Annotated in this window: 52 protein-coding genes, 4 pseudogenes and 1 other annotated feature (2 of these 57 cut by a window edge); of the genes and pseudogenes, 4 read left to right on the plus strand and 52 right to left on the minus strand. The window is 55.1% G+C overall.

What is annotated here, in order from left to right; genetic code table 11:
• Positions 1-46 carry the 5' end (the start) of a DUF6431 domain-containing protein gene (locus tag GC56T3_RS20020; RefSeq protein WP_041468490.1) on the minus strand. Its footprint begins 518 nt before the window's first position, so 46 of the gene's 564 nt are visible here — the first part of the coding sequence; its start codon is at positions 44-46; its stop codon lies beyond the left edge, outside the window.
• A gap of 256 nt (positions 47-302) precedes the next feature.
• On the opposite strand from GC56T3_RS20020, the gene GC56T3_RS12640 reads away from it, so the two are divergent.
• Positions 303-1,493 carry an ISL3 family transposase gene (locus GC56T3_RS12640; protein WP_013145821.1) on the plus strand — a complete coding sequence of 397 codons (1,191 nt, stop codon included), beginning with the start codon at positions 303-305 and terminating at the stop codon, positions 1,491-1,493.
• A 200-nt stretch (positions 1,494-1,693) separates the two neighbouring features.
• On the opposite strand, the pseudogene GC56T3_RS12645 reads toward GC56T3_RS12640, so the two are convergent.
• The 3 pseudogenes from GC56T3_RS12645 to GC56T3_RS12655 form a co-directional block, all read right to left on the minus strand.
• Positions 1,694-2,317, minus strand: a pseudogene (locus tag GC56T3_RS12645) (RHS repeat protein); the annotation flags it as partial.
• A pseudogene (locus GC56T3_RS12650) lies at positions 2,314-3,784 on the minus strand (transposase). The pseudogenes GC56T3_RS12650 and GC56T3_RS12645, both read right to left, overlap by 4 nt.
• Positions 3,785-3,857: 73 nt before the next feature.
• Positions 3,858-4,157: pseudogene (locus GC56T3_RS12655) on the minus strand (RHS repeat protein); the annotation flags it as partial.
• Between the two features lie 141 nt (positions 4,158-4,298).
• On the opposite strand from GC56T3_RS12655, the gene istA reads away from it, so the two are divergent.
• Both istA and istB read left to right on the plus strand, forming a co-directional pair.
• The gene (istA, locus tag GC56T3_RS12660; protein ID WP_041468498.1) at positions 4,299-5,804 is read left to right on the plus strand and encodes an IS21 family transposase; all 1,506 of its coding nucleotides are present in this window, start codon (positions 4,299-4,301) and stop codon (positions 5,802-5,804) included.
• Positions 5,801-6,553, plus strand: a complete 753-nt coding sequence (gene istB / locus GC56T3_RS12665) for an IS21-like element helper ATPase IstB (RefSeq protein ID WP_041468500.1) — start codon at positions 5,801-5,803, stop codon at positions 6,551-6,553. Before istA ends, istB begins: the two co-directional genes overlap by 4 nt.
• Positions 6,554-6,611: 58 nt before the next feature.
• Here istB and GC56T3_RS12670 read toward each other — a convergent pair.
• The 47 genes and pseudogenes from GC56T3_RS12670 to GC56T3_RS12900 form a co-directional block, all read right to left on the minus strand.
• Positions 6,612-7,295: pseudogene (locus GC56T3_RS12670) on the minus strand (hypothetical protein); the annotation flags it as partial.
• A 482-nt stretch (positions 7,296-7,777) separates the two neighbouring features.
• Entirely contained in the window at positions 7,778-8,401 is a 624-nt protein-coding gene (gene pyrE, locus GC56T3_RS12675; protein WP_013145822.1) for an orotate phosphoribosyltransferase, read from the minus strand.
• Entirely contained in the window at positions 8,398-9,117 is a 720-nt protein-coding gene (pyrF, locus tag GC56T3_RS12680) for an orotidine-5'-phosphate decarboxylase (RefSeq protein ID WP_013145823.1), read from the minus strand. The genes pyrE and pyrF overlap by 4 nt, the downstream gene beginning before the upstream one ends.
• On the minus strand, positions 9,089-10,030 hold the full coding sequence (locus GC56T3_RS12685) for a dihydroorotate dehydrogenase (RefSeq protein ID WP_013145824.1): 942 nt from the start codon (positions 10,028-10,030) through the stop codon (positions 9,089-9,091). Before GC56T3_RS12685 ends, pyrF begins: the two co-directional genes overlap by 29 nt.
• Positions 10,027-10,800 (minus strand): dihydroorotate dehydrogenase electron transfer subunit, encoded by a 774-nt coding sequence (locus tag GC56T3_RS12690; RefSeq protein WP_013145825.1) that lies wholly within the window; start codon positions 10,798-10,800, stop codon positions 10,027-10,029. Before GC56T3_RS12690 ends, GC56T3_RS12685 begins: the two co-directional genes overlap by 4 nt.
• Complete coding sequence (gene carB / locus GC56T3_RS12695) at positions 10,797-13,994, minus strand: carbamoyl-phosphate synthase large subunit (RefSeq protein WP_013145826.1); 3,198 nt, start codon at positions 13,992-13,994, stop codon at positions 10,797-10,799. The genes GC56T3_RS12690 and carB overlap by 4 nt, the downstream gene beginning before the upstream one ends.
• Entirely contained in the window at positions 13,987-15,081 is a 1,095-nt protein-coding gene (locus GC56T3_RS12700; protein WP_013145827.1) for a carbamoyl phosphate synthase small subunit, read from the minus strand. Before GC56T3_RS12700 ends, carB begins: the two co-directional genes overlap by 8 nt.
• Entirely contained in the window at positions 15,078-16,370 is a 1,293-nt protein-coding gene (locus GC56T3_RS12705; RefSeq protein WP_013145828.1) for a dihydroorotase, read from the minus strand. The genes GC56T3_RS12700 and GC56T3_RS12705 overlap by 4 nt, the downstream gene beginning before the upstream one ends.
• Entirely contained in the window at positions 16,333-17,259 is a 927-nt protein-coding gene (locus GC56T3_RS12710) for an aspartate carbamoyltransferase catalytic subunit (RefSeq protein WP_013145829.1), read from the minus strand. Before GC56T3_RS12710 ends, GC56T3_RS12705 begins: the two co-directional genes overlap by 38 nt.
• A gap of 169 nt (positions 17,260-17,428) precedes the next feature.
• Positions 17,429-18,730: a solute carrier family 23 protein gene (locus tag GC56T3_RS12715; protein ID WP_013145830.1), complete on the minus strand. Its 1,302-nt coding sequence runs from the start codon at positions 18,728-18,730 to the stop codon at positions 17,429-17,431.
• Positions 18,731-18,886: 156 nt separating this feature from the next.
• Positions 18,887-19,426, minus strand: a complete 540-nt coding sequence (gene pyrR / locus GC56T3_RS12720; RefSeq protein WP_011230647.1) for a bifunctional pyr operon transcriptional regulator/uracil phosphoribosyltransferase PyrR — start codon at positions 19,424-19,426, stop codon at positions 18,887-18,889.
• A 184-nt stretch (positions 19,427-19,610) separates the two neighbouring features.
• Positions 19,611-20,525 (minus strand): RluA family pseudouridine synthase, encoded by a 915-nt coding sequence (locus tag GC56T3_RS12725; RefSeq protein WP_011230646.1) that lies wholly within the window; start codon positions 20,523-20,525, stop codon positions 19,611-19,613.
• Positions 20,526-21,017 carry a signal peptidase II gene (gene lspA / locus GC56T3_RS12730; RefSeq protein WP_083778784.1) on the minus strand — a complete coding sequence of 164 codons (492 nt, stop codon included), beginning with the start codon at positions 21,015-21,017 and terminating at the stop codon, positions 20,526-20,528.
• A gap of 209 nt (positions 21,018-21,226) precedes the next feature.
• Positions 21,227-22,591 carry an ISLre2 family transposase gene (locus GC56T3_RS12735; protein WP_013145704.1) on the minus strand — a complete coding sequence of 455 codons (1,365 nt, stop codon included), beginning with the start codon at positions 22,589-22,591 and terminating at the stop codon, positions 21,227-21,229.
• Positions 22,592-22,817: 226 nt separating this feature from the next.
• A complete protein-coding gene (gene ileS / locus GC56T3_RS12740; protein ID WP_013145832.1) occupies positions 22,818-25,592 on the minus strand; it encodes an isoleucine--tRNA ligase in 2,775 nt (924 codons plus the stop codon).
• Between the two features lie 53 nt (positions 25,593-25,645).
• Positions 25,646-25,866, minus strand: a binding site (T-box leader).
• A 97-nt stretch (positions 25,867-25,963) separates the two neighbouring features.
• Complete coding sequence (locus tag GC56T3_RS12745) at positions 25,964-26,476, minus strand: DivIVA domain-containing protein (RefSeq protein ID WP_011230635.1); 513 nt, start codon at positions 26,474-26,476, stop codon at positions 25,964-25,966.
• A 78-nt stretch (positions 26,477-26,554) separates the two neighbouring features.
• Complete coding sequence (locus GC56T3_RS12750; RefSeq protein WP_013145833.1) at positions 26,555-27,328, minus strand: RNA-binding protein; 774 nt, start codon at positions 27,326-27,328, stop codon at positions 26,555-26,557.
• A gap of 122 nt (positions 27,329-27,450) precedes the next feature.
• Entirely contained in the window at positions 27,451-27,723 is a 273-nt protein-coding gene (locus tag GC56T3_RS12755; protein ID WP_011230633.1) for a YggT family protein, read from the minus strand.
• Positions 27,724-27,726: 3 nt separating this feature from the next.
• Positions 27,727-28,155, minus strand: a complete 429-nt coding sequence (locus GC56T3_RS12760; protein WP_013145834.1) for a cell division protein SepF — start codon at positions 28,153-28,155, stop codon at positions 27,727-27,729.
• A 13-nt stretch (positions 28,156-28,168) separates the two neighbouring features.
• Positions 28,169-28,843: a YggS family pyridoxal phosphate-dependent enzyme gene (locus GC56T3_RS12765; RefSeq protein WP_013145835.1), complete on the minus strand. Its 675-nt coding sequence runs from the start codon at positions 28,841-28,843 to the stop codon at positions 28,169-28,171.
• A complete protein-coding gene (gene pgeF, locus GC56T3_RS12770; RefSeq protein WP_013145836.1) occupies positions 28,840-29,664 on the minus strand; it encodes a peptidoglycan editing factor PgeF in 825 nt (274 codons plus the stop codon). Before pgeF ends, GC56T3_RS12765 begins: the two co-directional genes overlap by 4 nt.
• 137 nt (positions 29,665-29,801) lie before the next feature.
• Positions 29,802-30,044 carry a YlmC/YmxH family sporulation protein gene (locus GC56T3_RS12775; protein ID WP_013145837.1) on the minus strand — a complete coding sequence of 81 codons (243 nt, stop codon included), beginning with the start codon at positions 30,042-30,044 and terminating at the stop codon, positions 29,802-29,804.
• A 95-nt stretch (positions 30,045-30,139) separates the two neighbouring features.
• Entirely contained in the window at positions 30,140-30,919 is a 780-nt protein-coding gene (gene sigG, locus GC56T3_RS12780; protein WP_011230628.1) for an RNA polymerase sporulation sigma factor SigG, read from the minus strand.
• A 119-nt stretch (positions 30,920-31,038) separates the two neighbouring features.
• On the minus strand, positions 31,039-31,758 hold the full coding sequence (gene sigE / locus GC56T3_RS12785) for an RNA polymerase sporulation sigma factor SigE (protein WP_013145838.1): 720 nt from the start codon (positions 31,756-31,758) through the stop codon (positions 31,039-31,041).
• Between the two features lie 52 nt (positions 31,759-31,810).
• Complete coding sequence (gene spoIIGA, locus GC56T3_RS12790) at positions 31,811-32,725, minus strand: sigma-E processing peptidase SpoIIGA (protein ID WP_013145839.1); 915 nt, start codon at positions 32,723-32,725, stop codon at positions 31,811-31,813.
• A 378-nt stretch (positions 32,726-33,103) separates the two neighbouring features.
• Positions 33,104-34,237 carry a cell division protein FtsZ gene (gene ftsZ / locus GC56T3_RS12795; protein WP_013145840.1) on the minus strand — a complete coding sequence of 378 codons (1,134 nt, stop codon included), beginning with the start codon at positions 34,235-34,237 and terminating at the stop codon, positions 33,104-33,106.
• 27 nt (positions 34,238-34,264) lie between these two features.
• The gene (ftsA, locus tag GC56T3_RS12800) at positions 34,265-35,533 is read right to left on the minus strand and encodes a cell division protein FtsA (RefSeq protein ID WP_013145841.1); all 1,269 of its coding nucleotides are present in this window, start codon (positions 35,531-35,533) and stop codon (positions 34,265-34,267) included.
• Between the two features lie 195 nt (positions 35,534-35,728).
• The gene (locus tag GC56T3_RS12805; protein ID WP_013145842.1) at positions 35,729-36,091 is read right to left on the minus strand and encodes a small basic family protein; all 363 of its coding nucleotides are present in this window, start codon (positions 36,089-36,091) and stop codon (positions 35,729-35,731) included.
• A gap of 1 nt (position 36,092) precedes the next feature.
• Positions 36,093-36,809 (minus strand): DUF881 domain-containing protein, encoded by a 717-nt coding sequence (locus GC56T3_RS12810; protein WP_013145843.1) that lies wholly within the window; start codon positions 36,807-36,809, stop codon positions 36,093-36,095.
• Between the two features lie 28 nt (positions 36,810-36,837).
• Positions 36,838-37,542: a DUF881 domain-containing protein gene (locus tag GC56T3_RS12815; protein ID WP_013145844.1), complete on the minus strand. Its 705-nt coding sequence runs from the start codon at positions 37,540-37,542 to the stop codon at positions 36,838-36,840.
• On the minus strand, positions 37,523-38,308 hold the full coding sequence (divIB, locus tag GC56T3_RS12820) for a cell division protein DivIB (RefSeq protein WP_193568243.1): 786 nt from the start codon (positions 38,306-38,308) through the stop codon (positions 37,523-37,525). Before divIB ends, GC56T3_RS12815 begins: the two co-directional genes overlap by 20 nt.
• Positions 38,309-38,520: 212 nt before the next feature.
• Positions 38,521-39,621, minus strand: coding sequence for a stage V sporulation protein E (spoVE, locus tag GC56T3_RS12825; protein ID WP_013145846.1), 1,101 nt, complete (start codon positions 39,619-39,621; stop codon positions 38,521-38,523).
• A 53-nt stretch (positions 39,622-39,674) separates the two neighbouring features.
• Entirely contained in the window at positions 39,675-41,030 is a 1,356-nt protein-coding gene (gene murD, locus GC56T3_RS12830) for a UDP-N-acetylmuramoyl-L-alanine--D-glutamate ligase (protein WP_013145847.1), read from the minus strand.
• Positions 41,031-42,005: a phospho-N-acetylmuramoyl-pentapeptide-transferase gene (mraY, locus tag GC56T3_RS12835; RefSeq protein WP_013145848.1), complete on the minus strand. Its 975-nt coding sequence runs from the start codon at positions 42,003-42,005 to the stop codon at positions 41,031-41,033. It lies immediately after the preceding gene.
• Entirely contained in the window at positions 41,990-42,445 is a 456-nt protein-coding gene (locus GC56T3_RS12840) for a hypothetical protein (protein ID WP_013145849.1), read from the minus strand. Before GC56T3_RS12840 ends, mraY begins: the two co-directional genes overlap by 16 nt.
• The gene (locus GC56T3_RS12845; RefSeq protein WP_013145850.1) at positions 42,442-43,911 is read right to left on the minus strand and encodes a UDP-N-acetylmuramoyl-L-alanyl-D-glutamate--2,6-diaminopimelate ligase; all 1,470 of its coding nucleotides are present in this window, start codon (positions 43,909-43,911) and stop codon (positions 42,442-42,444) included. Before GC56T3_RS12845 ends, GC56T3_RS12840 begins: the two co-directional genes overlap by 4 nt.
• Before the next feature lie 112 nt (positions 43,912-44,023).
• Positions 44,024-45,958: a stage V sporulation protein D gene (locus tag GC56T3_RS12850; RefSeq protein ID WP_013145851.1), complete on the minus strand. Its 1,935-nt coding sequence runs from the start codon at positions 45,956-45,958 to the stop codon at positions 44,024-44,026.
• Between the two features lie 71 nt (positions 45,959-46,029).
• Positions 46,030-48,240 (minus strand): penicillin-binding protein, encoded by a 2,211-nt coding sequence (locus GC56T3_RS12855; RefSeq protein WP_013145852.1) that lies wholly within the window; start codon positions 48,238-48,240, stop codon positions 46,030-46,032.
• 6 nt (positions 48,241-48,246) lie between these two features.
• The gene (gene ftsL, locus GC56T3_RS12860; RefSeq protein WP_013145853.1) at positions 48,247-48,603 is read right to left on the minus strand and encodes a cell division protein FtsL; all 357 of its coding nucleotides are present in this window, start codon (positions 48,601-48,603) and stop codon (positions 48,247-48,249) included.
• A 96-nt stretch (positions 48,604-48,699) separates the two neighbouring features.
• On the minus strand, positions 48,700-49,632 hold the full coding sequence (rsmH, locus tag GC56T3_RS12865; RefSeq protein WP_013145854.1) for a 16S rRNA (cytosine(1402)-N(4))-methyltransferase RsmH: 933 nt from the start codon (positions 49,630-49,632) through the stop codon (positions 48,700-48,702).
• Positions 49,633-49,910: 278 nt separating this feature from the next.
• Entirely contained in the window at positions 49,911-51,539 is a 1,629-nt protein-coding gene (gene bshC, locus GC56T3_RS12870) for a bacillithiol biosynthesis cysteine-adding enzyme BshC (RefSeq protein WP_013145855.1), read from the minus strand.
• Between the two features lie 82 nt (positions 51,540-51,621).
• Entirely contained in the window at positions 51,622-52,008 is a 387-nt protein-coding gene (locus GC56T3_RS12875; protein WP_013145856.1) for a DUF3397 domain-containing protein, read from the minus strand.
• Entirely contained in the window at positions 52,001-52,921 is a 921-nt protein-coding gene (locus GC56T3_RS12880) for a 2-dehydropantoate 2-reductase (RefSeq protein ID WP_013145857.1), read from the minus strand. Before GC56T3_RS12880 ends, GC56T3_RS12875 begins: the two co-directional genes overlap by 8 nt.
• A 69-nt stretch (positions 52,922-52,990) precedes the next feature.
• Positions 52,991-53,569, minus strand: coding sequence for an RsfA family transcriptional regulator (locus GC56T3_RS12885; RefSeq protein WP_013145858.1), 579 nt, complete (start codon positions 53,567-53,569; stop codon positions 52,991-52,993).
• A gap of 69 nt (positions 53,570-53,638) precedes the next feature.
• Positions 53,639-54,394, minus strand: a complete 756-nt coding sequence (locus tag GC56T3_RS12890; protein WP_013145859.1) for an enoyl-CoA hydratase/isomerase family protein — start codon at positions 54,392-54,394, stop codon at positions 53,639-53,641.
• Positions 54,395-54,556: 162 nt separating this feature from the next.
• Positions 54,557-54,730, minus strand: a complete 174-nt coding sequence (gene rpmF / locus GC56T3_RS12895) for a 50S ribosomal protein L32 (protein WP_011230605.1) — start codon at positions 54,728-54,730, stop codon at positions 54,557-54,559.
• Positions 54,731-54,875: 145 nt separating this feature from the next.
• Entirely contained in the window at positions 54,876-55,415 is a 540-nt protein-coding gene (locus GC56T3_RS12900; RefSeq protein ID WP_013145861.1) for a DUF177 domain-containing protein, read from the minus strand.
• Positions 55,416-55,724: 309 nt separating this feature from the next.
• Between GC56T3_RS12900 and GC56T3_RS12905 the strand changes: the two genes are divergently transcribed.
• Positions 55,725-56,945 carry a nucleotidyltransferase gene (locus GC56T3_RS12905; protein ID WP_013145862.1) on the plus strand — a complete coding sequence of 407 codons (1,221 nt, stop codon included), beginning with the start codon at positions 55,725-55,727 and terminating at the stop codon, positions 56,943-56,945.
• Here the strand turns inward: GC56T3_RS12905 and GC56T3_RS12910 are convergent.
• Positions 56,918-57,671 carry the 3' portion of a SepM family pheromone-processing serine protease gene (locus GC56T3_RS12910; RefSeq protein WP_011230602.1) on the minus strand. It continues 266 nt past the right edge of the window, so the window shows 754 of its 1,020 coding nt (coding positions 267-1,020); its start codon lies off the right edge, out of view — the gene reads right to left on this strand; the stop codon is at positions 56,918-56,920. The genes GC56T3_RS12905 and GC56T3_RS12910 overlap by 28 nt on opposite strands.

A 57,671-nucleotide genomic window follows, 5' to 3' on the forward strand; every position in this document is an offset into this window, starting at 1 on the left:
CCGTATACGTTTGAATGTCAATGCCAAAGTCGTGAAACTGGATCACACTTCCTCCCCCCTCTCCTTGAAACGAATGGAAATCTTCGTCCGAAACAATTCACAAAAAAATTAGCACATTCCTTCAGAAAAGGGGAGAGGGCTTTCTGAAAGAATGTGCAAAAAAATGGGCGTTTTATGCTGAAATAAAATGATAATTTAGGTTCATCACCAAATTTTGTGATTTAGTGACAAAAAAGAGAAAGCACTGACGAGATCCTGGCAATAATGTTAGCGGTGAAATCAACATTAAGGAGGTCTCGTAAGTGCTTTCGATACCACTAGGATTGCCAGAATTTAAAGTGATTAAACAAGAACTTCTTTCCTATGGTTATGCGATTCATGTAGAGAAAACAGAGACACAGGAACGCTGCCCTCATTGTGGGTTTGCCACTTCCTCTGTCCACGACAGACGGACAAGAAAAGTACGGGATTTGGCGATTTTCCATCAACCGGTGTACTTGTTCGTAAAGGTAAAGCGCTATCGGTGCTGGAATTGTTCCCAAGTGTTTTCCGCCTCTTTGGAATCGATTCAACCCAATCAACACTACACCAATCGATTTTGTGAGTACTTGTATGAACTTTGTGAAGGCTCCACCATTCAAGAGGTTAGCGGAAAGCACCGCATCCCATATACGACATTGGAGCGCATCTATTACTTCATTGCATCGAAAAAAGCAAAAGAGCGTCAAACAGCGATAGAAGCATCTTCTCAAGAAGAGATGGTGCTTAGCTTAGATGAAATCGCGGTAAAAAAGGGACATCAATATGAAACCGTATTGATGGATGCCAAAGCCGGATCGGTCATGGGAATGCATGCCGATCGCCAATGTGACTCCGCCCTCCACTTGTTGAGCCAAAATGTCCTGTCGAAAGAAAGGGTCCAAACGGTGATTCTTGACATGTGGGAACCTTATCATAAGGCGGTTCGCGCCCTGTTTCCATCTGCTTCGATTGTCATCGATCAGTACCATGTGGTTCAAAAAGTGACACAAGCCTTGGATCAAGCAAGAAAGGAATTTCCTCCATTGAAAAAGGCTCGATATCTTCTCTTAAAAGGCTGTGAAAAGCTTCGTAAGGACCAACGGCTTCGATTGGACGATATCTTGGAGGAGTATCCGGTACTTTCCATTGCTTATTATCTGAAAGAGTTGTTTCGGGATTTTTACCGAACCGATGGATATAACGAAGCAAAGGAACGCTTGGAAGAATGGATTCAGTTAGCCAAACAGAGCCCTTTTGCTTCTTTTCAGGAAGCAGCCAACACGCTTGAAAGGTGGAAGGAGCCGATTCTTTCCTACTTTTTGTGCCCATATACCAATGCCCGAATCGAGGGGACGAATCACAAGATCAAAAACATCAAACGCCGGGCATATGGCTATCGAAATCGAGAACGGTTTCGTTTGCGTGTATTTCTGGAGTGTACAGGGAACACTACAGGTAGTCAGGCTGCTTAAGCGCTCTCTTCTTCCGCTATCGGTATGATAGTTGGTAGAATGGAACCCGTCAAGGAAAGCACTTGACTGTTTTCATTCTACCAACTTCGTGGTCTGTATGCGGAAGAAGGATCCTGACTGATGAACCGATTTCATCCAGCTAACATATTTCTGGGGTTGAGTGGAAATCACAGAAAATGGTGAAGACCCATAATTTACAATTGGTACCCCGCATATCGGTATGGGTTTTCGTCCGCCAAGGCACCGGATTGGGAAAGAATATTCCCCCACGCATCGTATTGATAGCGGGCAACAATGTTTCCTTGTTCATCCGTCAGGGCGATGACATCCCCATGCGCGTTATAGTGGTAAAAATACGTCGCATTGCCTTTTTTCATGGCAAGAAGTTGCCCGTTTTCTCCGTATATATATGATCTTACCACATTTCCATCCGCATCGGTTTCATACAGAACGTTTAGGCTGTCGCCTTGGTAATGATAGTTCGTAACGACGCCATTCACATTCTTTTGGATGCGTCGGCCGTCTTCATCGTATTTGTACGTCACAAACGGCGTGCTTTCGCCTTTTCTTGTGATGGAGACGAGCTGGTCCGCTTCGTTCCATTCATATCGATACTGTCCGTCTTCGACACGGTTGCCGTTCGCATCGTACGTGATTGTTTCGTCACCGAAACGAACCAACTGATTCGCCGCATTATAATCAGCCGTGGTCGTCGTCGACTGCCCGTCTTTCGTTTTCACGATTTGCTTCCGATTACCGAATCCATCGTACGTATACGCGATCGTCGTTCCATCCGGCCATTGCTCTTCGACTAGTTGATCTAAAAGGCCGGTGAATTAATGGGGCATAGACTTCCCTCATGTCGAATTTTGGAGGCCATTCTCCCCGCCATTTGGCGCCAAAGGACGGGAAGACGAGCAGGACTTCCTGCTCCAAATTCCGTTTTTGCGCACGCCAAAGAGCCGGTCCCCCCTCGTTTTTTTCGAAACCGGCACAATCGCTTCAGATTTTGCACGACGGCGGTCAACAGCGCCTGTTCTTCCATGGCGTAAAGGCCCCGGCTTCGGGCCCGGTCCAGCCCATGACATTCCTTCCCTTCGGCGAACACATGCTCACAACGCGTGCGAAGGGCTTGAATCGATCGATAACCGCCCTGTTGCTGAATGAGCCTCGCTTGGTTGCGAATCTGAACGTCTCGGACTTTCGCCTGGCGCTTTGCTTCCTGAGCGGGATCCTTCGCCCGGCGCTTCCAGGTTGGAATCTCCTCCATCTCCTTGCGGCGCAGCGACACGAGCGGCGTGATGCCTTGGATGAAGAGCGCTTTCAAATACTCCGTGGTGCCATACGCTTTGTCCGCGGACAAGGTCCGAATCGTGATCGACGGGTGGCGAAACCGAATCGAAGCCAGCTGCTCCAAACTCGTCTCCCGTTCCGCCGTTCCGGTGGCGAGGCTGGCCCGTCTGGACAAAATCACGCGCGACTGGACATCGATGACGTCGTGCACCAGATACCGAGGATACGCTTCCTGGCCTTTGCCTTTCTTGTACAGCCGGGCATCCGGATCCGTCACGCTTCGATGGGTTTGGTTGGAAAACCTGGTTCCACGGAAGTTTCCTCGTTCTTCGGCATGGACGCACTCCCCTGATGGGGGAGACGGAGAGGGCGGGGCGTCATCCGGATCCCGTGACTCGGTCTGTTCATCTTCCCGGGCAGTGCGGGCGAGGTAGTCTTCCAACGTTTCCACCGGAGCGAGCTTGACCTCCCGCAAGCTGTGGATCGAGGCATTCGCCCGCACTTGAGTGCCATCAGCCGCCGCATGGACATCCGGCGAGACCAGCCCCGCCGCGATGCATTGATCCACCACGTAGGTCATCAGCTGATCAAAGATTCCGTGTTGGCGCCAGCGTTTCCGCGTTTTGACGAGCGTCGTTCGATCCGGAAGCGTAGGATGATGAGGATCTGGATGAAGCACGGATTCAAAGTCGAGACCGCAAAACCACAAGTATCCGGCATGCATGGGGAGGATCTCATACAACTCCCGCTCGGAGTGGTCGAACAAATACGAGAGCAGCATCAGGCGAAGCAGCCGTTCCGGATCCGCCGCTGGACGACCCGTTTTTTCCGTGTACAGGGGAGCCACCCAATCGTGAATGACGGAAAAGTCAACCGCTTCGTTGATTTGGCGCAGGATATGATGTGGGGGAATCAGGTCCTCCATGTCGATGACTTGAAACAGCCGAGGCTGAGTCGAAGGGTTTTTGGGGGGCTTTCATGATCCGCTCACGCTCCATTCCAACGATTTTTCTTCCTTTTTCGACACAAGCCCCCTAAATTCCTGCCTCAGGGTGTACTTTTTCACCGGCCTTCTAAGGCGTCATAACGATAGAGCGTCTTCGCGCCGGTCGGGGTGGCGATTTCTGTCCGATTGCCGTTTTCATCGTAACGGTACGTTTCCGATAAAATTTCTGTTCCATCCGCCGTACCGACCGAAACGCTTTCCACGAGGCCGCGGTCATCATACGTAAAGGTCGAGCCGGCTCCGTTTCCTGTCGTGAAGGTGCGAACGTTCCCTCTCTCGTCATAGTCAAAGCGGTACGTATACGTTCCATCTTGGACGACTGTATTTTGATCCAATGCATTGTATTGGTAATGGATCGTTTGACTGTTTATTGCAAAATAAAAATACAGAGTTCTGCAACGAAAAGTGCAGAGCTGAAGGCAAAGAAAAAAAGGCTTGCCAGCCTCTAACATTTCCTCTACTGTGGAAGTTGTGAACACATAACCAAACAGTGGAGGAGCGAAAGGATGCTGGCAATGCCCGAAATTAATCGTATCAGAAAACTGCGTGAAAAGAAAGGGTTATCGATTGCGGAAATTTCCCGTGAAACGGGATATAACTGGAGAACGGTCAAGAAATACGCAGATGAAGACATTTCTGTCCAACCAACCATCAAACGCAAAAAGGGGATGATGGAGGAAGAAGGGTACGGGCAAATCATTGATGACTGGTTGGAGGAGGATGCCAAGCTGCCGAGAAAACAACGGCGAACGAACAAGACGATGTTTGAAGCGCTTTGTCGTGACCATGGATTTCAAGGCTCGTATCGCACCGTTTGCGCGTACGTGCAAAAACGAAGACCGCAGCTCAAGCTCGAGAAAGAACAGCGCTATGAACGACTGGAGCACCCGCCAGGCGAGGCGCAGGTGGATTTCGGGAAGATGACGGTTGTGACGAAGGAGGGGAAGGAAGAAGAGCGATCGGTTTTGATCATGAGCTTTCCCTATAGCAACGCTGCGTTTGCTTATCCGCTGCCGGCGGAAAACAGTGAATGCTTCCTCCACGGGTTGACGCAGCTGTTTTGTCAGGCTGGGGGAGTGCCAAAGGCATTGCGCATTGACAATTTGTCCGCGGCCATTGTGTCGATTCGAAAAGGGGGAGAACGCCGATTCACCGTGGCTTTTGAGAAATTCCAACTCTACTATCGGTTTGATGTACAAGTGTGCAATCCATACAGTGGACATGAGAAAGGAAATGCGGAGCGAAAAGTCTATTACACTCGCAACCTTTGTTTCATCCCCGCTCCATTGATGGAGTCGGATCCGGAGCTGGTGGAGTGGCTGCATCGCAAGATGGTCGAGGACCGAAACCGTCCTCATTATGAAAAGGGGCGGTGGATCGAGGAACTATGGCAGGAAGAACAACCAGAGCTGTTGGCGTTGCCGGAACAAGATCTTCCGATCTTCTCCCTCGATCACGCTTACGTGAATAAATACGGAGAAGTGATGGTGGATGGGAAGGCGTTCGTCGTCCATGGCCTGTCCGTCCCCAACCGGGTGTTGGTGAAGAAAGAATGGAATCGTTTCGTTGTGTTCTCTTCCGATGGAGACGTCCATCTTGAAGCGCCAAGGCCGTATACGAACGTGAAACGCGAAATCCCTTGGAAAGAGATTTTCGCTGAGTGGGAGACCAAACCCCGGGTTGTCGGACATTCCCGCTACCGGACGTACTTGCCGGAGGCGATCCGAATGTATCTGGCTGGCCCCCCGCCCCAGGTGGTGGCCCGTTTGAAAGGACTGCGAGCGCTGTTGGATCGGCACACGCTTTACGAAATCGCCCAGTGGCTCGAGGAGAGTCAGCGATGGGACTTGACTCCTCATGAAATCGGCGTGTTGATGGAAGCGAAGCACTCCTATTACCCGGACAAGTGGGAAGAATCATACACCCCTTCCGTTCTAATCGACTATGAAACGGATTTAACGGTGTATGATCAACGTCTTCATCCCGCTCGGGAAGGGAGTGTCCAGAAATGAGAGCAGAGGTGAAAGAGATTTGTAAAGCGCTGCATTTGGCCTATATCGCAGATCGATTCGAGGAGGTGAGATTCGAAACGAAAGAACAGTTTTTGCGGGATGTATTGGCGCTGGAACTGTCGTGCCGCCAAGAAGCGAAACAGGCTCGGCTGATCAAGAAAGCCAAGTTTCGGGAGTTGAAATGGCTGAAGGATTACGAATGGTCGGGTCATATCCATTGGCCAGCCACGACATCGAGGGAGGAACTGTGTGACCTTCGCTTTTTGGAGCGAAAGCAAAACGTTCTGCTTTTAGGTTCACCTGGAACGGGGAAAACCCATCTCGCCACAGCACTTGGCATTCAGGCGTGCCAACAAGGCCATGAGGTTCGGTTTTTCCGCGTCGCGGATCTTGTCGCCCAGCTGGAAGAGGCGTTGAAAAACGGCACGCTCGGACGGCTGAAACGAAGCCTCGACCCATGCGAACTGTTGATTTTGGATGAACTCGGCTATGTGCCGTTTCAAAAGCAAGGATCGGAACTGTTGTTTCATATTATCGCCGACTGTTACGAGCGAAAAAGCGTCATGGTGACATCGAATCTAGAATTTGGACAGTGGAATCGGGTGTTTGGGGACAACCGTTTGACGGCAGCGTTAGTGGATCGCTTGGTTCACCACGCCCACATCTTGGCCTTTACGGGAGAGAGCTATCGACTGCGGAACGCTCTCTCCGCGATCCAGCCGTCCTCTGCCCCCGGTCTGGAACCTTAAGTCTTGAGCTGGCAAGCCTATGTATTTTTTCTTGCACTTCTCTGCATTTTTTGCTTGCAAAAAACATCGTTTGACTAAAGGACCCATGAGAGAACATGAACTGCTGCAATTTATCCGATGTGGTTGGGTACAGCCATTTTTGCAGCCCGCCACGGTCCGACAGTTCCACCAGCCGATTCGCTTTATCAAATGTTCTCGTTTTGGTGGTGCCGTCTTTTAAATATTTGACAGAAAGTTCGTTCCCATTTTTATCATAACTAAATTCGTAATACAGGACGTTGTTGTAGGAAACAGTTTTGACTCTTTCGACCCCGTCATACGTCCATTGAATCGTGTTTCCTTTCGGCAAAACCGTTTTGATTTTATTTCCGTTGGCATCATATTCATTCGTTGTCACATCATGGAGCGGACCGACGGTTTTCACGAGTTTGCCGGCCGCATCATAAGAATAGGCAAATGTTTGAGACTGGCCGTCGCTGGTTCGAATGACTTTTGAAGTCATATTGTCATTCGCGTCATACCCATAGTTGACGGACGTACCATTTGCTAACAACAGCTGTTTTAAGCGATTCGAGAAATCATACGTGTACTCTTTCTTGTTTCCTTTCTTATCGTACTCGCTTAACAGGTTTCCTACGGCATCATAATTCTTTTTCGCCACATAGCCTTCTTCATCCACTTCTTCCGTGACATCATTTCCGCTGGCATCGTATTTGTTTTTCGTCACCACATTTCCTTCCATGAGCCGGATCGCGTCAAACCATACCGTTCCCGTGTAATTGCCGCGGAAGACAGCGGATATGTCGATTTTATCAATTGGCTTGGAAGGTTGAATCGAAACGGCGGCACGGTTCCAATCTTGATTGCCAGCAGGGAAATCCGCAGGTGTGAGTAAAATATTTGTAGGTGAAATGGAGAATGCGAATGGTTGCTTGTGATGATGATCGTGACCACTAAGCGAATGCTGTAAATGATCATTTTATTTGAATGCCAAGCCACCCGTTTTTTCTGTGAACATAACCATCCACGAATGGTTATGTTCATGCTTGGTGGTGAGCGAAACTTGCTCATGTTCAGAAAACCCACGAAATATTGACGACATTAGACGCTGTCGCACTCCGTTTTTCCCCATGGAATGACGTCGATGGCGAGTGAGTCATCTCCCCGCTTCGTCCATGACAAAAGCGCGAACCATCCTTTGGTCCGCGCTCCTCTTTTCCTCTTTTAGCTCCCCCACTCCTCCGGATTCTCCCGCCATTGCCGCAATGTCGCCAGATCGTGTTCGCTGACGGCGCCAAGGCGAACGGCCGTTTCGATGAGGGTGTTGTAGTCCGTAAGCGTGTAGGCAGGCAAATTCTCTTCGGCAAACGCCTGTTTCGCTTTTTCGAGCCCGTATGTGAAAATGGCGGCGACGCCCAGCACCTCGCAGCCTGCCTCTTTCAAGGCGCGGACGGCCGCAAGCGAGCTGCCGCCCGTCGAGATCAAGTCTTCGATAACGACCACGCGCTGGCCCGGTTCGGCTTTGCCTTCGATTTGTTTTCCTTTGCCGTGCGCTTTTGCTTGGCTGCGGACGTAGCACATCGGCAGATCAAGCCGCTCGCTCACCCAGGCGGCGTGCGGGATGCCGGCGGTCGCCGTGCCAGCGATGAGATTCGCTTCCGGGAAATGGGTGCGGATCAGCTCCGCGAGGCCGGCGGCGATCATGCGGCGCACGTCGGGGTAAGCAAGCGTCAGGCGGTTGTCGCAATAAATTGGCGATTTCAACCCCGAGGACCAAGTGAACGGTGCGTTCGGCTGCAGGGCGACCGCCCCGATTTCAAGCAATTTGGCGGCGATGTCGTGTTTCATTCTCTCTCTCCTCCGTTCCATTCGTGCTGCAAGCGATTGTACGCTTCAAGCGGATCCGCGGCGCGGGTGAGGCTGCGGCCGACGACGATATAGTCAGAACCAAGCTCGCGCGCTTTCCTTGGCGTGACGATGCGCACTTGGTCGTGCGCTGCCTCATCGGCAAAGCGGATGCCCGGCGTGACGGCGAGAAACGAGGCGCCGCACCGTTCTTTGATGAACGCCGCTTCTTTCGCCGAGCAGACGACGCCGTCAAGGCCGCTTTCTTTCGCCAAGGCGGCGTAATGGGCGACTGTTTCCGCAAGCGGGCGGGAAATCCACAGCTCCTCATGAAGCATTCGCTCGTCCGTGCTTGTCAGCTGGGTGACAGCGATGCAGCGCGGTCGCATTCTTCCGCTTGGCGTGCCGGCGTCAAGCCCCTCGATCGCCGCTTCCATCATGCGCCGGCCGCCGGCGGCGTGGACGTTCACCAAATCGGCGCCGACGCGGGCGAGCCCTTTCATCGCCTGTTTCACCGTGTTCGGGATGTCGTGCAGTTTTAAGTCTAAAAAGACGGCATGTCCTTGTTCTTTGAGAAACGCGACGATGGCAGGGCCCTCTTGGTAGTACAGCTCCATCCCGACTTTGACGAACAGCGGCGTTCCCGCAAATGGACGCAAAAAGGCGGCGGCTTCTTGCTTTGACGGAAAATCAAGCGCGACAATGAACGGCGTGTGCACCGGTCTTCCAGCTCCTTCCTATGCATTCGGAAATGTGGCCGATCCCGAGTTCATCGAGCAACGCCGGCAGGTCGGCGATGATCGTCGGGCAGACGAACGGGTCGACGAAGTTGGCCGTTCCGACCGCAACCGCGCTCGCGCCGGCGTAGAAAAATTCGAGCACGTCTTCCGCCGTCTGAATGCCGCCCATGCCGATGATCGGAATCGACACCGCCTGGCTCACTTCATAAATCATGCGGATGGCGATTGGTTTGACCGCCGGGCCGGATAAGCCGCCGGTGCCGTTGGCCAAAATCGGCCGGCCTGTTCTCACGTCAATGCGCATGCCAACGAGCGTATTGATCATCGTCAAGCCATCGGCGCCCGCTTGTTCAATCGCTTTTGCCATCGCCACGATGTCGGTGACGTTCGGCGACAGCTTCACGTACACCGGCACGGCGGACACTTCTTTGACAAGCCGCGTCAGCTCGGCGGCTACGTCCGGCACGGTGCCAAACGCAATGCCGCCTTTTTTCACGTTTGGGCAGGAAATGTTGAGCTCTAGCGCATGGACGTTGGGCGCCTTCGAAATCGCTTCGGCTACCTCGACGTACTCTTCTGCCGTTGAGCCGGCGATGTTGGCGATGATCGGCACGTCAAACTGCTGAAGCCACGGCAGCTCTTCTGCGAGCACTTTGTCAAGGCCGGGGTTTTGCAGGCCGATGGCGTTTAACATCCCAGCCGGCGTTTCTGCCACCCTTGGTGTCGGGTTGCCAAAGCGCGGCTCTTTTGTCGTCGCCTTGATCATCATGGCGCCTAACACGCTTAAATCGTAAAACTGGGCGTACTCGCGGCCAAATCCGAAACAGCCGGACGCCGGCATGATCGGGTTTTTGAGGGAAAGACCCGGCAGTTCAACCGCAAGCCGGTTCATAATACCACCTCCCCGGCCCGAAACACCGGACCGTCGCTGCATACTTTTTTATACGCCGTCCCGCTCCCCGGCACATGGCAGACGCAGGCAAAACACGCCCCGACGCCGCAGCCCATCCGCTCCTCGAGCGACACGTACACCGGCCGGTTCGGAAACCGTTCCGCCAGCGCCCGAAGCATCGGTTTCGGGCCGCAGGCGTATAAGACGTCAAACTCAAGCGAGCGCGCTTCGATCACATCGGTGACGCGCCCGGCCGTTCCGTGCGAGCCGTCATCGGTTGCGACATACGTCTCCCCAAACGCGGCGAATTCTTCTTCATAAAAGACCGCCGCTTTCGTTTGAAACCCGAGCACGCTCACCACTCCAACACCGCGCTTTGTGAGCTGTTTCGCCAGTTCATAGAGCGGCGGGACGCCGATGCCGCCGCCGACCAACAGCGCCCGGCCGCCCGCCGGCGCTGCCTCGAGCGGAAAGCCGTTGCCGAGCGGGCCGAGCACATCGACCACATCGCCCGGCTGTTTTTGCGCCAGCAGCGCGGTGCCTTTCCCTTCCTGGCGGTAAATGATCGTGCATTGGCCCTGCTTGCGGTCGATGCGGCAAAGGCTGAGCGGGCGGCGCAGGAGCGGATCGGCGGATGCGGCCACTTTCACATGAACGAACTGGCCCGGCTGCTTCATCTCTTGCACAAGGCGGCCGGAAAGCGTCAATTCATACGTCCGCTCGGCGATCAGCCGCTGGCTTGCGACCGTCATTCGTTCGCGGCCGATCATGACTGCACCAGCCCTTCCGTCATCGCTGTTGTCGAGAACGTCATCGATTCGAGCACTTGCAGCATCGCCCTTGCCGTATCGAGCGACGTCAAGCACGGAATGCCGTTTTCGACCGCTTCGCGGCGGATGCGGAAGCCGTCGCTTTCCGGCTGCTTCCCTTTTGTCAGCGTGTTGATGACAACTTGCGCTTTTCCTTGGCGGATGACATCCAAAATGTTCGGCGACGCCGAGTGGATTTTATTGACGACCGTCACCGGAATGCCGGCCGCGTTCAACGTTTCCGCCGTGCCGTTCGTCGCCAAGAGTTGGTAGCCGATATCGGCAAAGCGGCGGGCCAGCTCGACCGCTTCTTCCTTGTCTTTGTCGGCCACCGTCAACAACACGGCTCCGTGCGGCTGGATATGGATGCCCGAGGCGACAAGCCCCTTATAGAGCGCTTTTTCGAACGTCACGTCTTTGCCGATCACTTCGCCGGTCGACTTCATTTCCGGACCGAGCGAGATGTCGACGTTGCGCAGTTTGGCAAACGAGAACACCGGCACTTTCACGTACACGCCGGGGCGCACCGGGCAAACGCCCGTCTCATAGCCCATCTCGGCAAGCTTCGTCCCTAAAATGGCTTTCGTGGCGAGATTGGCCATCGGCACGCCGGTGATTTTGCTTAAAAACGGCACCGTGCGGCTTGAGCGCGGGTTCACTTCCAAGACGTAGACGTCGCTGCCTGCGACGACAAACTGGATGTTCAACAGCCCGACAATATGCAGCCCGCGCGCCAGTCGGATCGTGTAATCCGCGATCTTGTCGATCACTTCCGCGCTTAATGTCTGGGGCGGGTAGACGGCGATCGAGTCGCCGGAATGGACGCCGGCCCGTTCGATATGTTCCATGATCCCCGGGATGACGACCGTCTCGCCGTCGGCAATGGCGTCGACTTCGACTTCTTTGCCGGTGATGTACCGGTCAACGAGCACCGGGTGCTGCGGATTGACGCGCACGGCGTGTTCCATGTAATGAAGCAGCTCCTCGCGGTTATAGACAATTTCCATCGCCCGGCCGCCGAGCACGTAGGACGGGCGGACGAGCACCGGATAGCCGATCTCCTCCGCGATGGCGACCGCTTCTTCGACCGAAACGGCCGTTTTGCCGGCCGGCTTCGGAATGCCAAGCTCTGAGAGCGCCTGTTCAAATTTGTCGCGGTCTTCGGCGCGGTCCAAATCTTCAAGCGTCGTCCCAAGCAGGCGGACGCCGCGCGCTTCGAGTTCCGCCGCCAAGTTGATGGCCGTTTGCCCGCCGAACTGGACGATGACGCCGACCGGCTGTTCGAGGTCGATGACATGCATCACATCTTCGGCCGTCAGCGGCTCGAAATACAGTTTGTCCGACGTGCTGAAGTCGGTCGAGACCGTTTCCGGGTTGTTGTTGATGATGATCGCCTCATAGCCGGCCTGCTTAATGGCCCAGACGCAATGGACGGTCGCGTAGTCAAACTCGATCCCTTGGCCGATGCGGATCGGACCGGAACCGAGGACGATGACGCTCCGTTTTTCCGTCACGACCGATTCGTTTTCTTCCTCGTACGTGCTGTAGTAGTACGGCGTTTCCGACGTGAATTCAGCCGCGCACGTATCGACCATTTTGTACACCGGCACGATGCCTTCCTGGCGGCGCAGCGCGTAAACGTCGCGCTCCGTTTTGTTCCATAACGCCGCCACCGCCGCATCGGAGAAGCCGAGCGCTTTCGCGTTCTTTAACACGTCAAGGTCGCCTGGGTGGTTTTTCAAAACCGTTTCCATCTCGATGATGTTTTGGATTTTATGCAGGAAAAAGCGGTCGATTTGGCTCCATTCATGCAACGTATCGACCGTCACCCCGCGGCGGAGCGCCTCGGCGATGTAAAAGAGCCGCTCGTCGCCCGCCTTGCGGATCCGTTTTTCGATCACATCATCCGCCGCGTGTTTCACTTCGTTCAATTCGAGATGGTGCACGCCGATCTCGAGCGAACGAACGGCTTTTAACAGCGATTCTTCAAACGTCCGGCCGATCGCCATTACTTCGCCGGTCGCTTTCATTTGCGTGCCTAGCCGACGGTTCGCCGATTCGAATTTGTCAAACGGAAAGCGCGGAATTTTCGTCACGACGTAATCAAGCGCCGGCTCAAAGCAAGCGTACGTTTTCCCGGTGACCGGGTTGATCATTTCGTCAAGCGTCAGCCCGACGGCGATTTTCGCCGCCAGTTTCGCGATCGGATACCCCGTTGCTTTTGACGCCAACGCCGACGAGCGGCTGACGCGCGGATTCACTTCAATGACGTAATAGCGGAAGCTGTCCGGGTCGAGCGCGAGCTGGACGTTGCAGCCGCCTTCGATGCCAAGGGCGCGGATGATCTTAAGCGACGCGTTGCGGAGCAGCTGGTACTCGCGGTCGCTTAACGTCTGGCTCGGGGCGACGACGATCGAGTCACCCGTATGAATGCCGACCGGATCGATGTTTTCCATGTTGCAGACGACAATCGCGTTGTCGTTGGCGTCGCGCATCACTTCGTATTCGATTTCCTTGTAGCCGGCGATGCTCCGTTCAAGCAAGCATTGGTGCACCGGACTCAGCTTCAGGCCGGTTGACACAATCTCGACAAGCTCTTCTTCGTTCGTGCAAATGCCCCCGCCCGTGCCGCCGAGCGTGAACGCCGGACGGACGATGACCGGATAGCCGATTTGTTCGACAAAGGCGTACGCTTCTTCCAAGCTGTGAATAATCGCGCTTTCCGGCACCGGTTCGCCAAGCTCGTTCATGAGAGCGCGGAACTGTTCGCGGTCTTCCGCTTTTTCGATCGCTTCAAGCTTCGTGCCGAGAATTTCGACGCCGCACTCCTCGAGCACCCCGGCTTTGGCGAGCTCGACCGCCAAGTTAAGGCCCGTCTGGCCGCCGAGCGTCGGCAAAATCGCATCCGGCCGCTCCTTGCGGATGATGCGGGCGACAAACTCAAGCGTCAGCGGCTCCATATACACTTTATCGGCGATTTCCGTATCGGTCATGATCGTCGCCGGATTCGAGTTGACGAGAATGACTTTGTATCCTTCTTCTTTCAACGCGAGGCACGCTTGCGTTCCCGCATAGTCGAACTCAGCCGCCTGGCCGATGACGATCGGCCCCGAACCGATGACTAAAATCGTTTCAATGTCGCGGCGTTTAGGCATGGATGACTTCCCCTTTCTTGTTGAACTCACGGATGAGCGCCAAAAACTCGTCAAACAACGGATTCGCATCTTCCGGGCCCGGCGAGGCTTCCGGATGGTATTGCACCGTAAACGCCGGGAAATCGAGATGGCGGAGCCCTTCGACCGTGCCGTCATTTAAGGCGATATGCGTCACCTCAAGCCGGGTGCCAGAAAGCGACTCGTGCGTGACGGTATAGCCATGGTTTTGCGACGTGATGGCGACTTTGCCGGTGCGCAAGTCTTTGACCGGATGGTTCGAGCCGCGATGGCCGAATTTCATTTTCTCCGTATTCGCCCCGCATGCCAAGGCGAACAGCTGATGGCCGAGGCAGATGCCAAAGAGCGGCGCTTTGCCCAAGATCCCGCGTATCATCTCGATCGCTTCCGGCACGTCTTTCGGGTCGCCCGGTCCGTTCGAGAGCATGACCCCATCCGGATGCCAGCTCAATACGTCTTCCGCCGTCGCATTGTACGGCAACACGATGACATCGCAGTTTCGCTTGTTCAGTTCGCGCAAAATGCCGTGTTTCATCCCGAAATCAATCAAGACGATGCGCTCGCCTCGCCCCGGGCTTGGGTAGGCGCTTTTCGTTGAGACGCGCCGCACTTGGTCGCGCGGCCACTCCATCGCCCGCAGCTTGGCTGCTGCTTCCGCCGGATCGACATCTAGCCCACAGATCATCCCTTTTAACGTTCCGTATTGGCGGATGAGGCGCGTCAGTTTGCGCGTGTCGATGCCGGCCAGACCCGGGATGTCTTTTTCTTTTAAATACTCATCCAATGTTAGTTCCCCACGCCAGTTCGACGGCTTCACGCACGCTTCTTTGACGATGAACCCGTGCACATGCGGGCGGATCGCTTCAAAGTCGTCGCGGTTAATGCCGTAGTTGCCGATCAACGGATACGTCATCGTCACGATTTGCCCGCAATACGACGGGTCGGTCAAAATTTCTTGATATCCAGTCATCCCAGTGTTAAAGACGACTTCCCCGGTCGTCTCTTTCAAGCTGCCAAACGCTTCGCCGACAAAAAACGAACTATCTTCTAAAATCAGCTGCCGTTTCATCTTTGCGCCCTTCCTTTCTCCCATACGAGTGTTCCGCCAACGAACGTCATCACCGGCCAGCCTTGGCACACCCAGCCGGCAAACGGCGTATTTTTCCCTTTGGACGCAAACATCTCGGGATCAATCGCTTCTTCTGTTTCCAAATCAATGACCGCAATATCCGCCGGCGCCCCGACGGCAAGCCGCCCGGCCTTGAGGCCGAAACATTGCGCCGGCTTGATCGTCAGCCAATCGACAAGCTGCTTTAATGTAAACACGCCTGTTTTGACGAAATGGGTATATAAGAGCGGAAACGCCGTTTCGAGCCCAACGATGCCAAACGGCGCCGCCTCGATGCCTTTCGCTTTTTCCGCAGCCGTATGCGGCGCGTGGTCCGTGGCGATAAAATCGATCGTGCCGTCGAGCAGCCCTTCCATGAGCGCTTCACGGTCCGCGCGGCTGCGCAGCGGTGGGTTCATTTTGTAGTTCGCATCAAGCCCTGGAATATCCTCATCGCACAAGAGCAGATGGTGCGGCGTCACTTCGGCGGTGACGCGGATGCCGGCCCGCTTCGCGTCGCGGACGACGCGCACCGATTCTTTCGTGCTGATATGGCAGACGTGATAATGGCATCCGGCTGCCTCGGCAAGCAAGACGTCGCGGGCGATGTGCACCGCCTCGCAGACGGATGGAATGCCGCGAAGTCCATAGCGCCGGGCGAACTCGCCGTCATGCACCGCTCCGCCGTTTGTCAGCGTGTCGTCCTCGCAATGGGCAACGATCGCCATATCGAGCGCCGCCGCCTGTTTCATCGCTTCAAACATCATCCCGGCCGACTGGACGCCGACGCCGTCATCGGTAAAGGCGAACGCCCCTGCTTCTTTTAGCGCCGCAAAATCGGTCAGCTCCTCCCCTTTTTGCCCAATCGTGATCGCCGCGTACGGAAGCACGTTGACGCGCGCCGTTTCGCGGATGCGGGCTTGCAGCCGTTCCATCTGTTCTTTCCGGTCCGGCACCGGATTTGTGTTCGGCATGGCGGCAACCGTCGTAAAACCGCCTTTCGCCGCGGCGAGCGTGCCCGTTTCAATCGTTTCTTTCGCCTCGCCGCCTGGTTCGCGCAAATGAACGTGCAAGTCGATCAAGCCGGGAGCGATGAGACGACCGCCGACGTCGATCACGTCCTCCCCATCCGCTTCGAGCGGCTGTTCATACAGGATCGCCGCAATGGTTCCGTGTTCCATTTTGAGATGTGTCCGCACCAATTTCCCATCTTTATTGAACGACATGCCATTTTTCAGCCATACGTCCATGCTCCATTCTCCCTTCCATTGCCCGTTTTAAGACGGCCATCCGTACGTAGACGCCGTTTTCCATTTGTTTAAAGATGCGCGACGACTTCGCTTCGACAAGTTCGCTTGCGATTTCGACCCCGCGGTTGACCGGCGCCGGATGCAAGATGATGGCACCTTGTTTCATCCGCCGCGCCCGCTCAAGCGTCAACCCGTACCGCACATGGTACTCTTCTTTTGTCAAGCCCATCGTTTCTGCATGCCGCTCGTGCTGGATGCGAAGCAGCATCACGACATCGGCGCAGGCGATGGCCTCATCGAGTTCGACGTACGTCCCGTGCGGATTCGTTTCGTCTTTCCACTCTTCCGGTCCGGAAAACAGGACGTTCGCGCCCAATCGTGTCAACACTTCCGCATTGGAGCGAGCGACGCGGCTATGACGGATGTCGCCGATGATCGCCACCGTCAAGCCAGTGAAGGCGCCAAACTCTTGGCGGATCGTCAATAAATCCAAGAGCGACTGGGTCGGATGGTGCCCGCAGCCGTCGCCGGCGTTGATGACCGGGATGCCGACCGCATGACGGAGCGCTTCGAAATACGCATCTTCGTGGTGGCGGATGACAACCGCGTCAACGCCGATCGCTTCAAGCGTCTTGACCGTATCGTACAGCGTCTCCCCTTTTTGCACGCTTGACCGTTCCGGGTCAAATGGAATGACATGAAGCCCAAGCTTCCGTTCCGCCATCTCGAAGCTGCATTTCGTGCGCGTGCTCGGTTCGAAAAACAAGTTGGCGACGTACATCGGCGCCGCCGGGCGCCAGATGCTCCCGCTGCGGAACGCTTCCGCTTCATCGAGCAAACGGTGGATTTCATCAAGCGGCAGTTCACTTAATGCGAAAAGATGGGTCATCGGTCTCGCTCCTTTTCGTTTTTTCTCGAAAAAAAACACCTTGCCGGCCAGGCAAGGTGTGACGATCGGCGCATGGCAGGGCCGAAGGTGCACTCCGGCCCTGGATGCGCCTGTTTTCACACCTTTTTAAGCCTCACGGGACTTAATTAAAAGGTGTTTTGTATTCGATTTAGGCAACATGGCCGCTGTCGTTTTCAGCTTCAAATAAGTTTTCCGCTTCTTGCGGACGCCCCGGCAGCACTAAGTTGAGCAGGACGCCGACAATCGCCGAGAGCGCCATCCCGGTAATTTGGAAGCTGTCGCTGATTTTCAGCACCGCACCGCCGATGCCGATCACCAAGATAACCGAGGCGATGACCAAGTTGCGCGTCGCGCCGAAGTCGATGCGGCTGTCAACGAGCATCCGCAATCCGGACGAGGCGATGATGCCAAACAGCAAGATCGACACACCGCCCATGACCGGCGTCGGAATCGAGCTGATCAGCGCCGTGATTTTGCCGACGAAGCCGAAAGCGATCGCGATGACCGCCGCGCCGGCCAGCACGTAGACACTGTAGACGCGGGTGATCGCCAGCACACCGATGTTTTCCCCGTACGTCGTTTTCGGCGGACCGCCAAGCAAGGCGGAGATCATCGTCGCCGTTCCGTCCCCTAAAATCGAGCGGTGCAGCCCCGGTTTTTGAATGAGGTCGCGGCCGACGACTTTGCTTAAGACGAGCTGGTGGCCGATATGCTCGGACAAGGTGACGATCGCCACCGGCACCATGAGCATGACGATCTCCCATGTGACGCGCACCGGATAATCGGCAAACGGGATCAAGAAATCCGGCCATTCGAACCATTTCGCCGCCGCCACTTTCGACAAATCGACGAGCCCGACCGCCAACGCGTAGAGATAGCCGACGACAATGCCGACAAGCACCGGAATCAAGCTCAACATGCCGCGCGCGAGCACGGAGCAGACGATCGTGGCCGCGAGCGTCACCAGCGCCACCGAGAAATGGAGCAAGCTGTATTTGCCGTCCGGGCCGTTCATCGCCATCCCGACCGCCGTCCCGGCCAAGCCGAGGCCGATGACGATGATGACCGGGCCGACCACAACCGGCGGCAACAGTTTCATCACCCAGCGGTAGCCGGCTTTTTTAATGATGAGGGCGACAACCCCGTACACCAATCCGGCGAGGAAGCTGCCGATCATCGCCGCTCCCGGGCCGCCAGCCGTTTTCGCCGCGATGATCGGCGCAATGTAGGCGAACGACGAGCCAAGATACGCCGGCACTTGCCATTTCGTAATGAGCAAAAACGCCAATGTTCCGAGCCCGCTTGTCAGCAAGGCGATCGACGGATCTAAGCCGACTAAGTACGGCACTAAAATCGTCGCCCCGAACATGGCGAATAAATGCTGAAGGCTTAGCGTGATCCATTGCCCAACAGTCGGGCGGTCTTGAATGTCCAACACCGGTTTGTTCATCTTTCGTCACTCCTTTTGTAAAATGAGCCAACTTGTTTTTTAGTGTGCACAAAAACACCCTCTTTGCCCATGAAGGCGCAAAGAGGGTGCAGAAACAGCCGAAACGATTCCGCCCCTTTTGCAGCCTCACGGGACTGCGCTTAAAAGGGTGCTTCGCTATTTTTCATGAATGGAGACTTGATCGATGCCGTCCACTTCCGAAAGCTCCACGACGATCAGTTCCGAACGAGAGGTCGGCACGTTTTTGCCGACGAAATCAGCGCGGATCGGGAGTTCCCTGTGGCCGCGGTCAACAAGCACGGCGAGCTGGATGCGCGCCGGGCGGCCCAAATCCATGACCGCATCCATCGCCGCCCGCACCGTCCGGCCGGTAAAGAGCACATCATCAACTAAAATGACATTCCGCTCGGTCACCGGAAACGGCACATTCGTTCCTTTCACAAGCGGTTCATGGTCGTCCGTCTTCACGGTCAAATCGTCGCGGTACAAGGTGATGTCAAGCTCACCGACGGGAACGGACGCCCCTTCAATTTGCTCGATCCGCTCCGCCAAGCGGCGCGCCAAGTAAATGCCGCGCGTTTTAATTCCGACAAGCACGCAGCCGTCAATGCCTTTGTTTCGTTCGATGATTTCGTGGGCGATGCGCGTCAAAGCGCGGCGAATCGCCTGTTCGTCCATCACGACCGCCTTTTGCATACAAGCCACCTCCGTTGGCACAAAAAATCCCCCGCCTGTGAAGCGGGGGATGGCGCGCTTATCGCCAAACAAGATGGGCATACATCGCCCTTCTTTGTCATTCCGACCCCTTTTCAGCCTCACAGGACTGAACTTAAAGGTTCCTGTTCACCTGTTTTCATTGTAAAGGGGGCGTGTTCGTTTGTCAATCGTTTTTTCGCAGCCAGTCAAGCAGCTCGGCAAACTCCGGCGGCAACGGCGCTTCGAATTCCAAATACTCGCCGCTTCTCGGATGACGGAAGCCGAGCACCCCGGCGTGAAGCGCCTGGCCGTCGATGGCGAGCGTTTTTTTCGGCCCGTATTGCGGGTCGCCAGCGAGCGGATAGCCGATGTATTTCATATGGACGCGAATTTGGTGCGTCCGCCCCGTTTCCAGCTGGCACTCCACATACGTATAATGGCGAAACCGCTCGAGCACGCGGAAATGGGTGACGGCTTCCTTGCCGTTTTCCTCGGTGACGGCCATTTTCTTTCGATCGCGCTTGTCGCGGCCGATCGGCGCGTCGATCGTCCCGTAATCGTGTGGAATGACGCCGTGGACGATCGCCTTGTAGCGCCGCGTCACCGTTTTGTTCACAAGCTGCTCGACGAGCGAGCGGTGGGCGGCGTCGTTTTTCGCCACCATCAATAGTCCTGATGTGTCTTTGTCAATCCGATGGACGATGCCGGGGCGAAGCACGCCGTTGATCCCAGACAGGTCGCGGCAATGGGCGAGAAGCGCGTTGACAAGCGTGCCGCGCATATGCCCGGGCGCCGGATGGACGACCATGCCGCGCGGCTTGTTGACGACAAGGACATCCTCATCCTCATAATAAATGTCCAGCGGAATCGGCTCCGGCTCGACATGAAGCGGCTCCGGCTCCGGCGGTGAGACAGCGACCGAGTCGCCCGCCTCGCATTTGTAGTTCGCCTTCACCGTTTGGCCGTTCACGGTCACAAGCCCGTTTTTGATCCATTGCTGCACTTGTGAACGCGACCATTCCTCATTTAACGCCGCGATCACTTTATCAATTCGTTCGCCGTCATATTCGTCTTCAATGTGAAATGTGATCGTGTCCATCTACTCATTCCCTTTCTCTGGTGTCGCGAAAAAAAACATATGGACAAACAGCAAGATGACGCCGACCGTCAGCGCCGAGTCAGCCACGTTGAACACCGGAAAACTGTACGTGCCGATGTACGCGTGGATGAAATCGACCACTTCCTTGCGAAAGACGCGGTCGAGAAAATTGCCAATCGCCCCGCCGAGCATCAGCCCAAGCCCTACGCCCGCCAGGCGTTCAGAAGGCTTCAGGCGGCGAATGTAGATCACGATCGCCGCCACGACAATAACCGTAATCAAATAAAAGAGCCAAAACTGCCCTTCTAGCATGCCCCACGCCGCCCCGCGATTGCGGTGCGACGTAATATAGAGCACATTGTCAATGATCGGGATGCTTTCCCCAAGCCGCATATAGCGGACGACAAGCCATTTCGTCCATTGATCGAGGATGAAGACCGCCGCCGCAATCCAATAGTATGCCACCGTGCCAAGTCCCCCTGTCCTTCTCATTCATCCTTTTTGCATTGTAGCATAATTCGCCATGGCAAACAAATGAAGCGGCAAGGCCGAGTCAGTCAAGACTTTGTGGAGAACATTTTTTCGGTTCACTACGGGCGTTGTCAATCACTAGTTAGCGAACCATTTTCAGGAATTAATATCGTAAGCGCTTTCGGACTCTCATCCCTCATCTTGAGGCGATGATACGATATTCCATTTTTTTACACCCAACCACCATCCCGGAGCGCCGACAACGCTTGATGGATCGGCGTCCCGGATGACCGCTGCAGACACGGTAGATTCTGACGCACCACATCTGCCCATAACCGTCCGGCCTTCCGTTTGGCCTGTTCGATCCGCTTGGACTTTGTTGAGGCCGAGACGGCCGACTGGGGCTCTTGCTCCTCCCACCGTCCCTTTCTCCACCCGATCCCGTCGATTCGGGCCGCCATCGCCCTCAGAAACGCCCGAAGCCCTTGGTCTTTCCAGCTGCGGCGGGATTTCACCCGATGCGCAAACCGGCTCATCACGCTCTCGGCGTGGCCCATCGGACGCATGCCGGTCGTCTCCACCCCTTGCTCCGACAGCCACTCCCGATAGTCCCGGATGCATCCCGGCATCGACTCGATCCGGCGGATCATGGCAGCCATCTGCTTCTCTTTCGCTTCGTCCTCCAACGTGCCGACCGCGCTGTTCAGCTCCACCAGAAGCCCCTCTTCGTCTTGTTTCGCCAGCTTCTTCCGCACCTCCCGCCAACGCGGATGGCCGGACAGACACTGACGCAGCTCCCGCGCCACATGAAATCGATCCAGCTGAAAGCACGCCCGCTTCCCAAAATACTCCCGGCAGGCCGTGATCCACGACGCCGCGTCGCCGTTGATGATCAAAAGGTCCCGGCACGGATCATAGGCATATTCGTTCATCAGCCACTCTTCAAACCGTTCCCACACGTCTCCCGCCCCTTCATGGAGGTAGTGGCGCCGGTTTACCAGCTCAAGCTGCGAACCGTTTCGTTTCCATCCCTCGTGAATCGCCAGGATTTTCTCTTCTTTCGCCCGTTTCCCTTTCCCCTGGCGGGAAATGAACAGCCCATCCGCCTCCACAAACAGCACTCGGCCGTGCCGTTTGGAAACAGGGTGGTGCAGCGAGACAGGGGCCTCCAGCACCAGTTGGCGAATCGCCTCGTGGCTCATGACCGCATACCCTACGATCGACTCGAGTGTGCGAGCCGCTTTGCGGTAGGAAGAGCACTCTACGGCCAACTCGACCGCCGTTTCCTCGAGGCAAGGACTGATCGATCGGGCCCCATCAAAGCCTAATTCGGCATCCAGCAAGAAGGTATAGTTCCCCGTTTGCCGGTCATAGTAGTAGTTCCGTCGAAACGTCACTTCTCCAAACAGCGTTTGGATCGTAGTCGGCCGTTTGTCTTTCAGCTGATACCGGCGCTTGTCCCGCGCTTCCGCCAGTTGTTGATCAATCTCCTCCAAAAGGGCCGCCAACAAGACAGCGAACACCTTTTGAAGAGTTCTGACTAATTGTTCCTCCAGCTCTTTTAATAAAGGCCATTCTGTGGTAAGATGTTTCATGGACTCTCTCCCTCCTGTTTTCGGTTGATGTTGACAATCACCATCATAGCAGGGAGAGAGTCCTTTTTGCATGACATTTGCTTTTTTCTACCGCGCTTCGCTTGGTGGCCCCGACGAGCGTCACGAACAAAAGTTCGCAACCCTCGTCGGGGATCATTTCGGAATGTCACCCACAAATATTTTACTCACACGGCAAGGCCGTCCCAAGGCAGCCTGCCGCTTTTCGTTACGCTGAATAATGTTCATTCACGATATGTGCGCAGCGCGGGCAAAGCGTCGGGTGGGACGGATTTTGTCCGACAGCTGGAGTCACCGTCCAGCACCGCTCGCACGTCTCGCCTTCCGCCGGGCGGACGAGGACGGCCACGTGGTCGAGCCGCTCGGCTTCGGCCGGCGCGGCGTCATACGGCTCATCGGCGATCGAAAAGGCGGAAACGATGAGAAGCTGGCGCAAGTCGGCATCAAGCGACGCCAATAGCTTCCGCGCCTCGTCTTTCGGGTAGACGATGACGCTGGCCGTCAGCGATTTGCCGATCACTTTTTCATTGCGCGCGTTCTCGAGCGCTTTTAATATGTCATCGCGCACGTTCATAAACGCATCCCATTTCGCCAGCAGCGCTTCTTCGCCGTAAATCGCGATCGGCTCCGGCATATCGGTGAGCTGGACGCTTTCGACGTTTTCTCTTCGATTGGGGATATGCTCCCACACTTCATCGGCGGTATGCGGCAAAATCGGCGCGATGAGCTTCGCCAACGCGACGACCGTTTCATACAGCACCGTCTGCACGGCGCGGCGGGCGCGCGAGTCGGCCGCTTCGATGTACAAAATGTCTTTCGCCATATCCAAGTAAAACGCGCTCAGCTCGACGGTGCAGAAATGGTTCATCTCATGGTACACGGCGGCGAAATCGTAGCTGTCATAGGCCTTTTTCACTTTGGCGATCAGCTTGTTCAACTTCGCCAGCATATAGCGGTCGACTTCGCCAAGCTCCCCAATCGGCACGGCGTTTTGGTTCGGGTCAAAATCGAACAAGTTGCCGAGCATAAACCGGAACGTGTTGCGGATTTTCCGGTACACTTCCGACACTTGTTTTAAAATATGGTCGGAGATGCGCACGTCCGCTTGGTAGTCAACCGAAGCGACCCAAAGCCGCAAAATGTCGGCGCCGAACTGTTCCATCACTTTCGCCGGCACGACGACGTTGCCGAGCGACTTGCTCATTTTCCGCCCTTCGCCGTCCAAGACAAAGCCGTGGCTCAACACGCCTTTATACGGCGCTTTGCCGGTGACGGCAACGGCGGTGGACAGCGATGAGTTGAACCAGCCGCGATATTGGTCGGACCCTTCCAAGTACAAATCAGCCGGACGCATGAGATCGTCGCGTTCGACCAACACGGCTTGGTGCGACGAACCGGAGTCAAACCAGACATCCATAATGTCCGTTTCTTTCGTAAAGATGCCGTTCGGGCTCGACGGATGGGTGAATCCTTCCGGCAGCAAGTCTTTCGCCTCGCGCTCAAACCAGACGTTCGACCCGTATTGGCGGAACAAGTTCGACACATGCTCAATCGTCTCATCGGTGATGATCGGTTCGCCGTTTTCGCCGTAAAAGACCGGAATCGGCACCCCCCAGGCGCGTTGGCGGGAAATGCACCAGTCGCCGCGGTCGCGCACCATGTTGTGGATGCGGATTTCCCCCCACTCCGGAATCCATTTCGTTTCTTTAATCGCCTGAAGCAGCTCGCTGCGGATTTTATCGATCGACGCAAACCATTGCGTTGTCGCTCGGAAAATCGTCGGCTGCTTTGTCCGCCAGTCGTGCGGATACGAGTGGGTGATAAACCCGAGCTTCAACAGAGCGCCGACTTCCTCAAGCTTCTGTGTAATCGCCTTGTTGGCGTCTTCGTAAAACATCCCCTCAAATCCCGGCGCTTCCTCGGTCATGTAGCCGCGCTCATCAACCGGGCAAAGGACGGGAAGCCCGTATTTTTGCCCGACGAGAAAGTCGTCTTCCCCGTGGCCAGGCGCCGTATGGACGCAACCGGTGCCGGCGTCGGTCGTGACGTGTTCGCCGCAGACGACAAGCGAGTCGCGCTCATAAAACGGATGTTTCGCCACGACGTATTCAAGCTCTTTTCCTTTGACCGTTTTGACGACCGACCATGCGTCCCAACCGATTTCTTTCGCCACCGATTCCGCCAAGGCGGCAGCGACGACATACCGTTTTCCGCTGACATCGACAACATGGTAATCCAAATCCGGATGAACCGCGATCGCCAAGTTCGCCGGAATCGTCCACGGCGTCGTCGTCCAAATGACGATTCGCTCATCGCCCTCAAGCACGCCTTTGCCGTCTTTCACCGGGAAGGCGACATAAATCGACGGCGAACGCTTGTCTTTATATTCGATTTCCGCTTCGGCGAGCGCCGATTCGCTTGACGGGGACCAATAGACCGGCTTCAACCCTTTGTAGATGAGCCCTTTTTTCGCCATTTCGCCAAACACTTTAATTTGCTGGGCTTCGTACTCCGGTTTGAGCGTAATGTACGGGTTGTCCCAGTCGCCGCGCACACCGAGCCGCTTGAACTGCCGGCGCTGGTTGTCGATTTGTTCATACGCATATTGCTCGCACCGCTTGCGGAACTCGGCGACGCTCATCGATTTGCGGTCGACGCCTTGCTTCGCGAGCGCCGTTTCGATCGGCAGTCCGTGCGTATCCCAGCCCGGCACGTACGGCGCGCAATAGCCGTTCATCGATTTGTAGCGGACGATGATATCTTTTAAAATTTTGTTCAGCGCATGGCCCATATGAATGTCGCCGTTGGCATACGGCGGGCCGTCATGCAGAACAAACAGCGGCCGTCCTTTCGTCCGCTCCTGCACTTTCCGGTAAATGTCCATTTCCTCCCATTTTTTTTGCATTTCCGGCTCCCGCTTCGGCAAGTTGCCGCGCATCGGGAACTCGGTTTGCGGCATAAGCAGCGTCTCTTTGTAATCCATCCTTGCTCCTCCTTCGAACGATAGATTCCAAATAAAAAAACCGTTCTCCCCCGGCAAGGGACGAGAACGGTCTCGCGGTACCACCCTTCTTGGCCATGCAAACGACGCACAGCCCACTTTTCATTCGTAACGGGAATGACGCGCCATGGCCTACTTGATGTTCGGCATGGAACTCCAGGGTGATGTTCACTCTTGCGCCGATGCCAGGCTTCCACCATCCCCGGCTCGCTGCGACCGGTCGTACAAGAGCTACTGTCCCTTTCATCGTCGATGGCTATTTCGCTATTCATCCTGAAAAAAGCCAACCGCCTCCCACGGCGGCTGATGCGGCGATTTTTGCCAATTATTATAACCGAAACGTCTTCGGTTCGTCAAGGCTGTGACAGCGGTTCTCTCGCCCCTTCTTCCAAATCCGGCGCCTCATACTCCATCAACTCGTCCCAATCGCGGCTGTTGATCATATCAAGCTGCGCCTCGACAAGCATGCGGAAACGGGCGCGGAACACTTTCGACTGCCGCTTCAGCTCCTCGATCTCGAGGGCGATTTTCCGCGATTTCGCCAATGCATCGCTGATGATGCGCTCGGCGTTTTTTTCCGCCTCTTTAATGATCAGCTTCGCCTCTTTTTGCGCATTCCGCTTCACTTCTTCCGCTGCTTCTTGAGCAACAAGAATCGACTTGTTGAGCGTCTCCTCAATGTTCGCAAAGTAGTTCAGCTTTTCCGTCAGTTCGGCCACTTTCTCTTCCAGCTGCTTTTTTTCACGGATGAGCATTTCATAGTCTTTAATGACTTGATCGAGGAACTCGTTCACTTCGTCTTCATCGTACCCGCGAAACCCGCGGCTGAATTCCTTGTTGTGAATATCCAATGGCGTCAACGGCACAACGGCCACCTCCGTCTCCATCATTCCTTTTCTTCACTTTCATTCGACACGGTTTGCCGATTTCCTGCCGTCATTTGCTTATTTTTGTCGGCCGATCTGAACGAGCCAGCGCTCTTTTTTCGTCGGCCCTTCCACCGAAAACAGCTTGCAGCGGCCAAAACCGCGCGCCGACAGGACATCGCCCGGTCCGCAGAGGAAATCCGGCTTGTCCACCACCTTCCAGTTGACTTTGACAAGCCCGCTTTCAACAAGCGCACGCGCTTTCTCGCGCGCAAGGCGAAACGCCTGAGCGAGCACAGCATCGAGCCTTAGAGAAGACACCGTGACCGTTCCTTCCTCCCACGTTTCGGCAAGCGGCATGGCAGCCGACAACGGCAGCGGCTCAAGCGCAACCGGAGCTTTGCCGATCGTTTCGACATGCAAGCGGACGTAGTCGGCGACTTCAGCAGCAACAAAAAACTGAATTTCCCCATCCCGAACGAGAATATCGCCAAACTTGCCGCGCCGCAAGCCAAGCGACATCAGCGCCCCCAACACGTCGCGATGTTCAAGGGAAACGAATTTCGCCGGATAGCGGACGGCAAACAGCACAATGCCATAATCCTCTTCCTCAGGGTCGATATACGGCGGAGCGAGAAACGCCCGCTTCCGCTCGACAAACGGGGCGCCTCCGAAAAAGAACACGCGCACGTCTCCATCGCCGCCAGTGATGCTTTGCACGATTTGCTGCTCACGCGGATCGAGAAAATCGGTCAGCTTCGGAGCGTACTGACGGCTCACCATCTCCTTCCACTCGAGCACTTGATCAATGAACGGATGTTCCTCTTTGCGAAAATGCTGATACAGCTCCACTCGACGTCACCTTGCTTTCATGGAAGAAAGGAACCCACAATGGATTCCTCTCTGCGAGTTCCGCCCTTCCGCCTTTTTGCCTGCCGGACGGAGAGCGGCGGCGCCGTGCGCGCAAAACGAAGCTAAAACTGCGACTGAAGAATGTCGAATAGGGCATGAAGCCCTCTCGTCGCGAATTCAAGAACGATAAACGCGACGATTGGGGAGACGTCAATGATGCCAAGCGGCGGAATGACGCGCCGAAACGGCTCCAAATACGGCTCGCAAATGGCGGCAAGCATCTGTCCGAACCGCGTTTCGCGCGCATTGGGAAACCACGACATTAAAATATAAATGATCAGCGCATACGAGTACACTTGAATCACTGTCGTCAAAAACGTGAGTACATAATCCAACGGCTACCACCTCTTCATCGGTCTGTCATCCTCGCCGTCGAGCGAAATCGAGCCGCTGACGTCGACGTTTTCCGGGGTGCATAAAAAAATTTTTGTGCCGACTTGCTGAATGTCGCCGCCAATGGCGTACACCGTGCCGCTTAAAAAGTCGACGATCCGCTTGGCCTGCTCATGTTGAATGCGCTGCAAGTTGACGATGACCGCGCGCCGGCTTTTCAAATGGTCGGCGATCTCCTGCGCCTCCGCATACACCCGCGGCTCAGCAAGCACGACTTTCGCCGATTTTTGCACGCTTTGCAGGCTGACGACGTTCGCCTTGCCTGCCGTCTTCGGCGGCGCCTCCTCTTCCGGCTGCGGCGCTTCATATTCTTCATCATAGTCTTCGTAGTCTTCTTCTAAAAAATAATCGCGAAATTTTTTCATCAACCCCATCCGGTTTCACCTCCTACAATGATCCGACAAGCGCGCTGCCGATGCGCACAAACGTCGCTCCTTCCTCGATGGCGATCGTGTAGTCGTTTGACATGCCCATTGACAGTTCGGTGCATGGCGCATGGGCCATTCCCAACGCCTGAACGCGTTCCTTCAGCATCCGCAATTGGCGAAAGCAAGCGCGCAATATCGCTTCGTCGCCGGTATGCGGCGCCATCGTCATCAATCCGACGACTTCGATGCGCGAAAAGGCGCGAAGCTGTTCAATAAACGGAATCGTTTCTTCGGGGGCGAGCCCGTGTTTGGTCGCTTCGCCCGATACGTTCACTTGCACAAAACATTTTACTGGCCGCACCGCCCGCTTTTCGATTTCTTTCGCGAGCGACAGACGGTCGAGCGAATGAATGTAATCGACTTTATCAATAATGTCTTTGACTTTGCGCGACTGAAGCGTCCCAATGAAATGCCACGTCGCTTGATTTCCGATCCGTGCATGCTTTTCAATCAATTGGTCGGAGCGGTTTTCGCCGAGGTCGGCAATGCCGGCGTCAAGCACCTCGAGCGCCCGCTTTGCATCCACATATTTGGTGACCGCCACGATGCGCACGCCGGCTGGATCGCGGCCGACGCGGGCGCAGGCCGCCTCGATTTCTCGGCGAATGGCCGCCAAGTTGTCGCGCACCGTCATGTCCATTCCTCCCTTCGGCCAATGAACGCCAACATCCTTCCGGTCGTTCCGCGGTCGCGGCGGTGGGAAAAAAACAACGCTTCCTCACAGCTTGTACAGCGTTCCGACACATAAATATGGCTGTTCGGAACGCCAGCCGCGAGCAACTGAAGCCGGTTGGCTTCCTTTAAGTTGAGCGCATATTGCCCTGGGCTTGTTTCCCGCCATGGCAACGGGCTTTCCGGAGGAAGCGTCGGGCGCAGACTGTCCACGACCCGGTCGTCAACCGTATAACAGCACGGACCGATGGCAGGTCCGATGGCAACATAGATGTCGCTCGGCGCGATGTGTTCGCGCGTTTGCCAAAGCCACACCATGTGACCAGCGATGCCGCCCGCCGTTCCCCGCCACCCGGCATGAGCAAGGCCGACTAACCCAGCAGATGGCGCCACAAAATAAATGGGCACACAATCGGCAAAACAAAGCGCTAGCAATACCCCCGCCTCGTCTGTATACAACCCATCGACCTCTGGAACCGCCGTGGCAAAATCTTGCGCCCCGTTCCCCCGGTCACTTTTCGTCACTTTCTGAATGTCGGCACCATGCACTTGTTCGCAACATACCCATCGCTCAAGCGGGAATGCAAGCCATTCCGCCAAGCGCCGGCGGTTGTTGACGACATCCGTGCGGTCATCGCCGACATGCAGCCCCATATTCAGCGAGGCGAACGGCCCTTTGCTCTCCCCGCCATGTTTCGTCGTCAATCCAGCGACGGCTCCAGCAAACGGAGGCGCCCCGCAACGGAGCCAGCCGCGGGCTTCTTGTTGAAAAATGTCCGGCATTCGCGTCAACCCTCACGCTGCTTTTTGTAGTTTTTTATCACTTTTTTTCCTATTTTATCATAGTTTGTTTGTCCATGATAACCTTTATTTGCGATTTTGTCGAAACATTGCTGTCAACCCTAGGCCATCCTCGGGATTCAATCCGTATCATGAAGGCGGACTAAAATAACATCGGCTCCGATTTTGACGATGTTCTGCCATGGAATGACGACCGCCTCTTCGCGGCCGAACAGCCCGAGCATCTTTCCGGCGCCTAAAATAATGAGTGAGCGGATTTTTCCAGTATCTAAATCAATATCAATGTCCCCAATATTGCCAAGCTTCTTCCCATTGGCTACATTGACGACATCTTTCGTCTGAAATTCGGAAATTCTCATCACGATTTCTTCCCCCGCCTTTCCTCTCCCTCTTTTTCATCTATATGACGCCGAATGAGCAGTTATGTGCCAAAGAAAAAGGCTGCACCTGCAGCCTGTCACACTTGGATGTTTTTATTCATTTGCCGGATCGCCGCTTTTTCGAGCCTGGACACTTGCGCTTGGGAAATGCCGATTTCCTCGGCCACTTCCATTTGCGTCTTTCCTTGGAAAAAGCGTTTGCGGATGATCATTTTTTCCCGCTCATTCAACCGCCGAAGCCCTTCCTTCAAGGCGATTTCTTCGATCCATTGGCTGTCGCGGTTGCGCTCATCGCTCAGCTGGTCCATCACATAAATCGGGTCGCCGCCGTCGTTGTAAATCGGCTCAAACAACGAAACAGGATCTTGAATGGCATCGAGGGCAAAAACCACTTCCTCATGGGCGACGCCGAGTTCTTTGGCAATTTCCTCGGTTGACGGTTCTTTCGCCGTCTCGCTCATGAGCCGCTCTCGCACTTGCAACGCTTTGTAGGCGATGTCGCGCAGCGAGCGCGAAACGCGGATCGGGTTGTTGTCGCGCAAATAGCGGCGGATTTCGCCGATGATCATCGGCACTGCGTAAGTGGAAAACTTCACGTTTTGATTGAGGTCAAAATTATCAATCGATTTCATAAGTCCGATGCAGCCGACTTGAAACAAATCATCGACAAATTCGCCTCGGTTGTTGAAGCGCTGAATGACGCTCAACACGAGGCGCAAGTTGCCGTTTACTAATTTCTCTCTCGCCTCCAAATCCCCCTCATGCATCCGTCGAAACAGTTCACGCATTTCCTCATTTTTGAGGACGGGAAGCTTCGAAGTGTCTACGCCGCAAATCTCGACTTTGTTCCTCGTCAAGTTGTTCCCTCCCATCAGGAGATGCTAAGTCGTCAGTTTTCAGTATCTCCTTGGAAGGGAAAAATATGCACAGCCTGTCCGACGCGGAAAAAGCGGCGGAATTTCGCTCCCGCCGCCCGCTACATCATTTTATTGAATTCTTTGCGCAACCGTTTAATGATCCGCTTCTCGAGCCGCGATATGTACGATTGCGAAATGCCGAGCAAATCAGCGACGTCTTTTTGCGTCTTTTCTTCGCCGCCGGAGAGGCCAAAACGCAATTCCATAATTTGCTTCTCGCGGTCGCTCAGCTGGCGCAAGGCGTTTAAGAGCAAGCGCCGGTCGACATCCGCTTCCAAATCTTTCGTAATCACGTCGTCTTCCGTTCCCAACACGTCGGAAAGCAACAGCTCGTTGCCATCCCAGTCGATATTGAGCGGTTCATCAAACGACACTTCCGCCCGCACTTTGTTGTTGCGGCGCAAATACATTAGAATTTCGTTTTCAATGCAGCGCGACGCGTATGTCGCCAGCTTGATCTTCTTCTCTGGGTTGAACGTGTTGACCGCCTTAATGAGGCCGATCGTTCCAATGCTGATCAAATCTTCAATGTGAATGCCGGTGTTTTCAAACTTGCGCGCAATGTAGACGACAAGACGCAAATTGCGTTCGATCAAAAGCGATCTCGCCGTGTCATCGCCGGCGGCGAGCCTGGCGATCAGCTGCTCCTCTTCTTCTTTTGTCAGCGGCGGCGGGAGGGCTTCGCTGCCTCCGATATAATAAATTTCATCCGCCTTCAAGCCGAGCTTGGCCAAAAACTTATACAGCCAGTACATGAAACGAAGTTTCCACTTTTTCATGAAAATCCCCCTTCTAAACGGATCAAAAGCGAGTATGATATACTAACAAAACCTACGAAGCGGTCAGCTTTCTTCCCGCCTGCACCATTTTCGGATGGACGATGCAGTCGTACTCCCCATCCGTCGACAGCGGATCAGCGCTTAGCGCCACAAGCCCTTGCGCTACTTCCAACCATTCGTTTTCATACCGAAGCATAATGCGGTCTGGCTTGACCGCCGCCATGATTTGTGGACCGCTGCCGACCGCGCGGTACGGAATGAGACGTAGGCGATGGACCCACCGCTCCGGCGGGGAAGCCAGCATCATGTGAGCGCTGAGGCAACCCAATAGCTCTTCAGGAAGCACGGCCTTCGCTTTTTCCTGTTCGACTACCATCACCGGCATTTTTGTCAACGGATCGACGAGCTGGTTGCCGCTGTCAATCAAGCCGCGCAGCATAAGCGGCCGCCCGTCCCATACGATCTTGACCTCAATGATATGTTCAAACCGCAGTTTTTTTTCGCGAATCGCCTCCACCCTTCGGCGGGAAAAAAGCCATAAAACCGGAAACCCGATGACAACAAACAGCCAGCTGACCGGATCGCCCGCCCCGGGATGATGCATGAGAAGCATTCCTTGGCGGACGGACAGTTGGTGCGCGAAAAAATAATGAACCGCCAGCATGCCGCCGCCGACAGCGAACGTAGCAAAGTAAAACGCCAGCATATTTTCAAGCAAATAGCGCGGGCGCTTAAAGCCGAAGGCGGCCCACACGATCAACACGGAAACGGCTGCTTTTATCAACGGGTGCTGGGCGATGGCGGAAAACGGGGTAAACAGCAGCACAACGAGCAGCGAACCGATCAACGCCCCGGCCAACAGGCGCCACCAGACGATCGGCCGCTTGAGCATGAGCGCCGTCAGCCAAAGAAGCAACGCGTCAAAACAGACGTTCAACAGCCAAATGACATCGAGATAGACGACCAACCGTCAAGCCCCTCCCCCCGCCCACATCGGCTTTGTCTGAAACAAGTATATAGCATCTCTTCGGGGAAAGTCTGTCAATCGGTGGCGGTGAAAAAGGGGATGTTTTGTCAAAACAGGGGGAACCACGGCGGATCAAATCGGCCGGCACGAAAGCCTAACCCGCCTTCTCTTTTTCGCCCTTTCGTTGCGAGAGAGCGGGCGGCCAACGCGAGAAGTTTTTGGTCCTAATCGGAAAAGCGAGGCTGTCTCAAAAGATCGTCTTTCTTTAAGAGAGATACAATATATTGTTTCACCAAAGTGCTTCGTGCACGTTCGTGCATGCATCTTGTGATGAAGAAAGGGTGTCCCGTTGCTTTTGGGACACCCTCGTTTCGCCATCTAGCGGCGGCGGTTGCGGTTGCGCAAGAAAGCGGGAATGTCAAGCGGATCTTCTGCTTGCCCCGAGCGGAGCGCCGCATAGTCTTGTATCGGCTCTTCGCGCTTTTCCCGCTTTGGCGCCGGCGCCGCTTTCGGCACAGTGCCGATGCCAATGCGCGGCGGCCGCGGCTGCGAAGCGACGTTTTCGTTGAATCCGGTCGCAATGACCGTCACGACGATCTCGTCCTTTAAGTTCTCATTAATAACGGAGCCGAAGATCATGTTCACTTCTTGGTCGGCCGCCGAAGCGACGATGTCGGCAGCCTCCTGCACTTCGTACAAACTTAAGTTCATGCCGCCGGTGATGTTCATGAGCACCCCTTGCGCGCCGTCGATCGACGTCTCCAACAGCGGGCTGGAAATGGCTTTTTTTGCTGCCTCAGCAGCTCGGTTTTCGCCGCTGGCGATGCCAATCCCCATCAATGCCGAACCTTTATTCGACATGATCGTCTTCACATCAGCGAAGTCAAGGTTGATCAACCCCGGCACGGCGATCAAATCGGAAATGCCTTGCACCCCTTGGCGCAGCACATTGTCCGCTTCGCGGAACGCCTCAAGCATCGGCGTATTTTTGTCGACAATCTCAAGCAACCGGTCGTTCGGAATGACGATGAGCGTATCGACCGCCTCTTTCATGGCGGCGATGCCGCTTGCGGCCTGCGTCGCCCGCTTCCGCCCCTCAAACGTAAACGGGCGTGTAACAACGCCGACCGTAAGCGCCCCTAACTCGCGCGCAATTTGGGCGATGACAGGCGCCGCCCCAGTTCCCGTGCCGCCGCCCATGCCAGCGGTGACAAACACCATATCGGCGCCGCGAAGCGCTTCTTCAATTTGCTCTTTGCTCTCCTCAGCTGCTTTTTTTCCAACTTCTGGGTTCGCCCCCGCGCCCAAGCCGCGTGTCAGCTTCGCCCCGATTTGCAGCTTGATCGGCGCCTTCGACAAGTTGAGCGCCTGTGCATCCGTATTGACTGCAATAAACTCTACACCTTGCACCCCATGCTCAATCATCCGATTGACGGCGTTGTTGCCGCCGCCCCCGACTCCAATCACCTTGATCGTTGCCAACTGATCGACTGTTGTCTCAAACTCCAACATGGCCAAATCCTCCTAAAATTTCAATCTCTATTCAAAGAAAGAACCGAAAAATTTCTTGACCTTCTTCCCAAAATGGTCTTCTTTCTTTTTAGGTTTCGACTGCTGTTTTTGCGAGGAGCGCTCGACCGGCTCCACCGCAGCGGCAGCCGGGACCGTTTTCCCTTGCAGCTGCGCCTGCCGGTAGGCGAACTTGAGCAAGCCAACGCCGATCGTATACTGCGGGTCGCGCACACCGATATAATCCGGCATGGCAATGCGGACGCTCGTCCCTAAAACGACGTGGGCCAGCTCAAGCAACCCTGGCATATTGGCGACGCCGCCGGTCAGCACATAGCCGCCGGGGAGATCGCGAAACCCGAGACGACGCACTTCCTGCTGAACCATTTGCAAAATTTCTTCCAGTCTCGCCTCAATAATATCGGCGATCTCCAGCTGGCTGAACTGCTGGTGTTGATCGGTGCCCATGATCGGCACGCTGAACACTTCTTCCTCTGAAGCGTAGTCGTAAAATGCATGTCCGTGCTTCAGTTTGATTTTTTCGGCATCGTCCGTTGTCGTCCGCAATCCGATGGCCAAGTCTTTCGTAATGTGCTCCCCGCCGACCGGCAGCGAAGAGACAGCTTGCAACGTCCCTTGCTCAAAGACAGCGACCGTTGTCGAGCCGCCTCCCAGGTCAACGAGCGCCGCCCCCAAATGCCGTTCGTCATCGGACAGCACGAGCGAACCGGCCGCCAGCGGCTGAAGACAAATATCGCTGATTTCCAAGCCTGCCCGCTCCACACAGCGAAGAAGATTATGTAATACCGTCTTCGCACCAGTCACCATAGTGCCTTCCATTTCCAAGCGGACGCCGAGCATGCCGCGCGGATCATGAATGCCGTCCAACCCGTCGACGATAAACTGGCGCGGAACGACGCCGATGATTTCCCGATCGGGAGGAATAGAGACGACTTGCGCGGCATCGATGACGCGGGCGACATCTTCATCGCTGATTTCCCGGTTTTCGCTCGCGACGGCGACAATGCCGTGGCAGTCATGGAGCTGAATATGGCTGCCGGCCACCCCGACGATCACACGGCGGATCGATAAACCGACCATCCGCTCCGCTTGCTCGACGGCCCGTCTGATCGACTGCACCGTTTTATCTATATCAACAATCGCCCCTTTTTTGAGCCCTTCCGCTTTGACATTGCCCACCCCGATAATATTGATGGAGCTGCCTAGCATTTCCCCGATGATGACTTTCACGCTCGATGTTCCGACATCCAGGCTAACGACGATCTCATTGCTGCTCATTTTTTGGCATCTGCCTACTAAAAACGCGCCGGTGCCGGCCGGCGTTTCAGTAAGCAGCGACACCTCCTTTTTCGGCTGAAATTTCCCATCTCTTTGTCTATTGGTCTATGTCTAGTTTGCGAGTTTCGCAACAACACTATATTTTGTTTTACCCCATATAATTCAACACGCGAAAACACTTTCCCTGTCTTTTGCCTAACTTTTTTCGCGGTTGTACCGCCGCTTGGCCCACTCAGCAAGCCAAAGGCGGCGGATGATGGCAATGTTTTGAAACAAGCGGACGCCGAAGGCGAACACAGCCGCTAAATACAAGTCTACACCAAGATGCACCCCAAGAAAAGTTAAAGTTGCGGCCAGAACAATGTTGAAAAAAAACCCGGTTATAAATACGGTTTCGTCGTACGTCCGCTGCAGGTAGGCGCGCCATCCTCCGATTAATGTATCAAAGGCGGCCAAAATGGCAATCGACAAATAATTGGAATATTCATCGGGAACTTCCCAGCCGGCGAGAACGCCGATGGCAAACCCAAGAAGCAATCCGAGAAGCGGAAGCCACATGCTATTTCTCCTCCTTGCCGCCGTTTTCTGTCTCCATGTATTTCACATCAGGGCGGCTAGCCGCGGGCGGAATGACAACGAGCGGCTGGGGCTTGGATATTGACAGCTCCAAGTTTTCCACGGCGAAATCATCGCGGATCGGCGAAACGGCGAGCCCGCTGTACAGCTTGTCCGCATCATCGGCGATTGCTCTCACTTCGACTGGCAGCCTCACTGAGCGGCTCCCGACTTTCGTTGCGCCATTGACATCGCGAATGGCCGTCCGGTTCGTCAGTCGCTCACCGTCGATGGCGATTTCTTTCGCCCCGTATTTGTTCAACTCATTCACTAACCGTTGCAATAGCTCGGGCGATACGGTGGCAACGGCCGGACCAACGTAGCCGGCCGCCGAAAGCGGCGCGATCGTCAACACGAGACCGCTTCCTCTCACTTCTGTCAGCCCGGCTTCTTCCCTCAGCTTCGCGACTGTCGCTTCAAGCTCTGTCGCGCCGCCCGCCTCGTGTTCCCGCCGGTAGCGGCGCAATGTTTCCTCGTAACTCTCTAGCTCCTCAAGCAGCCGTTGTTCAAGCTTCTGCTCTTTTGTCAAATCGGCGCGCAACTCCCAAATGTCGCGCGTGTCGCGTCCTTCCGGATGCAGCGTCGTCCGAAGCCCGACGGCCAGCATCACACCGAATATGGCAGCTACGCCGGCAAAATAGAATCGATTTTTCCGTTCCAATGCGCTTCACCGCCCCTTTCCGCCCGTTTTACGGCTCGGGCGCAAACACCGGATCCAACACGATCGCTCCTTGCTTTTCCACTTTTACGTCGATATGGTCTTCGACAAGTTCGTCGACGATGCCGCCGGGAAGCTCTAGAGCGGACATGAGCACGTCCGGATTGCCAATGGCCGAAATGACAAACGGAGCGGCATGCTGCGTTCCATCGACCTCAATGACTGGGCCGTTGCAGACGATGTATGAACGGTGGGAAATGCGCTGCCCATTAATAGCGACCGCTTCGGCGCCGGAAATGAGCAACTCGTGAACAACTTTCCATACGTGCTGTTCATGAACGATATAATTGGTAGCGCTCGCTTCAGAGGGGATATAAGAGGAATCGGAAAGGGTGACTGCTACACCTTTCCCTTTCACCCTCGCTTTTCCGACATGCATGCGCAGCTGTTCCGCTTCTTTTGCCAATCCGGCCTCGTTCTCCTGCTCCTCGGCCAGCTTCTTCTCCCATGCAGCCAGCTCCTCCTGCTTTTTGACAAGCTGCTGCTTGAGCGACCGGTTTTCTTTTTGCAAAGCAAGAAGCGCCGAGCGATATTCGTACTCTTTTTTCCACTCGCTGTCGCTCCACTCGCGGCGGGATGCTTCGTTTTTCGCATGTTGGTACGAGAACCCGAGCATGGAGCCGAAGATCAAGCAGATCAACGTCAGCAGGAGGCGGCTACGGGCTTGTCGTTTCATCGCCATCCTCCTTTTTCGGGGGGGCGTAAGGAACAAAATAGCTGCCGACTTCCAAATGAATGACTCCTTTGACGTTTCGGTCAAGCGCGGCGGCAATCGCCGGATAATGCGACAGCTTGTCCGCAAATTGCCGGATTGTCGCGCTTACTTCATAACCGTCATTCATGTAGACGATGACGCGGTCTTCATATTCCCTCGTCGGCTTGTAGTGAATTTCCGACATGGCGCCCAGCACGGCCGCGGGCAGTTCGGCGAGCTGCCCCGTCATTTCAGCAATGGCGTCGCCGTCTTTCCAGCCGACAAGCACCGGCGCATCGCTTGGCGCCGTCTTCGTCCCTTCTTGCTTTAACAGCCGCCCGTTTTCAAGCAATGGAAAAAACGTTTGTCGGTCATACACATAAGCGATTCGCCGCCATTCGCGGACGTGGATGGCGATCGTGTTCGGCAGCTGTTTTTCCACTGTTGCCTCCTTAATTTCTGGATGGCGAGTGAGCTTTTCTTCCACGTTTTGTTCATTCACTTTCCAAAAGCTTGTCCGCTTCGTAATGCCGCTTAAGCTGATGATGCGCTCCGCTGTGAGATGACGGTTGCCGCTCACTTCCACATGCCCGACAGCGCCAAGCGGCGACTGGAAGTAAAGGACGCACAAAATAAATAGAAAAAAGAAAGATAAGTACGCAATGAGCCGGCGGTTCGCTTTCTGGCGGCGCCGCTCCTTCAGTTTCGGCACGCGGTCCTCCAAGACGACGACTTTTCCCTTTTCCATCGCATTCCCCGCTTTCTTCTTCAACGCCCGCGCTGAAACGACCGGTATAAAAACAAACGGCATCCGCTGCCGTTTCTTTGTTTTTGCACTTATTTTCATTATATCACAAATGAATGCAAGAGAGAGCCTGTTTTTATCGCATTTGCCGGCACCGTTCGACGATGGGCTGCGTTCGAGAGACGCCAAAAAAACGGCGGACATCCGCCGCTTGCCTAATACCGGGCATGCCTGCTGATATTAAGCAGCACGCCGATGGCCATCAGCATCAACGTCAGCGACGATCCGCCGTAGCTTAAAAACGGGAGCGTGATGCCGGTAACGGGCATCAGTCCCGTCACAACGCCGATATTGATCATCACTTGAATCGCGATCATCGAAATAATGCCAAGCGCCAAAAAACTTCCGTACAAGTCAGGGGCGCCAAGGGCAATGCGCACGCCGCGCCAAAGAAGAAGGGCAAAGAGCAGGAGAACGAGTGAACCACCGATAAAGCCGAGCTCTTCAGCTAAAATGGCGAAAATAAAGTCGGTTTGCGGCTCCGGCAAGTAAAAAAACTTTTGTCGGCTCTGCCCGAGCCCAAGGCCGAACAAGCCGCCCGGCCCAATGGCGTACAGCGACTGGATGATTTGAAATCCGCTTCCAAGTGGATCTTCCCATGGGTTTAAAAACGATGTAATCCGCTTGATTCGATATGGAGCCGACAGGATGAGGGCGGCAAGCCCAGCGAGCCCCAAAACGCCAAGCCCGGCAAAATGGCTGAGACGGGCGCCGGCGACGAAAATCATCGTCACGCACGTACCAACCATAACGGTGCCCGTTCCTAAGTCCGGCTGCAGCATAATCATGCCGAACGCGGCAAACACAAGCAAAAGCGCCGGCAACAGTCCTTGTTTAAATGACGTAATTTTTTTTTGGTTTTCCGATAAATATTTGGCCAAAAAAGCGATCATAGCCAGCTTCATAAACTCGGACGGCTGGATCGAAAACGCCCCGACGCCGATCCAGCTGCGCGACCCGTTGCGAACCATGCCGATGCCGGGAATGAGCACAAGAACGAGCAGCACAAAACAGACGCCAAGCAGCACTTTCGACCAGTCGCGCCACACCCAATAATCGATGTTCATGACAAAAAACATAGCGATAATGCCGACGCCCGCAAACAATAGCTGGCGCTTGGCGAAGAAAAACGAATCGTTGAATTTGTATTCCGCCCAAATGGCGCTCGCGCTGTACACCATAATAAGTCCGATGGCCAAGAGCGAAAACGTCAAAATAATGAGCAAAAAATCTGGCGCAGACTTTTTCCGCGGCAATGCCCAACACCTCTATTTTTGTAAACTAGAGGGGAAGGGCTGTCCCTTTCCCTCTATTTCAACTTATGCACGGCATTGATAAAAATGTCCCCTCTCTCCTCGAAAGTTTTGTATTGATCCCAGCTGGCGCATGCTGGAGAGAGCAAAATGACGTCGCCCGGCTCGGAAAGCTCGAAAGCAACCGGGACGGCTTTTTCCACATTATCGACATATCGGATCGTTTCTATTCCCGCTTTTTGGGCGATGCGGCCGATTTTATCCGCCGTCTGGCCGAACAGTACGACCGCCTTCACCTGTTGCAAATACGGGAGAAGATCATCAAACTCATTGCCGCGGTCAAGCCCGCCGGCCAACAAAATGACCGGCTCGCCGGCAAACGCTGAAAGCGCCTTTTGTGTCGCTAAGATGTTCGTCGCTTTCGAGTCGTTGTAAAACCGCCGGCCGTCAATTTCCGCCACATACTGAAGCCGATGTTTCACGCCGGAAAACGTCGCCAGCACCTGGCGGATCGCCTCATCACTGGCGCCGGCCAGCTTGGCGGCCGCCACCGCCGCTAAAATGTTTTCCAAATTGTGCTGTCCAGGAAGAACGATGTCAGCGATTCTGATAACTGGATCACCGTTCCAATAGATGGCGCCATCTTGAACGTACGCCCCTTCGCCAAGAAGCTTCGTCGCCGAAAACAGCACTTTTTGCGATCGAACCGAGGAGGCAATGTTCATCACGAGCGGATCGTCGGCATTGACGACGGCATAATCGCGCTCCGTTTGATTGCGGAAAATGTTCGCCTTTGCCGCTGCATACGCCTCTTTCGTTCCGTGGTAGTCCAAGTGGGCGTCGAAAATATTGAGCAAAACCGCAATGGCTGGGCGAAACTTGTCAATGCCGGCAAGCTGGAACGAAGACAGTTCCGTGACAAGCCATTGCCCCGGCTTCGCTTCCCTCGCCACCTCGCAGGCGACAAGGCCGATGTTGCCGGCAAGCAGCGGATCTTGGCCATCCGCTTTTAACATTTCGTAAATGAGCGTCGTCGTCGTCGTTTTTCCGTTGGACCCGGTGATGCCGATAAACGGCCCTTCGGAAATGTGATAAGCAAGCTCCACTTCGGTCACAACCGGAAGCCCCTTCTCAAGCGCCTTTTTCACCATCGGGTTCGTGTACGGAATGCCCGGGTTTTTCACGACAAGGTCAAACGGCTCATCAAGCAGTTCAAGCGGATGACCGCCGCAAACGACGCGAATGCCGAGCGGTTCAAGCTGCTTGGCCTCCATGTTTTCCGAAAGCGGCTTTTGATCATTGACGACGACCTTAGCGCCTAACTCCGCAAGAAGCCGAGCTGCCGCCGCTCCGCTTTTCGCCAATCCAATGACAAGCACACGACGATGTTGATAAAAACGAGTCGGTTTCAATTACATCCACACCTCGATATAAATTCCTAGCATCGCAAATAAAAGGCCGACGGCCCAAAACGTCACAACGATCCGCCATTCTGACCAGCCGACAAGCTCATAATGATGATGAAGCGGACTCATGCGGAACACGCGCCGTCCCGTCGTTTTGAACGAAGCCACTTGAATGATGACCGACAGCGTCTCGATGACAAACACACCGCCGATGATGACAAGCAACAGTTCAAGCTTCGTCAGGACAGCGACAGCGGCGATCGCCCCGCCAAGTGCGAGCGAGCCGGTGTCGCCCATAAACACTTTCGCCGGGTGGGCGTTAAACACTAAAAAGCCAAGCACGGCGCCAACAACAGCGACGCAAAATACAGCGACATCGTACTGGCCTTGATTCCAAGCCAAGACGGCATAAGCGCCAAAGGCGATCGCCGCCGTTCCGGCAAGCAGCCCGTCAAGCCCGTCGGTCAAGTTGACAGCGTTCGAGCCGCCGACAAGCATGAACAACAAGAGCACGCCGTACGCCCATCCGAGGTCGACCGACCAATCGGCGCCGGGAATATGTAACACCGTCGAAAAGCCGCTTTGGCGGTAGATGGCAAAAAAGATGGCTGCGATAAGGAGCTGGCCGATAAATTTTTGCCGGCTCGTCAAGCCAAGATTTCGCTTCATCACGACTTTGATCATATCGTCGAGGAAGCCGAGCACCCCATAGCCGACGGTGACCAACAACAGCAAATACGTCCTCGTCGACAAGCCGGCGATTTTCGGCGTGATCCATAAGGTCGTCGCCACAATCGCCAACAAAATCATGATGCCGCCCATCGTCGGCGTGCCTGATTTTTTTTGATGCGACTTCGGCCCTTCCTCGCGGATGCTTTGTCCGAATTTCAACCGCCGCAAAAACGGGATGAACAGCGGCGATAAAATGACAGTGATGAGAAAGGAAGCCGCCATGGCAATCACGATCACTTGTTCTGGCATGCATCGTCACATCCTTTAAACGGCCGAGCGTCCAGCCATCGCTTCTCCAATTCCGCCAGTCGGCGACGCACGGCCTCCCCTGCGATGGGGCTGTCTTCGGGAAGCTCGAAGAAAAACTGCGCCTCCCCCTCGCCGCCTTGCTCTAAATACCGCTCAAGCAATGCCTCTGCCGCCTCGAGCGGCGACGGAACGAAAAAAAGTGGAAATTGGTTAGGAATGTAGCGCGGCAACGGTTCGCCAAGAGGCCAAAACGAGCCGATCGCCCCGTGTTCAATAGCTGTTTTCAATGTTTCCGCCCCACGCTCAAGCGGGACGAACAATCCTTTCTTCACCTGCTGGGCCGGGTCGACAAACACGGCATGAAAACGAATCGTTTCATCGACAATGCCGCGCGCCTCCACCGCCATCGATTGCACCATCCTGTATGCGATCATGGTCATCCTCTCTCCTTCACTGCCGCTCGGGCAACAGCGCGATCGTCAAACTCAATCACATCGTTGCCAATGATTTGATACGTTTCATGCCCTTTGCCGGCAATCAACACAACATCGCCTTCCTGCGCCTGGCCAATGGCGTAGCGGATCGCCTCTTCACGGTCAGGAATCGTCACATGCTTTCCGATCTCAGCGCTTACTCCCGCTTCCATGTCGCGCAAAATTTGCTTCGGGTCTTCCGAACGCGGATTGTCGGAGGTAAAAATAGCGACATCCGCATACCGCACCGCCACCTGCGCCATGAGCGGCCGTTTCGACCGGTCGCGGTCGCCGCCGCAGCCGATGACGACATACACGTTTCGCTTCGCCAATTGGCGCACCGTTTTTAAGGCATTTTCTAAACTGTCCGGCGTGTGGGCGTAATCGACGATGATCGTAAAGTTTTGCCCTTCATCAACCGTTTCAAACCGCCCCGGCACCGGCTCGACATCCGCAAGCGCCGCGGCGATCGTTTCAAGCGAAAAGCCAGAGGCAAGGCAGGCAGCGGCAGCGGCGAGAATGTTATAGACATTGAACGAGCCGACAAGTTTCGTTTCGACCGCCGCCGATCCGTGCGGCGTGCAAAGCCGAAACGCCATGCCGCCTGCGGTTATGCGGATCTGTTCCGCCATCACATCGCTTTTTTCCCTCATCCCGTATGTGACGATCGGCGCGGCCGTCATATGTTTATAATACTGCGAAACCGGATCGTCATGATTGAGAACGGCAAATTTCGGCCGCCGTTCGTCGTAGCGGTTGCCGAGCTGGGCAAACAAAAGCCCTTTGGCGTTCCGATATTCTTCCATTGTCCCGTGATAATCCAAATGGTCTTGCGTTAAGTTCGTAAAGACGGCCACATCGTAATCGCAGCCATGCACCCGCCCTTGGTGCAGCGCGTGCGACGACACTTCCATGGCGACAAACTCCACTCCTTCATCGACCATCTGTTTAAACGTGCGCTGCAAAATGAGCGACTCCGGCGTCGTATTGGCCGCCGGATAGGAGCGGTCGCCGACCTTGATGTGAACCGTGCCAATGAGCCCTGTTTTCTTGCCGGCTTTTCTCGCGATTTGTTCCATGATCGACGTTGTCGTCGTCTTGCCGTTTGTGCCTGTCACTCCGATTAAATGAAGGCGGTGGGTCGGCCGCCCGTAAAACGCGTCCGCTAAAATCGCCATCGCCCGCCGGCTGTCCGACACAAGAACGACCGGAACATCAACGGAAAGCGGTCGCTCGGCCACGATCGCCGCCGCTTTGCGCGCCACCGCTTCCTCGGCAAAGTCGTGTCCGTCTACTGTAAACCCTTTAAGGCAAAAAAAGAGAGAACCGGGGGCAACGCGGCGCGAGTCCATTTCGAGCGCCACGATATCGGGATTGCCTCCATGGTGCACCCAAAAACCGGGCAAGTGTGACAGCAACGTCAGCAGTTTCATATTTCGTTCATCCCTTTCGCTTCGAAATCGTCCGCTCCGTTAGGCAGACAGCGGAAAAAGGGGCACAACCAACCCGATGTGTCATCGCATCGGTCGCCCCTTGCACGTTCTCTTACCGTTCTTCCGCCGCTTCGCGTTTCGCCAAATAAATACGGACCGTTGAGCCTTCTTTCACTTTCGCCCCTGGCTTCGGGGATTGTTCCACAACGACATCTCCCTCGCCACTAACATCTAATTTTAAGTCAAAAAGCTGCTCTTGCAAATCATTTTTTGTCATTCCGATTAAGTTGGGCACTTCAATGACTTTCGGCTCGTTCCAGTCGCGCTCCTTCTCGAGCTGGTCTTTGTGGGGCTTCACGCCCAACGTGCGCAAACTATCTTCCATAATTTTTCCTACAATCGGGGCAGCGACTGTGCCGCCGAACTGAACCGTTCCTTTCGGGTTGTCGACGGCGACGTACACGACAAGCTTCGGGTCATCCGCCGGAGCGAAGCCGATGAACGAAACGATATGGTTGTTTGGCAAATAGCGGCCGCCTTGCGCCTTTTGCGCCGTTCCCGTTTTTCCACCGACGCGGTACCCTTCGACATACGCCTTTTTCCCTGTTCCTTGAGCGACGACGCTCTCAAGTGCGTAACGGACTTGTTTCGATGTTTCCTCGGAAATGACGCGCCGTTTCGCTTTTGGCGTGTTGCGGCGGACGATCTCTCCTGTTTCCGGGTCGACCCACTGCTTGGCAATGTACGGAGTGTACAAAATGCCGCCATTGATTGCCGCCGACACGGCAGCGACTTGCTGGATCGGCGTCACCGACACTCCTTGGCCAAACGCCGTCGTTGCCAGTTCCACCGGCCCGACCCGTTTCAAATCAAACAAAATGCCTGTTCCTTCGCCTTGCAAGTCGATGCCCGTTTTCTCACCAAAACCGAATTGCTTAATGTAACGAAACAACGTCTCCTTTCCAAGCCGCTCGCCAAGCTCGACAAACCCCGGGTTGCACGAGTTTTGCACGACTTCCAAAAACGTCTGATCTCCGTGGCCGCCTTTTTTCCAGCAGCGAAGCGTAGCGCCGGCTACTTTGGCGTAGCCCGGGTCAAAGAAATGGTCTTTCAGCAAATTCACCTTATGTTCCTCAAGCGCCGCGGCCAGCGTAATGATTTTAAACGTCGATCCCGGTTCGTACGTGCTCCAAATCGGCAAGTTGCGGTTGTAAATTTCCGGAGGAACGCTCCGGTAATCCGCTGGATTGAACGTCGGCCGGCTCGCCATCGCCAAAATTTCACCGGTGTTCGGGTCCATGGCGATCGCGATGATGCCGTCCGGATTGTATTTCGCCTCCGCGATGTCAAGTTCGCGCTCAATGATCGTCTGAATGCGCGAATCGATCGTCAACACCAAATTCAAGCCGTCAGTCGGCGGCGTATAGTCATCAGCGATATCGGGCATGCGCCGCCCTTTCGCATCGGAATAAAACTGCACGGAGCCGCGCTCGCCCCTCAGTTCCTTGTCATAATACAGCTCCAACCCGGTGAGCCCTTGGTTGTCAATGCCGGTGAAGCCGAGCACGTGCGACAAATAGCTGCCAAACGGATAGTAGCGCTTCGTATCTTCAGCGATATACACCCCATCCAAGTCGAGGGAGCGCACATTCGCCGCTTTTTCATCGGAAATTTTCCGCCCTTCTTTCAGGCGGACGATCGACGTTTTTTGCGTGATTTGTTTATAGATGGATTCGACCGAACCGCCCAGCACCCCGGCCAGCTTTTTCGCCGCCTCTGCCGGGTTTTTGACTTGCCGCGGAATGACATACACCGTCGGCGCGCTCATGTTCGTCGCCAGCGGGACGCCGTTGCGGTCCAAAATTTCGCCTCGCTTCGGCTCAAACGGAATGTTCCGGCCCCATAGCCCTTTCGCCCGTTCCGCTAATAGATCGCCGAGCCAAAATTGGACGTAGCCGAGACGGAGATCGATAATGGCAAAGATCAAAATCCCGATCAAAAACACGATCGTCAACCGCTTGCGCACGGTAACGTACGATACGCGCATATGGCGGAACCTCCTTCATGGTGGGCTCGTTCCACTATATGCTTGTACGCCCCGTTATAGAACGGCAAAAATCATTCGTGCGGCTCGGCTTCTTTCCGTAAAGCCGCCTCTTTCTCCTTCTCCGCCGCCGCTTTCTCCCATTGGCGCGGCGGAGCCAATTCAACAATTAAATAATCGCCTTTGCGCACCTCCGCTCCCGGACGAATGTTTTGGCTGACGACATAGCCGGTCCCTTTCGTGCTCGGCCGCAAGCCGAGTATATGAGCCACTTTCATAGCGTCGCGCAGCGAGAAGCCGCGCAAATCCGGCATCGTTGCCGCCCCGTCCGTTTTTAACACGACCCGTTCGCCCAAAAGAACGTGATCGCCGCCTTGCGGAAGCTGTTGCTCAACATATTTGCCGCGGCCGATCACGACCGGCACATATCCCTTTTCCTTCAGCTGCTCTGCTGCCGAAGCCGCCGGCTGGCCGATCCATGAATCAAGCGCCTGCGGTTTTGCAGTCTTTGCTTTCATTCGTTTTTCCCCGTTCGGTTCAATATGCAAATATTGCAAACTGCTTTTCATCACCGTCGTAAAAATTTGCGACACCGGCGCCGCTCCGGTTTCGGTCACATCGAGGTGCGGCTGTTGGACCGCGACATACATGAGAAGCTTCGGATCATCCGTCGGCGCCATGCCTAAAAACGAAAAAATGTAGTTTTCCCGTCCGGTCAAATAGCCCCCGGAAGCCGATGGAATTTGCGCCGTCCCCGTTTTGCCGGCGACGCGGTAGCCGTTGATTTGGTACGGACGGCCGGTGCCGTGCTCGGACGTGACGACCGTCTCTAAAATGGCGCGCACTTTGCGCGCGGTTTCCGCCGTAATCGGCTCGCCGACCACGGTCGGCCCATGATCGAGCACGACTTTGCCGCTGTCTGGGTCGACGACTTTCTCGATGACATACGGCTTCATCATTTTCCCATCGTTGGCGATCGCCGTCGCCGCTTGGATTTGCTGGATTGGCGTCACCGATGTCCCTTGGCCGAATCCGGTCGTAATTCGTTCAATCGGGTAGCGATAGCGGATTTGCCCGACCGCTTCGTTCGGCAAATCGATGCCCGTTTTCCGGTCAAAATGGAAACGGTGCAAATATTGCAAAAACCGATCTTCACCAAGCTTTTCTTTCACTAAAATCGAAAAGGCGACGTTTGAAGAGCGCTGCACCCCTTCATTAAACGTGATCGTCCCCCAGCCGACATCGTTATGGTCGCGGATCGTGTTCGGCCCCACTTTGTAGGAACCGGAGCGATACGTTTCGTTGCCGTTATACACTCCTTCGTTGATGGCCGCCGCGAGCGTGAACACTTTCATCGTCGATCCCGGCTCATACGGATAGGAAATGGCGTCATTTAAAAAGTTCGTAATATCACGCTTGTTTGGGTCGAAGCTCGGACGCGTCGCCATCGCCAAAATTTTCCCTGTTTTTGGATCAGCGACGATGGCGATCATTTTTTTCGGCTTGTATTGCTTCTCGACACTGCTCATCGCATCTTCCAAAAACGATTGAATCTTTCCGTCGATCGTCAAATAGACGTTTGCCCCATTGTCCGGCTTGACAATGCGCTCTTTGCCCCCGGGGAGGCGGAAGCCATTTGCGTCGCCGGCAAACGACACATAGCCGTCTTTTTCACGCAAATACCGGTCAAGTTCTTTTTCCACGCCCATTTTGCCGACCGTTTCGTTAGCTTCATTTTTTTGCGCGTAGCCGATGACGTGCGACGCAAACACGCCGTTCGGATAAAACCGGCTCGTGTCGCGGATGAAAGCGATGCCTGGCAAATGGAGCGCTTCGATTTTCCGTTTCAGCTCAAAACTGATGTTGCGGCCGTAGGACCCAAACTCGACTTGCTTCGCTTTTTTGGTCAAAATGCGCTCCATCGCCTCGACGTCCATGCCAAGCAACGGGGCGAGTTGTTCCGCTGTTTTTTTCGGATCGACCACATGGTGCGGATGATCCGGATCGGTTGTCATCTTCGGATCCAAAACGGCCACAACCGTATACGACGGCACATCTTCAGCCAAAACGGCGCCGTTGCGGTCGAAAATCGTTCCGCGCTTCGCCTTGATCGTCCGCGTTTGTTGATGCTGCCGCTCCGCGATCACAGCCAGCGTTTGGCCGTCCGCTTTGCCGGTCCATTCAAGCTGCACAAAGCGGGCGAACAACAGAGAAAAGAGGAAGCCGAACAGGCAAAACAGGATGAACGCTCCTTGATGGGTGTTGCGATGCTTTCTTGCCTCCATCGCCGATCATTCCTGCACAACTTTCACATGGTTTTCGTTGAGCGACAAACCGAGCTCTTTTGCCTTTTGCAAAATGCGCTCGTACGCGCTCAGCCGTTGCACCTCGACATATAGGTCATTGTTCTCCTTTTTCTGCTCGTCAATCGACGCCTCGAGCTTTTGCACCCCTTTGTTCAATTCGTAAATGCGCACTTGGTTCGAGACGATATGAACCGCCGCATAGAAAACAAACAAGCAAAACAACACAAACAGCATCTTTTCAGCCAGCGACAGGCGAAAGCGCTGCTTCCGCCGCGTCTTCGGGCTTGGCGGTGACGCCGGATGTCGTTGTTCGCGCGCGACTTTGACTGCTGCATCGTTCACATTTTTCCCCTCCTGTTTCTCCATGCATTCGTTTTTCGCCGCAATGGGCGGCGCCCGCATTGAAATTTGGTTGTGTTTCCCCGCTATTTTCGTCATCTACAGCTTTTCGGCAATGCGGAGTTTGGCCGAACGGGCGCGACGGTTTCGTTCGAGCTCTTCCTCGGAAGGAACGATCGGTTTTTTTGTAATGATTTTCAGCACGGGGCGGTAGTCGTCGGGGAGAACCGGAAGCCCCGGGGGCAATGGCGGGCTTTCGCTCGCCTTTTTAAACGTTTCTTTGCAAATGCGGTCTTCAAGCGAATGAAACGTAATGACGCTCACCCGGCCGCCGGATGCAAGCAGTTCGATCGCCTGCTCGAGCGCCTCGCGAAACGCCTCAAGTTCGTCGTTGACCGCGATGCGAAGCGCCTGAAAAATGCGTTTGGCCGGGTGTCCGCCGCTGCGGCGCGCCGGGGCGGGAATCGCTTCCTTGATCACATCAACGAGCTCCCCCGTCGTTTTAATCGGCCTCGTGCGGCGCACTTCCTCGATTTTGCGCGCCACTTGCTTCGAAAACTTCTCTTCGCCGTAACGGAAAAAGATGCGGACGAGCTCCTCGTATGGCCAGCGGTTGACAATCTCCGCCGCCGTCAGCCGCTGCTTGCGGTCCATCCGCATATCAAGCGGCGCATCGTGCTGATAGCTGAAGCCGCGCTCGGGTTCGTCGAGCTGCGGTGAAGAAACACCCAAATCAAACAAGACGCCATCGACGGACTTGACGCCAAGCGCCGAAAGCTCCTCTTGCAAAAACCGGAAGTTCCGGTGCACAAACTGCACTTGCCGGCCGTAGCGGGCGAGCCGTTCGCGCGCATGCATGATGGCGGCTTCGTCTTGGTCAAAGGCAAACAGCTTCCCACGTGCCGACAAACGGGAGAGCAAATACTCGCTATGGCCGCCGCCGCCCAGCGTACAATCGACGTAAATGCCGTCAGGGCGGATGTTCAGCCCATCGACTGCCTCTTTCAGCAACACTGTTGTATGTTGAAACACATGTCCACCACCTTCGTTGCGTAAAGCCACACTCACATCGGCCAGTGGCCGCCTCCTTATTATATCGCAAAGATGGACAAAATTTTAGCTTTTTTTGTAAAAAAACGTCCTTTTTTGTTTCTTTTTGTCGGACGGACCAATCACGGCCATCCTGGCGGCTTCACCCCTTTACTTTTATTTCCATTTCGTGAATATTGTTTTTTTACAATTCATTTCACAAAAAAGAAAATCCTGCTCAAAGCAGGATGTTTCTTTTCGACTTTTTCTTTGAAAAAGCCTCACATATATACAATTTTATGCATTCCATTGCCAGGACTGCGAATGGCCAAAAGTTTTTCTACAAAATCAAATCCGTAGCGGTTGATGTAATAAAACACGTTCCAAACCCGCTCCTGGAGCGCACCGTTCGGCCGAAGCGACGTCTCGATGCGCCAAAATTTCCGCCACTCCGCCTCATGTTTGCGCAACAGCGCCCGCTCGAGCGCGTGCTGAAGAAACTCGATTTGCGCCTGAATGATGGCGGCATTTTTCGCCACCAATCCCTCCAATCCGCGGTCAATCGCCACCCCAAGCTCACGGAGCGGCCGGTGCGCCGCGTCAATGTCCGCCTTCGCTTTGGCAAACGCCGAAGCAAGCGGCGCTTGAGCGGTCGCCTCCCGCCACTCCCGCTTTGCTTCATCGAGCCGCCCGGACAATACATCAGCCACCTCAAGGCCGATATCGGACAGGTCGGTTTGCAGCGAACGGCTGACGATCGTCGCCTGCAGACGCGGCACGACCGGAGGCATTTCTAGGTCGAAAAGCGGAAACGCCTCTTTCAATTCCGCCCAATAAGCGATCTCCCCCGGTCCGGCAACGAAAGCGAGCGTCGGCAGCAAATGCTCTTGCATGAGCGGACGGGTGACGACATTGTTGCTTAAACGGGCCGGATTCGTTTCGGCAAGCTCAAGCAGCTCTTCTCTTGTCCAAACGAGAGTTCCCGCTTTATTGTGAAACAGGCCGCGTTCCTCATCATACTGCAAAAGCGAACGTTCACGGCCGTCGTAATAAAACAAGTTGGCCGCGTCACGACCGATTTCAATCAGCGGCGCATATCCGAGCGCGCGCAACGCCTCTTGCTGAGCGAGCACCACGGCCGTCACATCGCGATGGCGTTCAATGAGCGCGGCGAAAAAGCGGCGCTCAAGCGGCCGCACCGCCGCATCGCCAGCGTTCAAAACAACTAAACCGTGATCAGCGAACAACCGGAGCACAATGGCGGCAAAAAAGTCGACAAACGTGCGCGCCTCATCAAGACACGATGACAAAAAGAAGAGCAGCTCATTCGTCACGTCCGTTTCCCCATATGTTTTGACGACGCGCTCGATCCACTCTTTCGCAGCCATCCGGTCCAGCAGCACATCGGCAGCCATCCGTTTTTCGTTCGTTTTGTGCGGGTACGCTGCTTTTTTTACTTCTCCTTCCTCAACGACATAGACATGATCGATTTCCGCGATGTCATGATCTTCGCCGGCGATCCAAAACAGCGGCACGACCGGCACGCCCAATTTTCGTTCCTGCTCTTTGGCAAGCTGGATGATGGTGATGATCTTATAAATCGTATACAGCGGCCCAGTCAACAGCCCGGCTTGCTGGCCGCCGACAATGACGACGCTTCGCTCGTTGCGCAGTTTCTCAATGTTTGCCATCGTAGCCGCGCTCGCCGAGAAGCGCCGGTGATAAGCGCGCAAATAGTCGGCAAGCCCTTCTCGGTCATAGGTTCTTCCTTGCAAATAGGCCAACCGCCGACAAAACGCTTCATCGTCCGCCTGGGCATAAGCGAAGCCGCTCTCTGCTGGAAACGCGCCGGTTATGTAATCAGCCGCCAATTTCGTCGCTGCTGGCAACGGAATTTCGCGAACTTCCATGGCGAAAAACTCCCTTTCTTATGTATTCTTTCATGAGTATAGCACGTTTATGGCCAAGAGAAAAAAAGCTTGCTCGGCCACACTAAAGGCTCATCGCAACGCGCATGGCCATTCCGTATACAAGCAGCCCGGCGTAAAGGGAGGCAAAAATAAGAAAACTCGCCCGCCAAAAGACGCGGAACACCGTCCGCAAACGAAAGTCCGCCGTTTTCCGCCAATAGCCAAGCGCGATTGCCGCGTGCAGACCAAACAAAAAGAGAAGAAGAGGAACGAAGTACGATTTTCCAAACAGCACTGTCAGCAAAAAATAGACAGCGGCGATGAAAAAAGCAGTCGCAGCGTTGACCGCGGCGTAAAACGCTGCCCGCCTCCGCCTGCCGACCAAGCGTGCTCCGAAGTAGACGAGCAAAAACAGCAGAAGCGGCGCGGTCACAAACGTCGCCAGCGTCGAAGCGAGCCAATCACCCATCCGTCTCTCCCCCTTCCTTCCCTTTCACCGCGCAAAAGACAAAGCGGACGACCGGCAGCATAGCGCCGCGCGCCTCCCCTTGTTTCAACACATAGCCCAAAATGGCGTCAATCTCCGTCCGGCGCCCGTTCGCCAAGTCCATATACATCGACGAATAGTTGTCCGCTGTTTTTTGGCATATGCGGACGACGCGCTCCCACGCCCGATTGGCGTCTTCAAGCGGCAGCACGTTCCGCACCTCATCAAACAGCTGCCTCATCATATCGCGGTACGGAGCCGTTTCTAGCAGCGCCCCGTTTTTCACTTGCAATAGAGCGGTGAGCGGATTGATGACTGCGTTGACGACAAGCTTGTCCACAAGAATACGCTCCCAATCATCGGCCCATTCGATCGGAAAGCCGCGCTCCCCTTCCCGAAGCTCCCAGGCGTCGCCAAATGAACCATAGCGGGAAGCAAGTGTCAGCTTTCCGGCGCCCGTATGCGCCACCGTCCGGTCATCCAGCTTCATGGCACCATGCTCCACGACGCCGACGAGGACATTTTTGTCGGCAAACATCGTCAACTGCTCGAGATGCCCCATGCCGTTTTGCAAAAAAACGAGCGTGCGAACGCGGCGAAACGCGTCGATTTGCGCACAGACGGAAGCGAGATCGTACTGTTTGACGGTCACAAACACGAGCGGCTCGTCCAGCTCCGCTCCAGCAAACGGCTGCGCGCGCACCGCCACGACCGATGTCTCGCCATCTTTTTTCAGCGCCACACCATGCTCGGCAAGCTGCCTTGCTTGGGACGGACGCCTCGTATAGACCGTCACCCCATGGCGCCGCCCAAGATAAGCGGCGAGCAGCAATCCGATTGCTCCGCCGCCGACAATCCCAATGTTCAATCCTTCTCCCCCGCTTTCTTGCAACATGGCGTTAGCCTTATTTTAGCAGAGATCTTCTTCTTCCGTTAAGAAAAAAAGCCGGCGAAAAGCCAGCCTTTACCCTTCGTCGACGCCTTCAGCCACTGCATTCGGCGCCGGTTTCCCGCTGTCTGTCACCATTTTGCGCGCCCGCTCCATAATGGAAAGCAGCGTTTTATACTCCTCCTGGATCGCAGCTAGTTGTTTTTGCAGCGATTCTTTTTCCATTTGCAACTTCGTTACCATTTGCTGCAGCTGCTCCATATCGTTTTTGAGCGCCCGATTTTCATCGGCCGTCCGTCGGGCGTCGCGCGCCTTTTGCTCCTCAGCTTGCAAAAAGGCCAGCACTTCCGCCCATGACAAATGGCTTTTGACTGCCGTTTCCACCTTCGCCTGCCCCTCGCTTTCCTTTGTCGATGGGGTTTCTTTTTTTCGCATCTTCCGTTCTTGCTTGGCTTGCTCGATCTCCTCCTTGTACTGCTTGCGAACGCACGAATTCCAGCGAAATCCGCACGCTGCCGCCGTCCGCGACAAGCGCCGCCCGACTTCGGCAAACGCCTCCAGCTGGGTGCCGCCTTCGCGAATATACTGAAGCACAACATTCGCCAACAACTCATCCTCTTCTTTCGTCCATGCGTCTTGACGCACTCCCGTCATCCCCTTCCCCCCTTATCGCCGCTTTGTCATTATATGTATGCGGCTAGTAGAAACGGTAGAAGGAAAAAATTACTTCTTACACAAAAAAGGACGCAATGCCTGTTCATGTTCGGCCGACCCCCACAGCTCGGCGCAACGGGCGATCTCGGCGAAAAACTGCTCTCGAAACCAAGCTGTTCGCCATTTTTCGCCGGCTGCGGCCTTATATGCCTGCAAGACGGAAAGCGACCGCTCCGCATAAGGCGCCAGCCGTTCACGCCATTGTTCGCGCCAATGTTCGGCTGGTAGGATGGCGTCAACCCAACCGCACGCTTCCATCGCCTCCGCCGTCATCGGCTCGGCGCGCAGCAATAAGTCAAGCGCCCGCCCGTACGGAAGTTTGGCAAACAGCATCGACGCTCCTCCCCAGCCGGTCGTAATGCCAAGCCGGCCTTGCACAAATCCGATCCGGCTTCCTTCTTTGGCAAAGCGAAAATCGCAAGCGGTCGCCAGCTCGCAGCCGCCCCCCATCGCTGTTCCGTTGACAAGGGCGGCCGTCGGCTTCGGAAACGTTAGCAGCCTGTACAGCAGCTCTCCCATGCGCATGAGCATCTGTCTTGCCTCCGTGCCGCGCAAATGCCCAAACTCACTTAAATCGCCGCCGGAGCAAAACGCCTCGCTGCCGGCGCCGGTAATGGCGAACACTTTCACCTGTGGATCAGCCGCCGCCTGTTCCATCGCCTCCTCAAGCGCCCCCATCACGGCAAAATTGATCGCATTCCGTTTCTCTGGACGGCAAATCGTAAACAGCGCAATGCCGTCATGATGCTCCAACATTGCTTCCATCAGCACGTCTCTCCTTTCTTCATCAATGAATTGGGCGCGTTCTCTTCAATTTCCTGCCTCACGACGAAAAAAAACTGCCGCCTGGACGAACAGCGTTGATTTTTTGCAGACAATCAAAAAGGCTGTCCTCTTTTCGGACAGCCTGTCGTTCGATGTCGGCCATTATTTGTTGACGACATCTCTTCCTTTGTATGTTCCGCATGCTTTGCAGACGCGGTGCGCCAATTTCCATTCGCCGCAGTTCGGGCATTGCACCATGCCTGGCACTTGCAGTTTAAAGTGCGTGCGGCGCAGCCGTTTTCTCGTTTTCGATGTTCTTCTAAAAGGTACTGCCATCATTCCCACCTCCTTGTCGGGCGCATTTTGGCATATCCATGCCGGCGGATCAGTCAACCTCGAGGCCGCCGTCCGCCGGCACACAAGGCGGCTGCCGGACGGTGCGCAATATTCGGCGCCATCGGCCGGCAACGCCGACTCACGATCATTCCTCTCGTTTTTCCTCGAAAAACTTGGCCAGCCCTGCAAGGCGAGGATCTACTTTCTTTTCCCGCTCTTGCATCGCTTTCTCCCATTCTTCTTCCGACAGAACGTCCCATCCTTCCCCATGTTGCGGAGCTCCGCCGGCAACCGGTCCTTCGGCGATCAGCTGCAACGGGATTTCAAGCAAAATCAACTCGCGGATGATGGGATTCAAATCAATCGTGTCCCCCGCCACCATATGGGTGTCCTCATCGGTCTCCACGATGCCGCTGCCATCCGCAAAAAACGTCTCCGTCGTCTGAATGGAAAACGGATACGCCACATCGACAAGCGTCCGCGAACAAGGCAACACCATCGTTCCAGACAACGTCAAATGAAACGTGAATTTCGTCGACCCGACATCCGCTTTTCCTTGGACGTGCACCCGCGAAATATCGCGGATCAACGTGTCAATTTGTTTTAAATCGGACACATCGACCGTCTCATCAATCGCCATTTCCTTATGTTGAAAACGGCGAAGCTGTTGGACCGTCCATTTCATATCATCACCTCAAGGCAACGAATAAAATTATACGTTTCGTTTCTAGTTTTGTCAATGTTTTTTCTTTACAACCACTCATTCCTTGGGAAAAGAACGGCATACTCCCATCATTTCCAAATGCCATTCCGAACATGCACGGTCGGCGCGCGGACATCGGAAAACGGTCGACCGCTTCGTTTCTTTTGCTGTCCTCACCGCATGTTGCCGTTGATCTTCGCCGCTTTCTATTCCATACTAAGTTCAGATAGAATAGACAGCCATTTCGTTGCGGCCAAGCCGCGCGAATCGCCATGAAAGGAGCGAAAAAAGGTGAAAGCCGTCGGCGTGATCGTGGAATACAACCCGTTTCACAACGGTCATTTCCACCATTTGAACGAAACGAGGCAAAAGACAGATGCGGACTGTTTGATCGCCGTTATGAGCGGAAACTTCTTGCAGCGCGGTGAGCCGGCCATCGTCTCCAAATGGGCGCGGGCCAAAATGGCGCTCGCCGCCGGCGTAGATGTGGTCATCGAGCTGCCGTACGCCTTCGCTGTGCAAGCGGCTGAACAGTTCGCACATGGGGCGGTGCAGCTGCTTTCGGCGATCGGCTGCCAAGAGCTTTGCTTTGGCAGCGAATCGGGGGAAATTTCCGCTTTTTTATCCGCGGCCAAAACATGGCTTGAACAGAAGGAAACGTTCGATTCCCTCATCCGCACCGGGCTTTCGCGCGGACAAAGCTTTCCGAAAGCCGCCGCTGAAGCGTGGCAAAAGTTCGGCGCCGCTCCGCTTGATTTGTCCAAGCCAAACAACGTGCTTGGTTTCGCGTATGTGAAAGCCATTTGGCAAAACAAGCTGGCGATGATGCCGCGCACGATTCCGCGGCTGGCCGCCGGCTATCATGACGAATCATTTTCCCACCCGTCGATTGCGAGCGCCACCAGCCTGCGGAAAACATTGCGACAAACCGGTCGTCTCGAGTCGATCGCGGCGTACGTTCCGCCCGCTGCACTCGAACAACTCCGCCAATACCGGGAGACATACGGGCGCTTTCACGATTGGGAAGTGTATTTTCCGCTCCTAAAATATCGGCTGTTGACCGCCACAGAGGCCGACTTGCGCCGCATCGCCGGCGTGGAGGAAGGGATCGAACACCGGCTGAAGCAACACATCGCCCACGCCGAAACGTTTGCCGCCTTCATCGCCGCTGTCAAAACGAAGCGATACACCTGGACAAGGCTGCAACGCCTATGCGCGCATGTGTTGACGAATTTCACAAAAGAGGAGCAAGCCAAAGCGGCCAACCCGACCTATATCCGGCTGCTCGGCATGAGTGAAACCGGCCGCCGCTACTTAAAGCAGGTGAAAAAAAGCGCTGCGCTCCCGCTCGTCGCCAGAGCATCCAAACTCAACGGCGACCCTCTTTATGAGCAAGAAAAAAGAGCGGCAGCTGTGTACGCCGCCGCTTTTCCGGAGCCGCTCTACAGCGCCGCGCTGAAAGAAGAATACGCCACGGCGCCGATTTACGTTTCCGGCATCGAACGCAAATAACGAACTGCCTCGTCGAACGTATCGACCGGGACGATTTTCATATGCGTCCCGATTTTTTTCGCCGTCCGCACCGCCTCGCGATAGTTCGACGTCGGCGCACCATGTTCGTTCGGGGCGAAAAACACCTCGGCTCCTTCGCGGTCAGCGGCCACGACTTTTTGCGAAACACCGCCGATCGGCCCGACGTTTCCGTCAAGATCAATCGTCCCGGTGCCGGCGATTTTATGACCTTTTGTAATATCTTCATCGACAAGTTGGTTGTAAATTTCAAGTGAAAACATGAGCCCAGCCGACGGTCCGCCGATTTGTTCCGACTCCACGTCAACCGGCGGGTCGGTGCGGACGTCATAATCGGTCATGAGTGTCACCCCAAGGCCGACTTGGTTCGGGTGCTGTCGAAACGGCTTCAGCTCGAGCTCTGTTTCCTGCCGCTTCCGGCCGCGAATGAATGCGACGCGGACGCGATCACCCGCTTGTTTTCCGCGAATGTAGTTGACCATCTGCTCCGATGTGCCGAGCGGCTTTCCGTCGATCGCGACGATGCGATCGCCGGTCTCTAGACGGCCGGCGGCCGGCATATCAGGGAGGACGCTCATGACATAAACGCCATGAGGTTCATACGACACCGGCTTTCCGGCGTGGCGATAAGCGACGACGATCGCCGCTTCCTTCGACTGTTCCATGAGCTCAAGCTGGCGCATCGTATATTCCTTGTCGCTCTCCCCT

The sequence above is a fragment of the Geobacillus sp. C56-T3 genome (assembly GCF_000092445.1).
GTDB classification, from domain to species: Bacteria; Bacillota; Bacilli; order Bacillales; family Anoxybacillaceae; genus Geobacillus; species Geobacillus thermoleovorans.

What these genes read in the sequence shown, in the direction of transcription:
- istA (WP_041468498.1), top strand. Translation starts at nt 4,299, where the DNA reads ATGCTGGCAATGCCCGAAATTAATCGTATCAGAAAACTGCGTGAAAAG.
- istB (WP_041468500.1), top strand. Translation starts at nt 5,801, where the DNA reads ATGAGAGCAGAGGTGAAAGAGATTTGTAAAGCGCTGCATTTGGCCTAT.
- pyrE (WP_013145822.1), bottom strand. Translation starts at nt 8,401, where the DNA reads ATGAAACACGACATCGCCGCCAAATTGCTTGAAATCGGGGCGGTCGCC.
- GC56T3_RS12685 (WP_013145824.1), bottom strand. Translation starts at nt 10,030, where the DNA reads ATGAACCGGCTTGCGGTTGAACTGCCGGGTCTTTCCCTCAAAAACCCG.
- GC56T3_RS12690 (WP_013145825.1), bottom strand. Translation starts at nt 10,800, where the DNA reads ATGATCGGCCGCGAACGAATGACGGTCGCAAGCCAGCGGCTGATCGCC.
- carB (WP_013145826.1), bottom strand. Translation starts at nt 13,994, where the DNA reads ATGCCTAAACGCCGCGACATTGAAACGATTTTAGTCATCGGTTCGGGG.
- GC56T3_RS12700 (WP_013145827.1), bottom strand. Translation starts at nt 15,081, where the DNA reads ATGAAACGGCAGCTGATTTTAGAAGATAGTTCGTTTTTTGTCGGCGAA.
- GC56T3_RS12705 (WP_013145828.1), bottom strand. Translation starts at nt 16,370, where the DNA reads ATGGACGTATGGCTGAAAAATGGCATGTCGTTCAATAAAGATGGGAAA.
- GC56T3_RS12710 (WP_013145829.1), bottom strand. Translation starts at nt 17,259, where the DNA reads ATGACCCATCTTTTCGCATTAAGTGAACTGCCGCTTGATGAAATCCAC.
- GC56T3_RS12715 (WP_013145830.1), bottom strand. Translation starts at nt 18,730, where the DNA reads ATGAACAAACCGGTGTTGGACATTCAAGACCGCCCGACTGTTGGGCAA.
- pyrR (WP_011230647.1), bottom strand. Translation starts at nt 19,426, where the DNA reads ATGCAAAAGGCGGTCGTGATGGACGAACAGGCGATTCGCCGCGCTTTG.
- GC56T3_RS12725 (WP_011230646.1), bottom strand. Translation starts at nt 20,525, where the DNA reads ATGGACACGATCACATTTCACATTGAAGACGAATATGACGGCGAACGA.
- lspA (WP_083778784.1), bottom strand. Translation starts at nt 21,017, where the DNA reads ATGAGAAGGACAGGGGGACTTGGCACGGTGGCATACTATTGGATTGCG.
- GC56T3_RS12735 (WP_013145704.1), bottom strand. Translation starts at nt 22,591, where the DNA reads ATGAAACATCTTACCACAGAATGGCCTTTATTAAAAGAGCTGGAGGAA.
- ileS (WP_013145832.1), bottom strand. Translation starts at nt 25,592, where the DNA reads ATGGATTACAAAGAGACGCTGCTTATGCCGCAAACCGAGTTCCCGATG.
- GC56T3_RS12760 (WP_013145834.1), bottom strand. Translation starts at nt 28,155, where the DNA reads ATGGGGTTGATGAAAAAATTTCGCGATTATTTTTTAGAAGAAGACTAC.
- GC56T3_RS12765 (WP_013145835.1), bottom strand. Translation starts at nt 28,843, where the DNA reads ATGACGGTGCGCGACAACTTGGCGGCCATTCGCCGAGAAATCGAGGCG.
- pgeF (WP_013145836.1), bottom strand. Translation starts at nt 29,664, where the DNA reads ATGCCGGACATTTTTCAACAAGAAGCCCGCGGCTGGCTCCGTTGCGGG.
- sigE (WP_013145838.1), bottom strand. Translation starts at nt 31,758, where the DNA reads ATGAAAAAGTGGAAACTTCGTTTCATGTACTGGCTGTATAAGTTTTTG.
- ftsZ (WP_013145840.1), bottom strand. Translation starts at nt 34,237, where the DNA reads ATGTTGGAGTTTGAGACAACAGTCGATCAGTTGGCAACGATCAAGGTG.
- ftsA (WP_013145841.1), bottom strand. Translation starts at nt 35,533, where the DNA reads ATGAGCAGCAATGAGATCGTCGTTAGCCTGGATGTCGGAACATCGAGC.
- GC56T3_RS12805 (WP_013145842.1), bottom strand. Translation starts at nt 36,091, where the DNA reads ATGTGGCTTCCGCTTCTCGGATTGCTTCTTGGGTTTGCCATCGGCGTT.
- GC56T3_RS12815 (WP_013145844.1), bottom strand. Translation starts at nt 37,542, where the DNA reads ATGAAACGACAAGCCCGTAGCCGCCTCCTGCTGACGTTGATCTGCTTG.
- divIB (WP_193568243.1), bottom strand. Translation starts at nt 38,308, where the DNA reads ATGGAAAAGGGAAAAGTCGTCGTCTTGGAGGACCGCGTGCCGAAACTG.
- mraY (WP_013145848.1), bottom strand. Translation starts at nt 42,005, where the DNA reads ATGCCAGAACAAGTGATCGTGATTGCCATGGCGGCTTCCTTTCTCATC.
- GC56T3_RS12840 (WP_013145849.1), bottom strand. Translation starts at nt 42,445, where the DNA reads ATGACCATGATCGCATACAGGATGGTGCAATCGATGGCGGTGGAGGCG.
- GC56T3_RS12845 (WP_013145850.1), bottom strand. Translation starts at nt 43,911, where the DNA reads ATGAAACTGCTGACGTTGCTGTCACACTTGCCCGGTTTTTGGGTGCAC.
- GC56T3_RS12850 (WP_013145851.1), bottom strand. Translation starts at nt 45,958, where the DNA reads ATGCGCGTATCGTACGTTACCGTGCGCAAGCGGTTGACGATCGTGTTT.
- GC56T3_RS12855 (WP_013145852.1), bottom strand. Translation starts at nt 48,240, where the DNA reads ATGGAGGCAAGAAAGCATCGCAACACCCATCAAGGAGCGTTCATCCTG.
- bshC (WP_013145855.1), bottom strand. Translation starts at nt 51,539, where the DNA reads ATGGAAGTTCGCGAAATTCCGTTGCCAGCAGCGACGAAATTGGCGGCT.
- GC56T3_RS12875 (WP_013145856.1), bottom strand. Translation starts at nt 52,008, where the DNA reads ATGGGTGATTGGCTCGCTTCGACGCTGGCGACGTTTGTGACCGCGCCG.
- GC56T3_RS12880 (WP_013145857.1), bottom strand. Translation starts at nt 52,921, where the DNA reads ATGTTGCAAGAAAGCGGGGGAGAAGGATTGAACATTGGGATTGTCGGC.
- GC56T3_RS12885 (WP_013145858.1), bottom strand. Translation starts at nt 53,569, where the DNA reads ATGACGGGAGTGCGTCAAGACGCATGGACGAAAGAAGAGGATGAGTTG.
- GC56T3_RS12890 (WP_013145859.1), bottom strand. Translation starts at nt 54,394, where the DNA reads ATGGAAGCAATGTTGGAGCATCATGACGGCATTGCGCTGTTTACGATT.
- rpmF (WP_011230605.1), bottom strand. Translation starts at nt 54,730, where the DNA reads ATGGCAGTACCTTTTAGAAGAACATCGAAAACGAGAAAACGGCTGCGC.
- GC56T3_RS12900 (WP_013145861.1), bottom strand. Translation starts at nt 55,415, where the DNA reads ATGAAATGGACGGTCCAACAGCTTCGCCGTTTTCAACATAAGGAAATG.